Origin of the sequence: Bradyrhizobium genosp. SA-4 str. CB756 (genome assembly GCF_000473125.1) — a bacterium.
Classification (GTDB): domain Bacteria; phylum Pseudomonadota; class Alphaproteobacteria; order Rhizobiales; family Xanthobacteraceae; genus Bradyrhizobium; species Bradyrhizobium arachidis.
This window is the reverse complement of the sequence record NZ_KI421499.1, coordinates 7,403,192-7,459,672: the sequence shown is the minus strand read 5'-3', so window position 1 is coordinate 7,459,672 and position 56,481 is coordinate 7,403,192. Positions and strand designations below refer to the sequence as shown.

The window sequence follows — 56,481 nt, the reverse complement described above, 5'->3', positions numbered from 1 at the left end:
CCCGCCGATGAAATCGAGCTGGTCGTCCTTCAGCGCCTCATAGGTGAGCTCGGCGAGCAGGGTCGCGCCCTCGGGGTCGAGCATGGTCGGCTTGAGGTTGAAGTAGAAATCGCTCTTGCGGCCCGACGCGAGCGTCACCTCGCCGCGACCGAAGGAGCGCCGGCGGATGATTTCGAACAGGCGGGCGCGGGAGGCGGATTTCGACACGGCGGTCCCTCGAACAGGGTTTTTGGAGGAGGCGGAATTTATCCGCGACGGCCACGACATTCCAGAGGGGGTATCCCCCGTCAACAGGGATCGGCCATCCCGGTCCGCCGGTTGTGGGGGTGCAGGCGCTGAGGTAGTTGGATGCCGGATATCCCGGGGAAGGAACGAGCAAGGAAATAGGGCATGACGATCGAGCTGCACACCTGGAACACGCCGAACGGCCGCAAGATCTCGGTCGCGCTGGAGGAAATGGGGCTGCCCTACAAGGTGGTCCCGGTGAACATCACCAAGGGCGAGCAAATGGCGCCCGGGTTCCTGAAGCTCTCGCCCAACAACAAGATCCCCGCAATCCTCGACCCCGAGGGTCCCGACGGCAAGCCGGTCAGCATCTTCGAGTCCGGCGCGATCCTGCTTTATCTCGGCGAAAAGACCGGCAAATTCCTGCCGAAATCACTTTCGGCGCGTATCCCCGTCTATGAATGGCTGATGTGGCAGATGGGAGGTTTCGGCCCTATGCCCGGCCAGGTGCATCATTTCATCGCGCTCGAGAACGAGCAGGACCGCGCCTACGGCCTGAAGAGGTACATGGCCGAGACCCGCCGGCTCTACGGCGTGCTCGACCGCCAGCTCGATGGCCGCGACTTCGTCGCCGGCGACCTCTCGGTTGCCGATTTCGCCATCCTGGGCTGGGCCTGGCGCCACCCTCGCCACAAGGTTGAGCTGGCCGACTTCCCCAACGTCAAGCGCTGGTACGAGGCGCTGATGGCGCGCCCGGGCGTGAAGCGGGGGATGGAAGCCAAGCTGGATTGAGGGTTGATCCTGTCCCTCTCCCCGTTCTTCCGGGGAGAGGGTTGGGGTGAGGGGCCTCTCTCCGCGCGTGAGGTCGAGGAGGGACCTGTACCCCCTCACCCGAATTCGACCTGCAATCGAATTCGACCTCTCCCCGCAAGCGGGGAGAGGTGAAAAGACCCTCACACTTTCTTCGCTTCCACCGCCATCCGCACCGCGAGCCCGGCCAGCACCGTGCCCATCAGCCAGCGCTGCACCACCATCCAGCTCGGCCGGCTCGCCAGGAACTGCGCGATCGAACCTGCGGCGAGCGCGATCATCGCATTGACGCTGACGCCGATCGCGATCTGGATCGCGCCCAGCACCACCGACTGCGTCAGCACGCTGCCGGCGCTGGGATCGATGAACTGCGGCAGCAGCGCCAGATACAGCATCGCGATCTTCGGATTGAGCAAATTGGTGACGAAGCCCATCGCGAACAATTTGCGCGGGCTGTCGATCGCAAGCTGCTTCACCTGGAACGGCGAGCGCCCGCCCGGCTTCACCGCCTGCCAGGCCAGCCACAACAGATAGCCGGCACCGGCAAAGCGCAGCGCGTCATAGGCGAAGGGAATCGCGAGCAAGAGCGCCGTGATGCCGAACGCCGCGCACAGCATGTAGAACACGAAGCCGAGCGCCACGCCGCCGAGCGAGACGATGCCGGCGGCCGGTCCCTGCGTGATCGAGCGCGAGATCAGGTAGATCATGTTCGGTCCGGGCGTGAGCACGAGTCCAAGGCAGACGAGAGCGAAGCCGAGCAGGGCGGAGGTGTGGGGCATGGGTGAACCGGTGCGGGAGATGCAGTGGTTCTAATATGCGCGGGCGCGCGGGGCCATTGCGCAATTGCACGGAGGACAATTGAGTTTTCGTGTCCCGGACGCGGCACGACGTTCTTGCGCCGGTGCGCCCCCTCGCCCCGTTCTTACGGGGAGAGGGTTGGGGTGAGGGGCCTCTCTCCGCACGGGCGGTCGTCGATAGACCTGTACCCCCTCACCCGGATCACATCTGCGATGTGATCCGACCTCTCCCCGCAGGCGGGGAGAGGTAAAGAGATTCAATGCGCCTCGTCCCAATTGTTCGCGGCGCGCGCGTCGACATGCAGCGGGACCGACAGCAGCACCGCTGGGAACGGCGCGTCCTGCATGACGTGCTGCACGACCGGCAGCGTCTTCTCGACCTCGGCGTCCGGCACCTCGAAGATCAGCTCGTCATGCACCTGCAAGAGCATCTGCGCCGAGAGCTTCTTCTGCGCCAGAGCGTCCTCCACCCGCGTCATGGCGCGGCGGATGATGTCGGCCGCGGTGCCTTGCAGGCGGGCATTGATCGAGGCGCGTTCGTTGAAGGCGCGCACCGAGGCGTTGGAGGCCTTGATGTCGGGATAGTACATCTTGCGGCCGAACAGCGTCGTCACATAGCCGTTCTTGCGGCAGAATTCCTTGGTCTCGTCCATATAGGCGCGGATACCTGGGAAGCGCTCAAAGTACTTCTTGATGTAGGCGGAGGCTTCTTCGCGTGCGATGCCGAGCTGGTTGGCTAGCCCGAACGCCGAGATGCCGTAGATGATGCCGAAATTGATCGCCTTGGCGCGGCGGCGGATCTCGCTCGGCATGCCCTCGATCGGCACGCCGAACATTTCGGACGCCGTCATGGCGTGAATGTCGAGCCCATCGCGAAACGCCTGCTTCAGCACGGGAATGTCGGCGATCTCGGCGAGCAGCCGCAGCTCGATCTGCGAATAGTCGGCGGAAACGAGCTTGTTGCCCGGCGTCGCGATGAAGGCGCGGCGGATCTTTCGCCCGTCCTCGGTGCGCACCGGGATGTTCTGCAAGTTCGGCTCGTTCGACGACAGCCGGCCCGTGGTGGTCGCGGCCAGCGCGTAGGTCGTGTGCACGCGATGGGTCTGCGGATGGACGTAGGTCGGCAGCGCGTCGGTGTAGGTCGATTTCAGCTTCGAGACCTGACGCCACTCCAAGATCTTCTTCGGGAAGTCGTAGCCCTGCTCGGCGAGCTCGTCGAGCACCTGTGCGGTGGTCGACCACGCGCCGGTCTTGGTCTTGCTGCCGCCCGGCAATCCCATCTTGCCGAACAGGATGTCGCCGATCTGCTTGGGACTGCCGACATTGACCGGCTCGCCCGCGATCTCCTGGATCTCGGCCTCGACGCGCGCGGCGGTCTGGGCGAACTCGCCCGACAGCCGCGACAGCACCTGGCGGTCGATCGAGATGCCGCGCCGCTCCATGCGCGCGAGCACCGAGACCAGCGGCCGTTCCAGCGTCTCGTAGACGGCGGTCATGCGCTCCGCGACGAGGCGCGGCTTCAGCACGCGCCACACGCGCAGCGCCATGTCGGCGCCTTCCGCCGACAGAGGCGCCGCCTTGTCGATTGGCACCTGGTCGAAGGTGATCTTGCCCTTGCCGCTGCCGAGCAGCTCGCTCTCCTTCAGCATGGCGTGGCCGAACCAGCGCTCGGACAGCGATTCCAGCCCATGCGAGCCGCGGCCGGCGTCGAGCACATAGGAGATCAGCTGCGCATCGTCGATGCTGCGCAAGGTGATGCCGTGCTGCGCCAGCATCACGGCGCTGAACTTCGCGTCGAAGCCGATCTTGAGGATTCCCGGTGATTCCAGCACGGGGCGGAGCGCGTCGATCGCCTCGTCATGCTTGACCTGGTCGGGCGCGAGTCCCGCATCGAACAGGCCGGCACCGCCGCCGGCCTGCTTGTGCGCCAGCGGCACGTAACAGGCCTCGTTCGGCGCCAACGCCAGCGCGACGCCGCAGAGATCGGCCTGCATCGGGTCGATGGAGTTGGCCTTGATCTCGATCGAGACCTGGCCGGCATCGTGGATGCGCGCGATGAAGGCGTTGAGCTCTTTGAGGCTCTTGACCGCCTGGTATTTGCTGCGGTCGACCGGAAGCTTGCGCAAGGCCTCCTCGCGCGCGGCCGCGAGCGAGATCGGCGCGCCCTTGAGGCTCGCCGTCTTGTCGCCCTTGTCGCCGCCCGTTGCCGTCTTTGCAGGGCCGCCGAACAGGTCGCCGGAGCTCTCGGGCGATTTCGCCTTCGCGCTCTCGCCGGCCCGCGCGCCGCTGCTGTTGCTGGCATCGGCGTCGACATTGGCGGGATCGATCTGGGAATAGTCGGCGACGCGGCGCGTCAACGTGGAAAATTCCATCGCCTTCAGGAAGGCGATCAGCTTGCGCGCGTCGGGCTCGTGCACCGCGAGATCGTCCAGCGGCACGTCCAGATCGACCTTGTCGTCGAGCAGCACCAGCTTGCGCGAGATCCGCGCCTTCTCGGCATTCTCGAGCAGCGCCTCGCGCCGCTTCGGCTGCTTGATCTCGCCGGCACGGAACAGCAGCTGGTCGAGGTCGCCATATTCGACGATCAGCTGCGCGGCGGTCTTGATGCCGATGCCGGGGACTCCCGGCACGTTGTCGGTGGAATCGCCGGCCAGCGCCTGCACCTCGACCACCTTCTCGGGCGGCACGCCGAACTTCTCGATCACCTCGGGGATGCCGATGCGGCGGTCCTTCATGGTGTCGTACATGGTGACGCAGTCGGTGACGAGCTGCATCAGGTCCTTGTCGGAGGAGACGATGGTCGCGCTCGCGCCGCGCTCGCAGGCCTGCCGCACATAGGTCGCGATCAGATCGTCGGCCTCGAAGCCGGCCTGCTCCAGGCAGGGCAGGTCGAAGGCGCGCACGGCTTCGCGGATCAGCGCAAATTGCGGGATCAGGTCGTCAGGCGCCGGCGGCCGGTGCGCCTTGTAATCAGCGTAGATCTTGTTGCGGAATGTGACTTCCGACTTGTCGAACACGATCGCCAGATGCGTCGGCCGGTTGTCCTCGGGCATGTCGCGCAAGAGCTTCCACAGCATGTTGCAGAAGCCGAGCACGGCATTGACCTGCAAGCCGTCCGACTTGCGGTTCAGCGGCGGCAGCGCGTGATAGGCGCGGAAGATGTAGCCGGAACCGTCGACCAGGAACACGTGGTCGCCCTTGCCAACCCCCTTCGCCGCAACCGGTTTGGCAGCAGCTGGCGCAGCGGCTTTGGTGTCGGCTGCGGCCGGGGCTTCATTAGCCTTGGGCGCAGCCTTGGTGTCAGCTTTGGCGGTGGTCTTCGGGGATGTTTTGGGCATGGCCGCAATGTATGAATTTTTGCGGGTTTTGACAGCCTTGGAAGGGGGATTTTTGGGCGGATTCCCACACCTCTCGTCGTCCCCGCGAACGCGGGGACCCCCGCGCGAGCGCTTGCGCTCGTCGCGATAACCACAGGGAAGAGTTTGGCGAAGGTTGACTGTGACTAGGCCGTGGTACGGAGACCGCGATCCATCGACAAATCACGCGGTATGGGTCCCTGCGTGCGCAGGGACGACAGCGCAATTACTCCGCCGCCTGCAACACCGGCCCCGCCTTCCTCGGCGCGATCCAGAACGCATCCGGACGCTCGAACAGGAAGTGCGCATTGAGCCGCAGCGCGACCTGCCAGATGGCGAGCGAACCGATCACGCCGACTATGGTCACAATCAGCGACACCGTGCCGATGTCGGGAATGACGCCGGTACGCAAGAGCAGCGTACGGGTCGCCGCCATCGGCAGGAAGAAGGCGAGATAGATCACGATCGAATGCTCGCCGCAGAAGCGGAAGAAGTTCAGCCAATGCGCGCGCGCCAGCAATGTGCCCATCGTGATGATGGCACAGGCGCCGGCGAAACCGAGCACGAGCGAGACGATCTTCCACTCGCTGGCGCCAGAGGCGACGAGGCCGGCATTGACCAGTACCCAGGTCGCAAGTCCAGCGAGCGCCAGCGCGGGATGTTTCCGCGCGCGATCCGACAGCGCGAACACGTAAGGCGCGAACAGGTAACCCGAATAGAAGTAGACGAAGCGCGCGCAGAATTCGTCGATCGCGGTCCAGCCGGTTGCGATGCGCGCCGTCTCCAGCGCGGCGGCCATGATCCAGACCGCGAGCGGCGGGATTCGCCGTGTCAGTTTTGTGACGACGAAGAACACCGGCAGCAGATAGATGAACCACAGCGTTCCGAACGGCTCGATGAAGGATTCCAGATACAGCAGGCCGGCGTCACGCCAGCTCGATTCCGCGGCGAAGGCGGGCGCCTTGAAGCCGAACTGGATTGTCACCCAGACGACATAGAAATAGGCGAAATGCACCACCTTGCGATCGAGATAGGTTCGCCAGTCCCGATCGATCACCAGTGGCAGGAACAGGCCCGAGATCAGGAAGAAATCGGGCATCCGGAACGGCTTTGCGAAGGCCACCAGGACATGCATGAAACCGGTCTCGCTGGCGGCGAGCTCCACTCCCAGCACCGAGTGCATCATCACGACCATGATGATGCAGATGCCCTTGGCGTAGTCGACCCAGTCGACACGCCCGGCCGTCGGGGCCTTCGGGCTCCCGGTTGCGGCGATTGTGCCTGATGATGCCATGATGTCCCGTTTCGAGGCGTGTTCCGCCCGGCTCTGTGTGGGCGTGGGGCAGTTTGGATCCCAGTGGTTTCCGACTTCTTTACCGGTTCAAGTCGCGTGCCGGTTTTTGCATGCGGACTGTTCCCTCCCCATCGGAAAGTGCTAAACCGCCCCGAGTTGGGGTTTCGTTAACCAGCCAGAACAGGGTTTTTCATGCGAATCGCGATGATCGGCACGGGTTATGTGGGACTGGTATCCGGGGCCTGCTTTGCGGATTTCGGTCACGACGTCACTTGCGTCGACAAGGATGAGAAGAAGATCGCTAGCCTTCATCGCGGCGAGATCCCGATCTACGAGCCCGGGCTGGACGAGCTCGTTGCGAACAACGTCAAGGCCAAGCGGCTGGACTTCACCACCGATCTGTCGAAGCCGGTCGCCGAGGCCGACGCCGTGTTCATCGCGGTCGGCACGCCCTCGCGCCGCGGCGACGGCCACGCCGACCTGTCCTATGTCTATGCCGCCGCGAAGGAGATCGCGCAGGCGCTGTCCGGCTTCACCGTGGTGGTGACCAAGTCGACCGTGCCGGTCGGCACCGGCGATGAGGTCGAGCGCATCATCCGCGCGGCCAATCCGAACGCTGACGTCGTCGTCGCCTCCAACCCCGAATTCCTGCGCGAGGGCGCCGCGATCCGCGACTTCAAGTTCCCCGACCGCATCGTGGTCGGCACCAACGACGAGCGCGGCCGCAAGGTGATGGGCGACATCTATCGCCCGCTGTCGCTGAACCAGGCGCCGCTGATGTTCACCGCGCGCCGCACCGCCGAGATGATCAAATACGCCGCCAACGCGTTCCTGGCGACCAAGATCACCTTCATCAACGAGATCGCGGACCTGTCCGAAAAGGCCGGCGCCAACGTCCAGGAGGTCGCGCGCGGCATTGGCCTGGACAACCGCATCGGCACCAAGTTCCTGCATGCCGGTCCCGGCTTCGGCGGCTCGTGCTTCCCGAAGGACACCAAGGCGCTGATCAAGATCGCGCAGGACCATGACGTGCAGCTGCGCATCGTCGAGTCCGTGCTGGCGGTCAACGAGAACCGCAAGCGCGCGATGGCGCGCAAAGTCAGCCAGGCGCTCGGCGGTTCGTTGCGCGGCAAGACCATCGCGGTGCTCGGCCTCACCTTCAAGCCCGACACCGACGACATGCGCGATGCGCCGTCGATCCCGCTGGTGACCGGCCTGATCGATATGGGTGCGACGGTCAAGGCGTTCGACCCGGTCGGCATGGAGCAGGCCAAGGGTGAGCTGCCCAGCATCACCTATTGCGAGGACGCCTATTCGTGCGCGCAAGGCGCCGACGCGGTCGTCATCGTCACCGAATGGGTGCAGTTCCGCGCGCTCGACCTCGACCGGCTGAAGAGCGCCATGGCACAGCCCATCGTCGTCGACCTCCGCAATATCTATCGCCCGGAAGAGATGGAGGCCGCGGGCTTCACCTACGAGAGCGTCGGGCGTCCGCCGGTGCAGGGCTGACGCTCCCACGACAGTGCATAATTCCGTCATGGCCGGGCTTGTCCCGGCCATTCACGTCTGTTTTCTAATCCAAGACGTGGACGCCCGGGACTTTTGTGCGAAGACGCGCTTCGCGCTTTTGCCCGGGCATGACGAACGGATAAAGCTATTTGCCTCGCACCTTCGACACCCCCCTCCCGATCGATGCCGTGCTCGACGACCTCTCGCGCACGCTGGAGGCGCATAACGCCGCCGTGTTGGTGGCGCCGCCCGGCGCCGGCAAGACCACGCGCGTGCCGCTGGCGCTGCTCGACGCACCCTGGGCGCAGAATAAGAAGATCATCGTGCTAGAGCCGCGCCGCATCGCCGCGCGCGCCAGCGCCGACCGCATGGCCAAATCGCTCGGCGAGCGCACTGGGGAGACCGTCGGCTACCGCGTCCGCTTCGGCTCGAAGATATCTCGCGCCACGCGCATCGAGGTCGTGACCGAAGGCATTTTCACCCGCCAGATCCTCGACGATCCCGAGCTCTCAGGCGTTGCCGCGATCCTGTTCGACGAATTCCACGAGCGTTCGCTCGATGCCGACATGGGCCTCGCGCTGGCCCGCGATGCGCAACTCGGCTTGCGCGAAGACTTGCGCATCCTCGTGATGTCGGCAACGCTCGACGGCGCCCGCGTCGCCAAGCTGCTCGGCGAGGCGCCTGTCGTCGAGAGCGAGGGCCGGGCGTTTCCGGTCGAAACGCGCTATCTCGGCCGCAAGGCGGACGCGCCGGTCGAGCGGCAGATGGCGGATGCGATTGCCTCCGCGCTCCGCGCCGATAGCGGCTCGGTGCTGGCCTTCCTGCCGGGCGCCGCCGAGATCCGCCGCACCCAGAACTTCCTCGGCGAGCGCGTGCAGGACGCTTCCATCGAGATCGTGCCGCTGTTCGGCGCGCTCGACGCCGCCGTGCAGGATCGCGCCATCGCGCCGGCGCGGAAGGGCACGCGCAAGGTCGTGCTGGCGACCTCGATCGCGGAAACCTCGCTCACCATCGAAGGCGTCCGCATCGTGGTCGATTCCGGTCTTGCCCGCGTGCCGCGCTACGAGCCCGACATCGGCCTGACCCGGCTCGAGACCGTGCGCGCCGCGCGTGCGGCGGTGGACCAGCGCCGCGGCCGCGCCGGCCGTACCGAGCCCGGCGTCTGCTACCGGCTCTGGGACGAGCCGCAGACGGCTTCGCTTGCGCCCTACACCCAGCCGGAGATCCTCAGCGCCGACCTGTCCTCGCTGGTGCTCGACCTCGCGCAATGGGGCGTCGCGGATCCTGCCGCGCTGTCATTCCTCGACCCGCCGCCGCAGCCGGCCTGGAAGGAAGCAAAAAGCCTGCTCAGCGAGCTCAACGCGCTCGATGGCGATGGCCGCATCACCGCGGAGGGCAAGAGCCTGCGCGCGCTGGCGCTGCCGCCGCGACTGGCGCGCATGATCGTGGATTCGCATCGCGCTGGCGAAGGCGAAGCCGCCGCCGAGATCGCGGCCATCATCACCGAACGTGGCCTCGGCGGCGACAGCGTCGATCTCGAGCACCGGCGCGACCAGTTTCGCCGCGACCGCTCGCCGCGTGCCGCCAGCGCGCGTGATCTGGCGCGGCGCTGGGCCTCGCAGGTGGCGGTCACAGAGAAAGCGGGTGAGCCGGACGATCTCTCCACCGGCCTGATGCTCGCCTATGCCTTCCCGGACCGTGTCGCACGCAACCGCGGCAATGGCAGTTTCGTGCTCGCCAATGGCCGCGGCGCTGCCGTGGAGCAGACGTCTTCGCTCGCCCGCGCGCCCTACATCGCGGTCGGCGAGATGACGGGCACGGCCGCCAGCGGACGCATCCTGCTCGCCGCGCAGATCACGCAGGACGAGATCGAGCGGCATTTCGCCGAGCATATCGAGAGCGTCGACGAGATTACGTTCGACCGCGGCGCGATGGCGCTGCGCGCGCGGCGCAAGCGCGCGCTGCATGCGATCACGCTCTCCGAGGCGACACTCGCCGTGTCGCCCTCGGAGGACACCGCGCACATTTTTGCCGACGGGCTGATCGCGGTGGGCCTCGACCGGCTGCCCTGGTCGAAGGCCGCCAAACAATGGCGCGACCGCGTGATGTTCCTGCGCAAGGCCGAAGGCGAAAGCTGGCCCGATCTGTCGGGCGACGGGCTGATCGCGCGGCGCGACGATTGGCTGGTGCCGGCGCTCTACGACAAGATCGCGCTCAAGGACATCTCGCCGGGCGATCTCTCCGACGCATTGATGGCGCTATTGCCATGGGAGATGCGCGCGCGGCTCGACCGCGAAGCGCCGACGCATTTTGAGGCGCCGACCGGCAGCGTGCTCGCGATCGACTATGAGGCGGAGCAGGGGCCGACCATCGCGGTGCGGCTGCAGGAATTGTTCGGTCTCAACGTCCATCCCTCGATTGCCGCCGGCAAGGTGCCGCTGGTGCTGGAACTGCTGTCGCCGGCGCAGCGCCCGGTCCAGGTGACGCGCGATCTGCCCGGCTTCTGGCGCGGCAGCTATGCCGCGGTCCGCTCCGACTTGCGCGGCCGCTACCCGCGCCATCCCTGGCCGGACGATCCCGCCAGCGCCGTGCCGACAAGACGCGCGAAGCCGCGCGGGACGTGAGATGCGGTCTCCCTCGCCCGCAGGCGGCAGGGCGATCGCGTTTGAACATTCTCGTCATGCCCGGGCTTGTCCCGGGCATCCACGTTCTTTGTGCTGCATGGCAAGACGTGGATGGCCGGGACAAGCCCGGCCATGACGTTGTGGAGACTGTCGGCGCCCCGAGCGCACGATGCGTAGCCTGCGGGAAGAGGTTCAAGCTTCCGCATTAACCGTTCGCTCATCCTTTTCGTCAAAATGGCACCGCTCTGCCCGCGGCGTCGCTCGCGGGCGGGCGTGTGGCGTGGTGAAATCGGGCTTTCCGGCTCGGAAGTGGTGTGATGCGTAACATTATGATCATCGCGGCCGTCATGATCGGCCTTGGCACCTTCATGGCGCAGATGGCGGACAAGATGAGCTCGGCGTCCGCGACCTCCGCGCCGCGCACGACGGTCGCTCTTGCGGCCACGGCGCCGGCCGGCGGCCGCACGCTCAACATCCCGCGCGATGGCCGCGGTCATTTCCAGACCGAGGGCCGGATCGAGGGCCAGCGCATCGGCTTCATGGTCGACACCGGCGCTTCCGTCGTCGCGCTGAACGAGACCTCTGCGGCCCGCTTCGGCCTGCGCCCGTCGCGCAGCGAGTACAACGCCACCGTCTCCACCGCCAACGGGACCATCAAGGCCGCGCGCACCCGCATCGCCATGCTTGATGTCGGCGGCCTCGTCGTGCGCGACGTCGATGCCATGGTGCTTCCCGACGAGGCGCTGTCGGAGAACCTGCTCGGCCTCTCCTTCCTGTCCCGCCTCAAGCGCTTCGAATACGCCAACGGCCAGATGGTGCTGGAGCAGTAGGCACGCGCCTCCATCCACCGGCCTGACGGCGAAGCGAAGCCCTACACGCTGCGGGGTGCGACGAAGTTCCAATATCGCGGGTCGCTCGGCGATTGAATGCGAATCCAGCGGTAGGGTGCGCGCGGCCAAGGTCTGATCTGCGCCGTCAGATTATCCAGCACCAGATCGCCGCTCTGGGTTCGAACGACCAACACCAGGTGACGCTTGCCCCAGACGGTCACGACCTCGCCGAGCAGAAGCGCCCGCTGGGGCCAGCCTCGACTCAGGAGCCGGTGGCGCTTGCTGACGGCGTAGTCGTTGCAGTCGCCGCGCGCGGGATCGATCAGCCAGGTTTCTGCGGCGAGACCCAGTTCGTTCGGCTCCGGGACGATGCTGCTGTTTACGGTCTCGTTGACCTCTTTCAGATCCTTCCATCGTGCCTCGGTCAAGTGAACCGGACCGCCACGAAACAGCAGGCGAGGGCGACACTCGTCCCGGTAGTTCAGGCAGAACTTCGTATATGCCATCGGCGGAAGCGTCAGATCGCCGAACCTGAGGTGGAGGGGCGCCGGCGAGGCACTGGTCGGCGGCCCAGACAACCTCTCGTTGGCCGAATGAGCGGTCATCGTTTGGCAGATCGACAAGGTCACGCCGGCTGCCATCGCAGCCAGGATCGGTGCCATGCGCATGCTTTGTCTCCTACGCGTTACGTCGAGGAGAGAGCTCGAGAGGAGGCTTGACTTAATTCTCTAATGATCAGCTGGCCGCGTCCCCCCACCATGGCGATTGTGGATCGCTTACCGGGCGAGACGGAGTAATCCTGATTGGATAAAGGCGCCGAGGCGGATTGGTTGCAACACGAATTCTCGATCAGAGATTGTGAAGCACAATATGCGCATCCGCCTGAAACGGATCAAATCCTGGCCGAGATTTCTGCCGCGCTTCGTCCGCACGATGCGCGCATCGCGAAGCAACAGTAAGGTTTTCCCGTTACCAAACTGCCGCAATTATCAGCCATAAGCTGCCATTCCCTCCTTCCGCTGCAGCCCGGCATTCGCTAAGGCTGCGGCAATCCCAGCCATTCGCGAGATTGTCTCAATGTTTCCCAAGCCGAAATCCGTACTTTTGCCCAATACCTACGGCTTCGAATCCGAGCCGATGGTGAAGCCGACCGGCTTTCGCGAATACGACGCGCGCTGGCTGTTCCAGAAGGAAATCAACCTGATGGGAATCCAGGCGCTTGGCATGGGGCTGGGCGCGTTGATCGCCGAGCTCGGCGTCAAGCAGGAGATCGTCACCGGCCATGATTTCCGCGGCTATTCGGCCTCGATCAAATATGCGCTGATCTCCGGCCTGATGGCGGCGGGCTGCAAGGTGCACGACATCGGCCTCGCCGTGACCCCGATGGCCTATTTCGCGCAGTTCGATCTCGACGTGCCCTGCGTTGCCATGGTCACGGCCTCGCACAACGACAATGGCTGGACCGGCGTGAAGATGGGTGCCAACCGTCCGCTGACCTTCGGTCCCGACGAGATGACGCGGCTGAAGGAGATCGTCCTCAACGCCGAATTCAAGAACACGGCCGGCGGCTCCTACCAGTTCCACGAAAACTATCCGGCGCGCTACATCGCCGATCTCACTGGCCGCCCGAAGCTGACGCGCAAGCTCAAGGTCGTCGCGGCTTGCGGCAATGGCACCGCCGGCGCGTTCGCGCCGCAGGTGCTGGAAGCGATCGGTTGCGAGGTGATCCCGCTCGACACCGAGCTCGACCACACCTTCCCGAAATACAATCCGAACCCCGAAGACATGGAGATGCTGCACGCGATCCGCGACGCCGTGCTGCATCACAAGGCCGATGTCGGCCTCGGCTTCGACGGCGACGGCGACCGCTGCGGCGTCGTCGACAACACCGGCGAGGAGATTTTCGCCGACAAGGTCGGGGTGATGCTGGCGCGCGACATGTCGGCAATCCACAAGGACGCGCACTTCATCGTCGACGTGAAGTCGACCGGCCTGTTCGTCACCGATCCGGTGCTGCAGAAGCAGGGCGCGAAGACCGCCTATTGGAAGACCGGCCATTCCTACATGAAGCGCCGCACCAACGAGACCGGCGCGCTCGCCGGCTTCGAGAAGTCTGGCCATTTCTTCTTCAACAAGCCCTATGGCCGCGGCTACGACGACGGCCTGGTCTCGGCGATCGCGATCTGCGACATGCTCGACCGCGCCCCCGGTAAGTCGATGGCGGACCTGAAGGATGCGCTGCCGAAAACCTGGTCGTCGCCGACGATGTCGCCGCATTGCGCCGACGAGGTCAAATACGGTGTGATCGACAAGGTGGTGAAGCACTTCGAGGACCTGCAGGCCAAGGGCGCGAAGATCGGCGGTCAGTCGATCCGCGATCTCGTCACCGTCAACGGCGTGCGCGTCACCGTCGAGGACGGCAGCTGGGGTTTGGTGCGCGCCTCCTCCAACAAGCCCGAGCTCGTCGTCGTGGTCGAAAGCCCGGTCTCCGAGCAGCGCATGCACGACATGTTCGAGATGGTGAACAGCGTGCTGCGCACCCATCCCGAGGTCGGCGCGTACAATCAGACGATTTGAGGTGCGACGTCAGCTGGACGGCCACCTTCATCCTCCGCCGTCATGCCCCGGCTTGACCGGGGCATCCAGTACGCCGCGGCTTCTCCGTATCCACGCACTGTCTCTGGAATACTGGATCGCCCGCTTTCGCGGGCGATGACAGCTTTCGCGTGGTGAACTCTGAAGCCTACGCCGCCACCACCGCCGGGATCGGCAGCGCGGTCACCGACTTGATCTTCTCCATCGCGAAGCGCGAGGTGACGTTCTTCAGCGGCACGGCGCTGATCAGCTTCTTGTAGAACACGTCATAGGCCTGCATGTCCGCGACCACGACGCGCAGCATGTAATCGACGTCGCCGGCCATGCGGTAGAATTCCATCACCTCGGGCATCGCGCTGACGGCTTCGGCGAACTTCTTCAGCCAGGCGTCGGAATGATCGGCGCTCTCGACCGAGACGAACACGGAGATGCCGAGCCCGATCTTGTTCTGGTCGACGAGAGCGACCCGCTTCAGGATCACGCCGTCGGCCTCGAGGCGCTGGATGCGCTTCCAACAGGGGGTCGAGGACAGGCCGACACGGTCGCCGATCTCGGCTACGGAGAGGGAGGCATCCTCCTGGAGTACCATCAGGATCTTGCGGTCGATGGCGTCGAGGCGGCGGCTGGTCTCGGGGATCTGGACAGCGAGGTCAGTCATTTGAAGAACTTTGTTCCATTTCAGGGGCTGATTTCCCTGATATAGAGAAAATCCTTCCACAGCAAGCCCATAATCTCGGCGCATCCATGGAATTGCTCTAGGGCAGGCGGCGCAAAAACTCTTCAACTTCAATACGTTGCGGGGCGGCCAGGCCGCCGCCATGGCGGCTGCATTTCAGCGCTGCGGCGGCCGCGGCGAATCGCAGCGCCTCCCGCACGTCGCCCCGCTCGGCGAGGCGAAGGGTGAAGGCGCCGTGGAACACGTCGCCGGCGCCCAGCGTATCGACCGCCTCGACCGGGAAGGCCGCCGTCTCCTCCAGCGCGCCCGCCTCGTTCAGCCAGATCGTGCCGCGGGGGCCGCGGGTGGCGGCGAGGAAGGCCAGTGTCAGGGCGGCGAGGCGTTTCAAGGCGTCGCCGTCCTCAGCGATGCCGGCGGTCTCCTGCATTTGCTCGCTCGAAAACAGCAGGTGCGAGGCGGCGGTGAGCAGGCCGTCCTGCAACGACATGGCGCGATCGACGCCGACGATGACGGGAATGCCGCGTCGGCGTGCTTCAGTGCAGAGATCGATGCAAAAGGCGCCGCAGCGGCTCTCGACCAGCAGCGCCTGGCAATCGGCGAGCAGTTCGCCGGCGTCGGGCAATGTCACGTGCCACAGGCCGGGATCGCGATAGATGGTCAGCGTCCGTTCGCCGCTCGCATCGATCATGATCGCGGAGACGGGCGTCATGAGACCCGGCATGCGCACGATGTGCGTGGTCTCGATGCCCTCGGCGGCCATCCGCGCGAGGATGAAGCCGCTCGATGTTTCGTCGGCGTCGCCCATCGGTCCGGCGAAAGAGACGCGGCCGCCAAGTCGCGCAATCGCGATCGCGGCATTGAGCGCATTGCCGCCGCAGATCTCCGCGAGATGGCTGGCATTGGCCTTGCTGCCGCGCGCAGGCACGGAATCGACGCGAAACGTCAGGTCGCGCACGGGAATGCCGATGCAGAGGATGCGCGGCGCGGTCGCAGGTAGCGCCATCGGCGGTCAGCTCTTGTCGTGCACCCAGCGGCCGAGCAGGTGATGGGCGATGGCGAAGGGATGCGGACCGGCGAGCCCGTCGGGATGCGTCCGCATCAGCATCTTCGCCGCCTCCTCACGCGTGAACCAGCGCGCGTCCTCGAGCTCCGAGTGATCGACGACGATGTCCTCGTTCAGCGCCCGCGCGCTGCAGCCGATCATCAGGGACGACGGATAGGGCCACGGCTGCGTCATGTAATATTGCACGTCGGTGCAGCGGATGCCGGATTCTTCGAATATCTCGCGGCGCACCGCGTCCTCGATCGTCTCGGCGGCCTCGACGAAGCCGGCGAGGCACGAAAACATGCCCGGCGGAAATTGCTTCTGGCGGCCGAGCAGGCATTTCTCGCCTGATGCCACGTGCATGATCACGACCGGATCGGTGCGCGGAAAGTGCTCGGCCTTGCAAGCGGGACATTCGCGCTTCCAGCCGCCTTCCTTCATCGCGCTGCGCGCGCCGCAATTGGCGCAATAGCCATGGCGCTGATGCCAGCTGACCATCGACTTCGCCATCGCGATCGCCGAGAGCTCGTCGGGCGGAACCACGCCCTGCATTGCCATGCCGCGCAGCTCGGTGACGGTGTAGTCCTCGCGGCCGATCAGCTTTTCGGCGGCGGCCTGCGACAGGCCCATGCCGAACATCGCGGCACCGTCGCGCAGGCCCAGAAAGATCGTGCCGGGATTGGCGCCGCATTTCAGCGCCTCGTCGATTCCGAGCAGCGCGCGCGCCTTGTCGCCGTCGCGCTTCACCAGCAGCGAGTCGCGGTAGACCACATAGGCGCGCGATGAGGACTTCTGCTCCAGCGCGAACAGTTTTTCGTCGTCGCGGCGCAGATGCGCGGCGCGATCGAGGACATTGGTGACGAAGGCCGGCTGCCCCAGCGGAAATGCGTCGAATGCTGACATTGTTATTCTTTCAACCCAACCAGATTTTTCGGCGAAGCGCGCTGATGAAATTCTGAACCTCTGCGGCATCGTGTGCCAGCGGCGGCATCACGCCCCAGACCGGCCGCGGCCAGGCGGCGTCACTGGTGCGGCGTGCGATGATGTGAACGTGAAGCTGCGGCACGAGGTTGCCGAGCGCTGCGACATTGAGCTTGTCGCATTTGGTGATCTCCTTCAGCGCGCGCGAGACGCGAGAGATCTCGGTCATCAGTTGCGCCTGCTGCACCTCGTCGAGATCGATGATCTCGACCGCATCGACCCGTCGCGGCACCAGCAAGAGCCAGGGATAATGCGCGTCCTTGATGACCAGCACCTTCGACAGCGGCAGATCGCCGATGTCGATGGTGTCCTCTTTCAGGCGGGAATGCAGCGACCAGGCGGGATCAGACATATGCGTTTCCGGATGGCCCGTGGGGCGGGCTGGTTGGGTCGGACCATACGATACGGGGTTAGCGAGGGGAAGGTTAAGGCTCCGCTGCCATTGCATAGACGGTCGTCGTCCCGGACAAGCGCAGCGAAGCGGAGCGCCGATCCGGGACCCATAACCACAGGAAGAAATTTGGCGAAGACTCGTGGTTGCCAGCTCGCGCCGCAACTTTTCCCTGTGGTTATGGGTCCCGGGTCTGCGCTGACGCTTGCCCGGGACGACGACCGAGTTTGTGGCCGCGCCGGTGGCTTACGCCTCCGCCAGCACCCGCGCATTGGCGCGGACCGAGGCTTCGCTGACACGGATGCCGAGGCCGGGACCATCGGGCACCACGACGTGACCGGCGCGGTTCGCCACGCGCTCTTCCAGCACATCCTCGGTCAGCACGTGATGCGGCATGTAGAATTCACAGCCGAGCGAGATGCCGGGTGTGGCCGCGATCAGCTGCGTGCCGGCGGCAAGGCCAATGCCGCCCTCCCACAGCGTGCCGCCATAGCCGGGCAGGCCGGCGATGTCGGCGATCGCCATGATCGCCTGCGCCTCGAACAGGCCGCCGGCCTTCATCAGCTTGATCGAGACGGCATCGGCCGCCTCGCGGCGCACCACCTCCATCATGTCGCGGCGGTCGAAGCAGCTTTCGTCCGCAAGCACGGGCGTTTCCAGCGCCGCGGTGAGCTGCGCCATCACGTCGGGAAATTTGCGTGGCACCGGCTGCTCGATGAAGGTCGGCGCGAACTCTTCGATATCGCGCAGGATCTTGATCGCGCCGAACGGCGCCAGCGCCTGGTTGTAGTCGACGCGCAGATCGACCTTGTCGCCGAACTCTTTCCGGATCGCTGCGAGATGATCGAGATCCTCGTGATGCGGTTTTACGCCGGTCTTGACCTTGTAGATGACGTTGCCTTCAGGAACCATCTTTCGCATGCGCTCGAGGTCAGCGGCGAAATCGGGATCAGCGATGGAGAATGACAGGGGAATGGTGTCGCGTACGCGGCCCCCGAGCAGGTCGGCAACCGACAGGCCCGACGACTTGCCGACGATGTCGAGCAGCGCCATCTCGATGGCGACCTTCGCCTCGGCATGTCCGACCAGCGCGCGGTCGAGCTCCGTCATCAGCGCGCGGATGCGGCGCACGGGTTTGCCGAGCAGGATCGGCCTTAAGTAAATGTCGAGCGCGGAGAACGCGGCCTCCGGCGTTCCCGTGAACACTTCCCACGGTGCGGCTTCGCCCCAGCCGACGACGCCGTCGCTGGAAGTGAGCTCGAGCAGCACACGTTTCACCGAGCCCTTGACGTTGCCGACGCCCTGCAGGCGCGCCATCTTGATCGGGCTTTCGATCAGGAACAGCCTGATGCGTTCGATGGTTGCTTCGCTCATGTCAGGCCTCCATTGACGTGCCAGACCTGGCCGGTGACGTAGGACGCCTTCGGTGACGCCAGGAAGGCGATGATCTCGGCGACTTCCTCAGGCCGCCCGCGGCGGCGCATCGGGATCAGCGCTTCGGTCGCGGCGATCTGCTCGGGCGACAGCCGGCTTTCGCTCGGCTTGTCCTTGACGATGAGGCCCGGTGAAACAGCATTGACGGCGATGCCGTCTTTCGCAAGCTCGACCGCGGTGAGCCGCACCAGCGCCTCCAGCGCGGAGCGGCTTGCCGCGGTGGCCGCAAACGGCGCGAATTCGGGCCGCATCGCGTGCGCCACGAAGGACGATACCGCGACGATCCGCGCGTCCCGTCCTGCCCGCAGCAGCGGCAGCGCGGCCTCGACCATGCGGGTGAAGGCCAGTGCGGATTCATCCATCGCCTGGCGGAATTGATCCGCCGGCGTGCCGATCGCGCTGCCGCGGCGGGCGTGGCCGCCGACGAGGATCAATCCGTCGAGCCGGCCGAAGGCGGTTTGCGCGGCGGCGATGGCGTTGGCGGCAGCAGCCTCTTCGGCGAGATCGCCGAGGCACTTTGCGACGATAGCGCCCTTCGCTTCAGCCTCTGCCGCAGTGGCGTCGAGACCTTCCGCGTTCGAGCGCGTGTGCAGCAGCAGCGCGGTGCGGGGCGCCGCCAGCAATTTTGCGGTGGCGCGGCCGATGCCGCTGGCGGCACCGGTGACGAGATAGGCGCGATCGATATCAGGCATCACGATGTCGCGTTGGCCGGCGGCAACGCGCCGGTGCGGTGGAAATGGCTGAGGAAGGCGCGCGTCGCGGCCTGCTGCGGATTGTCGATCACCTGCCGCGCCGGGCCTTCCTCCACGACGACGCCGTCGCGCATGAAGATCAGGCGGTCGGCGACCTCGCGGGCGAAGGCAATCTCGTGGGTCACGATCACCATGGTCATGCCTTCGGACGCCAGGCGCTGCATCACATTGAGCACCTCGCCGACGAGCTCAGGGTCGAGCGCCGAGGTGGCCTCGTCGAACAGCATGACATCAGGCTCCATCGCCAGCGCCCGCGCGATCGCGACGCGCTGCTTCTGTCCGCCGGAGAGCGTTGCCGGATATTGGTCGGCCTTCTCGGCAAGGCCGACTTTTGCAAGCTGGGCCCGCGCGAGCTTCTCGGCGTCCGCCTTGGCCATGCGGCGCACGGTGACCGGCCCTTCCATCACATTCTGCAGCGTCGTCATGTGCGGAAACAGGTTGAAGTGCTGGAACACCATGCCGGTGGTGGCGCGGAACTTTGCGAGAGTCTTCACATCGGGCAGCTTGGTGCCTTCACCGAACGCAAAGCGCGTGTCGCCGACGCGGACGCTGCCGCCGTCGGGCACGACCAAGAGATTGATGCAGCGGAGCAGCGTCGATTTGCCGGAGCCGGACGGGCCGATCAGCGCGACGACGCCGCCCTTGGCGACGTCGAGGTTGATGTTCTTCAAAACCTCGTTGCTGCCAAAGCTCTTGCGCAGGCTGCGGATCTCGATTTTCGAAATGTTCTTGGATGGCTCGCTCATTCGCTCACCGCCAGTCGCTTCTCGCCGCGGCGGACGATGATGGTGAGCGGGATCAGGATCGCCGCATAGGCGACCGCGACCGCCGTGTAGGTCTCCAGCGGCCGGTAGCTGTCATGGGCCGCGACCTGGCTTTGATAGACCAGATCAGGCACCGCCAGCACCGAGACCAGCGAGGTGTTCTTGAACTGGATGATCGACTGGTTCATCAGGGCCGGGATCATGCGCTTGATCGCCTGCGGCAGCACGATGCGCCGCATGCTCTGGCCCGGCGTCATGCCGAGCGCGGCGCCGGCTTCCGACTGGCCCTTGTCGATCGAGATGATGCCGCCGCGGATGATCTCCGAATAGAACGAGCCGCCATAGAGCGAGAGCGCCAGCGCCGATGCGGTGATCGGTGTCATCTCGACGCCGGCGAGGATCGGCAGCGCGTAATAGAACCAGATCAGCTGCACCAGGATCGGCGTGCAGCGGAACGCCTCGATGAAGGCGAGGGCTGTGAGACGCACGGCCCTGAACCGCGACAGGCTGCCGAACGCGCCGAGCAGGCCGAACAGCAGCCCGCACACGACGATGACGATGGTGAAGCCGACGGTGACGCCGAGCCCGTTGAGAAAGAGCCAGCGATAGCTCCAGAGGATGCCGAAGTCCCACTGATACATGCGTGCGATTACTCGTCGTCGGTGCCGTCATTCCGGGGCGCCCGAAAGGGCGAACCCGGAATCTCGAGATTCCGGGTTCGATGCAGCGCATCGCCCCGGAATGACAGTGTGAAAATTTACAACGACACGCCCGGCGGAATGTCCGCTTCCGTCACGCCCACCAGCTCCATATTCGTGATGATCGCGTTGCGGATGAAGCCGAGGCCCTTGTTGAAGTCGATCCAGGTGTTGACGTAGTCGCGGAAGGTCTTGTCGTTCTCGCGGCGGAAGCCGGCGTTGGACGTGGTCGCGAAGATCGGCGTCGGCAGCACGAACTGGCCGAGCGAGGGGTTCTTCTTCAAGACGGTCAGCGAGAGCATGGTGATCAGGCACTGCGCGTCGACGCGTCCGGTCTGCAGCGCGGCGGTGGCATCGTCGGCGGTCTTCAGGCGCGAGATCTGCGCCTTTGGCGTCAGGCGGCTGACGACCTGGTCGTGCGAGGAGCCCTGGTCGACGGCGATCTTGACGTCCGGCGAGTTCAGCTCGGCCCAGGTCTTCGGCTTGAAGTCCTTCTTGCAGAGGATGCCGAAGGCGTTGTTGAAGACCGGCACCGAGAAGTCGACCACCAGCGCGCGCTTCGGCGTCGGGTTGAGGCCGAAGAAGATGTCGATCTTGTTGGACTGTAGATCGAGCACCGAATTGCCCCAGGTGGTTTCGGTGATCTCGAGCTCGGCCTCCATGTCGTCGGCGAGGCCCTTGGCGATGTCGATGTAGAAACCCTTCCACTGGCCGGTGGCGAGGTCCTTCATGTAATAGGGCGCGCCGCCGCCGACCGCACCGATCCGCATCTTCTTGGTGCGACGGATGCGGGCGAAGGTCGATTCGTTCGGGTCGGCCGCGGTCTGGGCCACGGCCGGGGCGGCCAGCGCGGCCGCGGTCACCGCGCCAAGTCCGACAATCGATGCAACATCACGACGTGTAACCATTGGGATCAATCGCTTTTCTGGTTGGGTGGAGTTCCGGCAGCGTTCTTAGCAAGGTGGTCCCATCAGTGAAAGCACAGCCTATCGGCTGGGCAGATCCGGATTTGCCCGGATGCTGGGCAAACCCCGCTGGTTCGAGCCGATACCCGCTTGCTTTCCGCTTCCTTTGGCCCCAAATAGGGACCGGGAGATTGGCGGTGGACGAGCCACTCGCCAACCGGGTCAGGTCCGGAAGGAAGCAGCCCTAACGAGGTCCGGATCGGGTCGCTCGTCAGTCTCCTACCTGTTTTTCCGAGCGAATTGCGCCGGCGGGCCTCCCGCCAGCGCGCTCCTTTCCGCAAAAGCCGGCCGAGAGACATTTCATTGCGGATCGACCGATGACCGACGCTGGCGCCCCTCCGAACCCCGATAGCGCCGGCCAGGCCAATGCCCCCTACCGGGTGCTGGCGCGCAAATACCGCCCCTCTTCATTCGACGACCTGATCGGCCAGGAGGCCGTGGTCCGCACCGTCTCCAACGCGTTCGAGACCGGGCGGATTCCGCAGGCCTGGATCCTCACCGGCGTCCGCGGCGTCGGCAAGACCACCACCGCGCGCATCCTGGCCCGTGCGCTCAACTACGAGATGCCGGATGGCTCGGTGAAGGGCCCGACCATCCACATGCCGACCTTGGGTGTGCATTGCCAGGCGATCATGGAAAGCCGGCACATGGACGTGCTGGAGATGGACGCGGCCTCGCACACCGGTGTCGACGACGTCCGCCAGATCAATGACAGCGTGCGCTATGCGCCGGCCAGCGCCCGCTACAAGGTCTACATCATCGACGAAGTCCACATGCTGTCGACGGCGGCGTTCAACGCCTTCCTGAAGACGCTGGAGGAGCCGCCGGAGCACGCCAAGTTCGTGTTCGCGACGACCGAGATCCGCAAGGTTCCGGTCACCGTGCTGTCGCGCTGCCAGCGTTTTGACCTGCGCCGCGTCGAGGCCGACGTGCTGATGAAGCACCTCGCCAACATTGCCGCCAAGGAGAGCGTCGAGATCGAGCCGGAAGCGCTCGGCATCATCGCGCGCGCGGCGGAAGGCTCGGTGCGCGACTCTCTGTCGCTGCTCGACCAGGCGATTGCGCATGCGGCGGGCCAGGTGAAGGCCGACGCGGTCAGGCAGATGCTGGGCCTCGCCGACCGCACCCGCGTCATCGACCTCTTTGATTCGCTGGTCCGCGGCGACATCGCCGCCGCCTTCAAGGAGTTCCGCGACCAGTACGATGTCGGTGCCGATCCGATCGTCGTGCTGTCCGATCTCGCCGAGTTCGTGAACTTCGTCACCCGCGTGAAGATCGTGCCGGCGACCGCCGACAACGTCGCCTATGGCGAGACCGAGCGCGTCCGTGCGAGGGATTTCGCCTCCAAGATCTCGATGCGGGTGCTGTCGCGGATGTGGCAGATGCTGCTCAAGGGCATCACCGAGGTGCAGGCTGCGACGCGTCCCGCCGCGGCCGCCGAGATGGTGCTGGTGCGCATCGCCTATGTCGCCGACCTGCCGACGCCGGACGAGGCGATCCGGATGCTGGAGCAGAATGGCGGCGGCTCGCCGGTCGTGAACGGCGGAAGTAGCGCGCGCAGCAGCGCGCCGGCCGCACCGATGGCCTCCGCGGCGCCCGTTGCCTCCGCGGCGCCGGTCCGCATGCCGACCTCATCGCCGACCGCCTTCGGCGGAGGCGCTGCCCGGCCGCAGATGGCAACGCCCGCGCCTGATACCCAGGGTGCGGCGCCCCAGCTGCGCATCACCAGCTTCACCCAGCTCGTCGCGCTCGCCGGGCAGAAGCGCGACATCATGACCAAGAGCGCGCTCGAGGGCGACATGCGCCTCGTCCGTTTCGAGGAGGGCCGGCTCGAAGTCGCGCTCGAGCCGAACGCGTCAAAGACCATGATCTCCGAGCTCGCACGCAAGTTCGAGATGTGGACCGGCCGCCGCTGGACCGTGATCGTCTCCAACGAGCAGGGCCAGCCGACGCTGCGCTCGGTGAACCAGGCCGCCAAGCAGGAGCATGCCCGCACCGCGGAAGCCGATCCGCGCGTGCAGGAGGTGCTATCGCGTTTCCCCGGCGCGAAGGTCGTCGAGGTCCGCAGGCTTGCCCCCGAGGCGCCGGAATCCAATATTAACGCCGACTACGGCAGTGACGATCCGCCCGACGGTTCCGACGCCGACGACGATCTTTGAGCATGATCCGGAAAAGTGTGCAGCGGTTTTCCGAGAGATCATGCTCGAACAATAAAGCAAAAGCGCGCTTCATCGCGCTTTGGCCAGTTTGAAGGACGAGCACCCATGGCTGATTTTCTCGGCATGATGAAGCAGGCGGCCCAGCTGCAATCCAAGATGCAGGAGATGCAGGAACAACTCGGCAATGTGGAGGTCGAGGGCATTTCTGGCGGCGGTCTCGTCGCCGTGCGCATGACCGCCAAGATGGACGTCAAGGGCGTCAAGATCGATCCCTCGCTGATGAAGGCGGAAGAGCGCGAGGTGCTGGAAGACCTGCTCGTCACCGCCTTTGGCGATGCCCGTCGCAAGGCGGAGACGGCGATGCAGGAGAAGATGCAGGCGCTCACCGGCGGGCTCGGCCTGCCGCCGGGGCTGTTCGGCCAGTAAGATGGGCGCGGTTGCAGGTCCCGAGATCGAGCGGCTGGTCCAGCTTCTCGCGCGGCTGCCGGGCCTTGGCCCGCGCTCGGCGCGGCGCGCGGCGCTGCATCTGATCAAGAAGCGCGAAGCGCTGATGATGCCGCTGTCCTCGGCCTTGCAGGTCGCGCTCGACAAGGTCCAGGTCTGCAAGACCTGCGGCAACATCGACACCCAAAATCCCTGCACGGTCTGCACCGATCCGAAGCGCGATCCCGCCATCATCGTGGTGGTCGCCGACGTCGCCGATCTCTGGGCGCTGGAGCGGGCCAATGCGACGCAAGGGCGCTATCACGTGCTCGGCGCGACCCTGTCGCCGCTCGACGGCGTCGGTCCGCAAGACCTCACCATCGACGCGCTGGTCGCGCGGGCCCATGCGGCAGAAGTGCACGAGATCATCCTGGCGCTGAATGCCACCGTCGACGGCCAGACCACGGCGCATTACATCACCGACCTGCTCCAGGACGCCAACGTTAAAGTAACCCGGCTCGCGCACGGTGTGCCCGTCGGCGGCGAGCTTGATTATCTCGATGAGGGTACGCTATCGGCCGCGATGCGGCAGCGGACCCTGTTCTAGCTATCCTACAGACCTCACGGAACGGACGACATGACGAAACTTTTCGCCACACGGCTGGCTTTGGCCCTGACGATGACGATGCTGGTAACCCCGGCCGTCTCGGCGCAGCAGGGCGACGAGGCGCCGCCGGCGCCCAAGCCCGGCAAGCCGATCAACAACGGCGACGTGCTCTCGGGCGAGCTGAACGCGATGAAGGTGCGCGACGTCAAGAACGCCGGCAAGCGGGTTGCGATGTACCAGATCACCTCAGAGCCGCGCCGCCTGCCGGCGCCGAACGGGCTGTGCAATCTCGAGACCGGCCCTGAGACCTTCCAGCTCGTCACCTCCAGCGACGCGCAGGCCGCGCAGCTGAAATCGTTCGTCGGCAAGGAGATCTCGGTCAAGGTCGACGAGGTCGCCTGCGCCAGCGATCCCGGCCAGATGAGCGAGGCCGTGATCACGAAGTGGAGCCTGATCAGGAAGCAGTAAGCGGCACGCGAGATGCCGTAGGGTGGGCAAAGCGAAGCGTGCCCACCACCTGTTTCTAATTCATGGCGTGATGGTGGGCACGGCGCGTTGCGCCTTTGCCCACCCTACGAGACTACGGCGGCAGCGTCACACCCGCACCGGCCCGAGCGCCTCGAAATGCCCGCGCTTCTGCAGCCAGGCCAGCAGCATCAGGCTTGGGATCGCCACCAGCACGCAGATCACGAAGAACAGTGCCCAGCCGGTCGTCTCCGCCACGAAGCCGGCACCGGACGAGAGATACGTCCGCCCCACCGCCGCGAGCGCGGTGAGCAGCGCGTATTGCGTCGCCGTGTGGAGCGGGTTCTGGCACAGCGCCGAGAGATAGGCGACGAAGATCACCGTGCCGATGGCGCTGGTGAAGTTCTCTGCGCAGATGGCGAGCGCCAGCGCCCATTGATTGGTGCCGACCACGGCGAGCCAGGAGAAGGACAGGTTGGCGAGCGCCTGCACCACGCCGCCGATCCAGAGCGATGTCGCCAGCGAATAGCGCCGCGCGACAAAGCCACCGGCGAAGCCGCCAATCAGCGTCGCTGCGAGGCCGACGCCCTTGACGATCGCCGCATAGTCGTTGCGGGTGAAGCCGAGGTCGATCACGAACGGCGCCGTCATCGTGCCGGAGAACGCATCGGTGAACTTGAACAGCACGACGAAGGCGAGCGCCGCGAGCGCATCCTTGCGCGATAGGAACTCCGAGAAGGCGCCGATCGCCGCATGCAGCACGCGCGTGAACGCGGTCTCGGCCTGTGTCACGGCTTCCGCCCGCACCGATTGCTCCGGCTCGGTCGCGGCCAGCGCCGTGATCGTTCCGATCAGCACCATCGCTGCCATCACTACATAGCCCCACATCCACGCAGAGGGGCGCGGGATGCCGGTGTCCTCGAAGCCGGAGACGATGAACAGCGCGCCCGCGGTCGAGACCAGCATGCCGATGCGATAGGCCGCAACGTAAGCGGCCATGCCGGCGGCCTGCTCGCTCTCGGGCAGGCTCTCGACGCGGAAGGCGTCGACGACGATGTCCTGCGTCGACGATGTCGTCGCCACCAGCAGCGCGCCGAGCGCGACGTAGAACGGCGAGCGCGCGGGATCGGTCATCGCCAGCAGCAGGATCGCGATGATCAGCAGCAATTGCGAGAACACCAGCCAGCCGCGCCGCCGTCCGAACGCGCGCGTGAACAGCGGCACATGCAGCGCGTCGACCAGTGGCGCCCACAAAAATTTCAGCGTGTAGGGCGTGCCGACCAGCGCGAACAGCCCGATGGTCTTGAGATCGACCCCAGCCTCGCGCATCCAGACCAGCAGCGTCGATCCCGACAGCGCCAGCGGCAGCCCGGAGGAGAAGCCGAGGAACAGCACGATCAGCACCCGCCGTTGCAGGTACACGGCCAGGCTCTCGCGCCAGGAGGTCGCAGGGGCGGGGCTAGCGGCGGGGGAGGTCACCTCGGGTGCAGTCATGGGGTGGTGTTAGCAGATTCTGGGGAAAAAGACTCTGGTGTGCGGTGAGAGGGGAAAGCCCGCGGCACCCTCAGTGTCATCGTCCGCGAAGGCGGACGATCCAGTAAACACCAGCGTCTCGGTTCAACCACAATCGCCGCGGCGTACTGGATACCCCGCCTTCGCGGGGTATGACAGCGCGGCGAGGTATGTCATGGTGGGCCGGCGATCCCGGGATAAGGATCATCCCAGTTTGGGTTGTGCTGCTCGATCAGTCGAATCTTCCAAGCCCTGTTCCACTTTTTGAGCCGCTTCTCCCGCTTGATCGCGTTCTCGGGATCATCGAATTGCTCGAAGTAGACAAGCCGGGCGACGTCGTACTTTTCAGTGAAGCTCTCGATGAGTTTGGACTTGTGCTGCGTCACGCGGCGGATGATGTCGTTCGTGACGCCGATATATAGCGTTCCGCCGATCCTGCTGGCGAGAATGTAGACGTAGTAATGGCGTGCGCTCATGCCAGCCTTCACCCCTGTCATCGTCCGCGAAGGCGGACGATCCAGTAATCACCAGCGTCTCGATTCAATCACGACTGTCACGGAATACTGGATGCCCCGCCTTCGCGGGGCATGACAGTGTGCCTCTATCTCACTCCCCCGCCTGGAGCTTCCGCGGAAACAGCTCCGGTGCGCCCGTCGCCACCAGCCGCGGGCCTTCCGGCGCATCGGTCTTGCTGAAATCGAGCTCCTCGATTCTCCCCGCGCGCTTCTCGATCTTGTCGGCGGAGATCAGCACCTGGCGGACGTCCTCGTTCACGTCGGCAAAATGCTTTTGCAGCTTCAGCACACGGTCGCGCAGGCGGCCGAGATCGTCGCCGAGCTTGATCACCTCGGTGCGGATCTGGTCGGCGGCATCGCGCATGCGCGCGTCCTTCATGATCTGCTGCATCACCTGGATCGCCAGCATCAGGAGCGAGGGCGAGACCAGCACGACGCGAGCGCGATAGGCCTTCTGGATCACGTCGTCGAAGCCGTCGTGTATCTCGGCATAGACCGATTCCGACGGCACGAACATCAGCGCCATCTCCTGGGTCTCGCCGGCGACGAGATATTTTTCCGCGATGTCGCTGACATGCTTCATCACGTCGCCGCGCAGCCGCTGCGTGGCCACGCGCCGCTCCTCGTCGGTGCGGGCGTCGTGCAGCGCGGTCATCGCCTCCAGCGGAAATTTTGCGTCGATGCAGAGCGGGCGCTGGTCGGGCAGGAACACGACGCAGTCCGGCCGCTTGCCGGTCGAGAGCGTGAACTGGAACTCGTAGGAGCCTTTCGGAAGTCCGTCCTGGACGATCGCCTCCATCCGCGCCTGGCCGAAGGCGCCGCGCGACTGCTTGTTGGCGAGCACGTCGCGCAAGGTGGTCACCTGCGTGGTGAGGTCGGTGAGGTTCTTGTGCGCGTTGTCGATGATGCCGAGCCGCTCGTGCAGCGCGCGCAGGCTCTCCATGGTGTTGCGGGTCGAATGTTCCATGGACTGGCCGACGCGGTGGGTCACCGAATCGAGCCGCTCGTTGACCGCCCGCGCCATCTCGGCCTGACGGCCGGCCAGCGCCTGGGTCATGGCATCGACCCGGCCGGAGGCCTCAGCTTGGGCGTGCAGCACCTGGGCGAGGCGCTCCTCGAGCTCGTCGGCACGGATCGCATGCGCCATGGCAAGTTCCGCGCCGCGCCGTCCCGAGCGAGTGATCACGACCGCAATCACAACCAGCAGGATGAGGACCAGCGCGCCGAAGCCGATCAGCGCATCGATGGTGCGCACCGGCCAGTCGCCAGCCATGAAAATGATCTCGCTCATGCCAGCCCTTCTAACCGATTCGCGCTCGGTCGCGAACGAAGGGGGAACGATTTCGGTAAAGAACTCCTTAGGTTTTATGGTTAACGAAACCTGAAGTTTTATCGTGAGCGGAGCGTGAGCCGGGTTCCTGGCCGCATTGACCGCATCCGGCGCGCGGCTTAAATCGCCGCCATGGCCCTACGAGAAATCATCATCCTGCCCGACAAGCAGCTGCGCCTGGTCTCCAAGCCGATCGAGAAGGTCACGCCGGAGATCCGCAAGCTTGCCGACGACATGTTCGAGACCATGTACGACGCGCCCGGAATCGGGCTTGCGGCGATCCAGGTCGCGCAGCCGCTGCGCCTGATCACCATGGACCTCGCCAAGCCCAACCAGGACGGCGAGACCAAGCCGGAACCGCGCGTGTTCATCAACCCCGAGATCATCGCCTCCTCCGAGGAGCTGTCCACTTACGAGGAAGGCTGCCTGTCGATCCCCGAATATTACGAGGAGGTCGAGCGCCCTGCGAAGGTGCGCGTGCGCTTCACCGATCTCGACGGCAAGCTGCATGAGGAGGACGCCGAAGGCCTCTACGCCACCTGCATCCAGCACGAGATCGACCATCTCAACGGCGTGCTGTTCGTCGACTACCTGTCGAAGCTCAAGCGCGACCGCGTGATGAAGAAGTTCGAGAAAGCCGCCAAGCGCGCGGGCGAGTGAGTCTCTAATGCTGCTCCGCATTCCCTGCGCTCCCTCCCCCCTTGCGGGGGAGGGCGGGGGAGAGGGGTAGCCCCGGCGGAAGTCCATCCGTCATCTGAATTACGTGCGTGCCGCGAACGCTTGTGCCGAGAGAGCGCGTCGTGTGGCACCCCTCTCCCTAGCCCTCCCCCGCAAGGGGGGGAGGGAACGCAGCGAGTTCTGTTGATGCCCCTCCGCCTGATCTTCATGGGCACGCCCGATTTCTCCGTGCCGACGCTGCTCGAGCTGGTCGCGCACGGCCACGAGATCGCGGCCGTCTACACCCGTGCGCCGAAACCGGGCGGACGGCGCGGGCTGCAATTGCAGCCGACCCCGGTCGAGGAAGCCGCGCGAAAGCTCGGCGTGCCCGTGCTGACGCCGAAGACGCTGAAGACAGAGGAAGCGCTGGAAGAGTTTCGTGCGTTCGACGCCGATGCCGCCGTCGTCGTCGCCTACGGCATGATCCTGCCGCAGGCGATCCTCGATGCGCCAAAGCTCGGATGCTACAATCTGCACGCTTCGCTGCTGCCGCGCTGGCGCGGGGCGGCGCCGATCAACCGCGCGATCATGGCAGGCGATGCCGAGAGCGGCGTGATGGTGATGAAGATGGATGTCGGCCTCGACACCGGCGACGTCGCCATGGCCGAGCGGCTTCCGATCACTGACACCATGACCGCGCTCGATCTGCACGATCGCCTCTCCCGCCTTGGCGCCGACCTGATGGTGCGTGCCATGGCCGGGCTCGACCGCGGCGGGCTCCAGCTCAAGCAGCAGAGCGAGGACGGCGTCACCTATGCGGCCAAGATCGACAAGGCCGAGGCACGGATCGACTGGACCAAGCCCGCACGCGCCGTGCTCCGCCACATCCACGGCCTGTCGCCGTTTCCCGGCGCATGGGCCGAGCTTGACGGTGTCAGCGAGAACGCGCGCGTCAAAATCCTGCGATGCGAATTGGCGAAGGGCGTGGGTTCACCGGGCGCGGTGCTCGACGATCACCTCACCATCGCCTGCGGCGAGGGCGCGATCCGCATCATCGAGCTCCAGCGCGAAGGCAAGGCCCGCATGCAGGCCGCGGACTTCCTGCGCGGCGTGCCCTTGAGGGCGGGAGCTAAATTCACCTAGTCAACTCGTCATACGCGGGCTTGACCCGCGTATCCATCTTCTAACAAAACTCCTTCTTGGGCGATGGATTGCCGGGTCAAGCCCGGCAATGACGCCGGATAAAGCTGGATCGATGCCCCGATACAAGCTCACCATCGAATATGACGGCGCGCCGTTCTTCGGCTGGCAGATCCAGGACACGCTGCCGTCGGTGCAGGGCGCGCTGGAAGCGGCGGTGAAGGCGATGACGGGCGCGGATCTGCGCGTGCACGGCGCCGGCCGCACCGATGCCGGCGTGCATGCGCGCGGCCAAGTCGCGCATGTCGATGTCGAGAAGCAGTTTCCGCCAGGCCGTTTTCGCGACGGTCTCAATGCGCATCTGCGCCCGCATCCGATCGCGGTGCTCGAGGCCGAGATCGTTCCTGATACATTCGAGGCGCGCTTCTCCGCCGTGAAACGGCATTACCGCTACCGCGTCATCAACACCCGCGCCAATCTCGCGCTCGATGTCGGCCACGCCTGGCGCGTGCCGCGCAAGCTCGACGCCGATGCGATGCATGCGGCAGCAAAACGCCTGCTCGGCAAGCACGATTTCACCACCTTTCGCGACACCGAGTGCCAGGCCAAGTCGCCGGAGAAGACGCTCGACCAGCTCGACGTGCTGCGCGATGGCCGCGAGATCACCATTGTCACCTCGGCGCGCTCGTTCCTGCACAGCCAGGTCCGTTCGATGGTGGGCTCGCTGGTCTGGGTCGGCGATGGCCGCTGGACCGCGGACGACCTCTCCGCAGCTCTCGCCGCCCGCAACCGCGCCGCCTGCGGCATCGTGGCCCCGGCGGAGGGGCTGTATCTGATGAAGGTGGATTATTAGCGCGCAGGCGCGCGCTCTCGCGTCACCCGCGGTGTCATGCCCCGCGAAGGCGGGGCATCCAGTACGCCGCGGCCCCTCGGTTCTATCGCTGCTGTCTCGGAGTACTGGATCGCCCGCCTTCGCGGGCGATCCAGTGGTGTGCTGGGCGAGAGCAGCGCCTACCCAAAATACCGCGTCAAAATCCCGCGATAGACCTGCGTCAGCTTCTCCAGATCCGTCACCGGCACGCGCTCGTCGACCTGGTGCATGGTCTGGCCGACCAAGCCGAACTCGATCACCGGGCAATAGCTCGAGATGAACCGTGCATCCGACGTCCCACCGCTCGTCGACAGCTCCGGCTTGCGTCCCGTCACCTCCTCGATCGCGGACACCGCAAGATCGGTGAACGGGCCGGGCTTGGTCACGAACACGTTGGAGTTCGAGGGCTCCCAGACGATGCGGGCCTTGATGCGGTTGCCGCAGGCCTTGGCGAGGCGCGTCTCGACCAGCTCGCGCAGGCTCGCCTGGGTGTGGTTGTCGTTATAGCGGATGTTGAATTTGGCACGGGCCTCGCCGGGGATGACGTTGCTCGCCTTGTTGCCGACGTCCACTGAAGTGAATTCGAGATTGGAGGCCTGGAACTGCGCGCTGCCATGGTCGAGCGGCTCGTCGGAGATCGCGACGATCAAGCGCGAGATATCCGGCACCGGATTGGAGGCGCGGTGCGGATAGGCGACATGGCCCTGCACGCCGTCGACATAAAGCGTGCCGGATTGCGAGCCGCGGCGGCCGACCTTGATGGTGTCGCCGAGCGTCTCGACGTTGGAGGGCTCGCCGAGCACGCAATGATCGAATTTCTCGCCGCGCTCGGCCGCCCACTTGAGCAGCTTGATGGTGCCGTTGATCGAGACGTCTTCCTCGTCGCCCGTGATCAGGAACGAGATCGAGCCCGTCCCGTCCGTGCGCAGCTTGCCGGCATTGGCAGCGAGATGCTCCAGCACAGCTGCGACCGAGCAGGCGATGCCGCCCTTCATGTCGACCGCGCCGCGGCCGTGCAGATAGCCGTTCTTCACCTCGCCGGAAAACGCGCCGACGCTCCATGCACTTTCGTCGCCCGGCGGCACCACGTCGGTATGGCCGGCGAAGGTGATGTGCGGCCCTTCTGTGCCGATCCGCGCATAGAGATTGTCGACGTCGGCGGTGCCTTCTTCGCTGAACGTCACGCGGTGGCAGGTAAAGCCGGCGGCGGTGAGGGCTCTTTCAAGCACCCCCAGCGCACCGGCGTCGGCCGGGGTTACCGAGGGACAGCGGATGAGATCGCGGGCAATCGAGAGAGCATCGGTCATGCGTTCCGCTTAACATGCATGCCGCCGGGTGGGCTAGCGCTGGGCGGCACGAATTCGAGCTCGCTCTGCTGGTCCCAGCTTTTTGCAGGGGTGGCGGGTGCGAGGCTCTCCTCCTCGTGCTGGGCAAGTGGATCGGGGCCGAACCGGTTGTCGCCCGAAGTGCCGGGCATAATGAACATCTCTACGAGGCCCCACAGCCACAGCGCGTGGACGGCCCAGTCGAACGGCACGAACCAGCTGGCGGCAGGCAGCCGATCCGAGAAATAGAACAGCAGGTTGGGGATGAAGGCGAATGGGATGATCCACCAGCCGCTTCGGTCGCGATCGTGCAGTCGCTTGATCGCGGTCGCAAGGGAGATCCACAGGAACAGCGATGCGCCGAGAATCCGTAAGGTCAGGCTCGCGCGCTCGGTGGATGACAGCAGTCGATGGCGTCGTGGGTCGATGATTTCGAACAGGCCGTCGAAGCCAAAGTCGAAATCGAAGTCGACATTGAACTTGAATTTAACGGATTTGGCCCCGTCCGGGATACTGATGGCCTGATCGACGATCCCCAGCAACGCAGCCAGCAGCGCGACGATCAGCAGCGCCTGCCATAGCAGCGCACGGTTGATGCGGCCGTCGAAGCGGAAGAAGTACCAGGTCCAGTCCATGCGAGAGGCTCCGGGCGGAAGTAGCCGCCCGGATGTTGGTCGCGATGGGGGGAGAGAGGGTTCGACTACCAGTCCCGCCATCCTGAGGTGCGAGGCCTGCGGTGCAGCGCACCGCAGGGGGAGCCTCGAAGGATGAGCGGCCGGAATGTAGCCGGCAGCCAGGCCGTCGCCCTTCGAGGGCCGCCGAAGAGGCGGCCACCTCAGGGTGACGGTGAGAGAATGGTGCGCGTGGCCCGATTAATCCCGCAGCAGCTCGTTGATGCTGGTCTTGGAGCGCGTGCGCTCGTCGACGCGCTTGACGATCACGGCGCAGGCGGTGCTCGGGCCGATCTGACCGTTCTTCATCGGCTTGCCGGGCAGGGCGCCCGGCACCACCACCGAATACTCCGGCACCTCGCCCATGAAGACCTCGCCGGTCTCGCGGTCGACGATCTTGGTCGAGGCGCCCAGGAACACGCCCATCGCCAGCACCGCGCCCTTGCGCACGATCACGCCCTCGGCGACCTCGCTGCGCGCGCCGATGAAGCAGTCGTCCTCGATGATGACGGGCTCGGCCTGCAGCGGCTCGAGCACGCCGCCGATGCCGGCACCGCCGGAGATGTGCACGCGCTTGCCGATCTGCGCGCAGGAGCCGACGGTGGCCCAGGTGTCGACCATGGTGCTCTCATCGACGTAAGCGCCGAGATTGACGAAGGACGGCATCAGCACGACGTTCTTGGCGATGAAGGCCGAGCGACGGACGACGGCGCCGGGCACCGCGCGAAAGCCCGCATCGCGAAACCGGTTCGGGCCCCAGCCTTCGAACTTCGAGGGCACCTTGTCCCACCAGCTGGCCTTGCCCGGACCGCCGGGAATCACGTCCATGTCGTTGAGGCGGAAGGAGAGCAGCACCGCCTTCTTCAGCCACTGATTGACCTTCCACTTGCCGTCGGCGCCGCGCTCGGCGACGCGGGCCTCGCCCTTGTCCAGCGTCTCCAGCGCCTGGTCCACGGCCTCGCGCACCTCGCCCTTGGTCGAGGTCGAGATGCCGTCACGCGCGTCGAAGGCGCTGTTGATGGTGGATTCGAGGGCGGACAGGGACATCGGGCTTTCCTCTTCGGATCAGGGAATTTTTGAGGGATTGGGGCGCTTTTTCGGGATTTGGCGGGGGAGAGTCAAGGCATACTCCGCTGTCGTCCCGGGGCGCGCGAAGCGCGAGCCCGGGACCCATAGCCACAGGCCGTCGTTTGGCGAAGATTCGGAGTTGCCAGTTTCGCGCCACAACCACTCCCTGTGGTTATGGGTCCCGGGCTCGCTTCGCGCCCCGGGACGACAGCGTTAGCGTGGTGACAACCGCCCCAAAAACCCTGTCAAATCATCCGTGACGTGATCGACATGGGCGGCGTCCCGGCCCTCCAGCTCCCAATCCTCGCGCACCACCTCCTTGGTGCCGTCAGGCACCACCAGCACCGTGGTCATGCCGAGCGCGTGGGGAACGGTGAGGTTGCGGGCGAGGTCCTCGAACATCGCCGCCCGGGTCGGATCGACCGCATGGTCGTCGAGGAATTTCCGATAGGTCTGCGGCGCCGGTTTCGGCTCGAAGCCGGCCGCGATGATGTCGAACACGCCGTCGAAATGGCCGGCAAGGCCGAGGCGCGCCAGCACGGCATCGACATGGTCGACCGAGCCGTTGGTCAGGATCAGCTTTCGTCCCGGCAGCTTTGCGATGGCTTCGCCAAGCTGCGGATTTGGCTCCAGCGGCGAGTGGTCGATCTTGTGCACATAGGCGAGATAGTCGTCGGCGCGCACGCCGTGCAGGGTCATCATGCCGCGCATCGTGGTGCCGAAGCGCCGGTAATAGTCCTTCTGGATGCTGCGCGCTTCCTCCGGGCCGACATTCAGCCAGTTGCACACGAACTCGCCGATGCGTGCATCGACCTGCTGCCACAGATTGACGTGATGCGGATAGAGCGTGTTGTCGAGGTCGAACACCCAGGTGTCGACGTGGGTGAAGGCGCGGGGGGAAGTCATATCAAATCTCTATCTGCTGAGCACAAGCGCTGCTCCACTCTCTGTCGTCGTCCCGGACAAGCGCAGCGAAGCGGAGCGCAGATCCGGGACCCATAACCACAGGGAGTGGTTTGGCGAAGACTGGCAACCACCATCGTGCGCCACACTGCTCCCTGGGGTTATGGGTCCCCGCGTTCGCGGGGACGACGGCGGAGTTTGCGGCCCCAGTGCCCTGATCCTCAATCACAGCAATACCATCACGGCATCGCAAAGCGCAGCGTCTTGCCGCCGCTGCTCATATCCACCGCGCCGAACCCCGTCGTCGCAAACCCGCGCGCGGGGCAATCGGTCTGCTCAACGGTCTCGAACTTGGTCTCGCGCGTGCAGAGCTGCTTGTCGCCGCCCCAGTTCAGCGGCTTGTCCTTCAGCTTGATGACACGGTTGTCGGCATCGATCGCTTCCGCGAAGCTGAAGATCTGCTTCGGCGTGCCTGTTACATCCGGGTGCAGGCAGGTCTTGGGATCGATGCGATACCAGCCGCGGCTCGTCACCGACTTGCCGTCGTCGGTGGCGACTGCCGCCATCACCTTGTGCGGCGTGTCGTTGCACCAGGTCAGGCCGCTCGACGACGGCGTCTGCGTCGCATCGACCATGGTCTTGAACAAATTCGGCGACGATACGGTGTCGGACGGCAGCCCGCGGCTCTTCAGGAATGCGGCGAGCGCTGCCTGCGTCTTCGGCCCGTCGACGCCGTCGATGGCGCCGACGTCATAGCCGATGATCACTAGGAGGCGCTGGATGCCGGCAAGGCGCGCCTGTTCGTCGTCATATTCGGAATCCTCGGCAAGGTAGGCGACGGCATTGCCGTCGTCGCCGCGCGTCGGCGTCACTTGCGTGAAGGGGACCTGCGTCTGGCCGCTGCGGCACTGCCGCGCAGCGGCGATGACGAAATTGTCCTGCGCCACGCACAGCATGTCGCTGCCGCTCTGCGGGATCGGGGAGGCGCCGTAGATGCCGAGCGCGCGCGCGTTGAGCAGAATACGGTCGGCGGTCAGCGTGCCCTGCACCACCACGCGGCAGGTGGCGGGATCGATCCTGAACCAGCCGCGCGTCGCCGTCGCCGCCTTGTCGTCAATGCCGATCGCGGCCTCGACGACATAGGACATGCGGTTGCAGATCTTGAGGTCGGCGAAGGCCGGCGCGGAGGAGAAGAAGAACGAGACGGCGGCCGCCGGGAGCGTCATCAGGACGCGGGTGAGGGGGGAGCGGCGGGGGCGCTGAACTCTCCGCTCGTCATGCCCGGGCTTGTCCCGGGCATCCACGTTTTCGCCGCGAGAAAGAGCGTGGATGGCCGGGACAAGCCCGGCCATGACGTTCTTTCGTCGCGGCGTCCAGCTCATCACTTGTGGATCAGCGTGCCCGTGCCCTGGTTGGTGAAGAGCTCGAGCAGCACCGCGTGCTGCATCTTGCCGTCGATGATGACGACGCCCTCGACGCCCTGCTCGAGCGCGTAGATGCAGGTCTCGACCTTCGGGATCATGCCGCCGGAAATGGTGCCGTCGGCGATCAGTTTTCGCGCGTCTTTCACCGACAGCTGCGGAATCAGCTTCTTCGACTTGTCGAGCACGCCGGGCACGTCGGTGAGCAGCAATAGGCGCTTGGCCTTCAGCGCGCCTGCGACGGCGCCGGCAAAGGTGTCGCCATTGACGTTGAGCGTCTGGCCGTCCTTGGAGGTCGCGAGCGGCGCCAGCACCGGGATCAGCTCATAGCCGATCAGCTGGTTGAGCAGCGTGAGGTCGACCTTCTCGGGATCGCCGACGAAGCCGAGATCGACCGCCTTCTCGATATGCGAGTCCGGATCGACGATGGTGCGCGTCGTCTTCGTCGCCTTCACCATGTTGCCGTCCTTGCCGGACAGGCCCACGGCTCTGCCGCCGGCATCGTTGATGTAGCCGACGATCTGCTTGTTGACGGAGCCGGCCAGCACCATCTCGACGATCTCGATGGTCGCAGCATCGGTGATGCGCAGGCCAGCGGCGAATTCCGAGACGATGCCGAGGCGCTTCAGCATGGTCGCGATCTGCGGCCCGCCGCCGTGCACCACCACCGGATTGATCGCGGTCTGCTCCAGCAGCACGATGTCGCGGGCAAAGTTCTTCGCGGTCTCCTCGTCGCCCATGGCATGGCCGCCATATTTGATGACGATGGTTTCCTCGTCATACTGCTGCATGTGCGGCAGCGCTTCGGACAGGATGCGGGCCTGGTCGAGCGGGGAGATGTCGGTCATGGGGCGGATCTCGCTGGCGGGACTGTCGGTGCGCGTTCTATCCGATTGGCGGGCGCGGCGCAAAGCGCTCTTCTTCCCCTCTCCCCCTGTGGGAGAGGGTGCCTCGCGAAGCGAGGCGGGTGAGGGGTCTCTCTCCGCGAGCACCCCTGTAGAGACAGACCCCTCATCCGGCGCTTCGCGCCACCTTCTCGAGCAAGGGGAGAAGAGAACGCTACTTCCTCGCCACCACCGCCGCGAGCGTCACGGCGAGCCAGCCCAAAATCATCACCGTTCCACCCGTCGGCGCCGCCATGGGAAACAGCGAGTGCCCGGCATATTGCCGCAAGGTGAGGTCGCCCGCGAACAGCGCCGCGCCGAGCACGAAGCCGAATGCGGCAATGAGCCCAATTCCGCCATGCAGAAGGCCGCGCGCGAGCAACCCAGTCACCGCAAGTATGGCAGTCGCATGAAACAGCAGCATGGCGCTGGCGGAGGCGAGGCGGCTGGCATCGGCGCCGTGGGCGGAGGCGGCGGCCAGCGCAACGGCGGCGGCGCCCATCAAACCGGCAAGCCCGATCAAGAGGCGATGCGCCACCATCACGACGCCCGCTCTTCCAGCAGCTTTGCCATCGCGGCGCGCAGCTCGGCCATGCCAGTCGAGCTGCGCGAGGAGGTCGCGAGCACGTTCGGGAAAGCGGCCGGATGTTTGGCGAGTGCAGTCTCGGTCTCGGCGATGCGTGATTGCAGCTCGGAGGCCTTCACTTGGTCGGCCTTGGTCAGCACGATCTGGTAGCTGACCGCCGAGCGGTCGAGCGTCTTCAGGACTTCGAGATCGACGTCCTTGAGGCCATGCCGCGCGTCGATGAGCACGTAGACGCGCGCGAGCGAGGCGCGGCCCAGCAGGAATGTGTGGATCAGCTCGGTCCAGGACGCGACCTGGCTCTTCGGCGCCTTGGCATAGCCGTAGCCGGGCATGTCGACGAGGCGTAGGTCGCTTTTCCCGGGGACCTCGAAAAAGATCAGCTCCTGGGTGCGGCCCGGCGTATGCGAGGTGCGCGCCAGCGCATTGCGACCGGTCAGCGCGTTGATCAGGCTGGACTTGCCGACATTGGACCGCCCGGCAAAGGCGATCTCCAGCCCCGCCATCGGCGGCAGCGTTTGAATCGACGGCGAGGCCCAGATGAACTGCCAGTCGCGCGCGAAAAGCTTGCGTCCCGCTTCGATCAGCTTCGCATCATTGGCGTCGGTCATGCGAAGCTCTTTGCTCGCTGTCATTCCGGGATGGTCCGAAGGACCAGACCCGGAATCTCGAGATTCCGGGTTCGATGCTTCGCATCGCCCCGGAATGACGGGTGCTACGTCGCCTTCCGCGCGAACGTCGCCTTGAGATTGTCGAACAGCTCCACCTTCACGCCGTTGCGGCGCATGATGAAGCTCTGCTGGAGCACCGAGAGCAAATTGTTCCAGGCCCAGTAGATGACGAGGCCCGCCGGGAAGCCGGCCAGCATGAAGGTGAAGATCAGCGGCATCCAGTTGAAGATGATCTGCTGCGTCGGATCCGGCGGCGTCGGGTTCAGCTTCATCTGGAACCACATCGTGATGCCCATGATGATCGGCCAGATGCCGAGCGCGAGGTAATGGCCGAACACCGGAATCGTGGTCGGATCGAACGGGATCAATCCGAACAGCGTGAACAGGTTGGTCGGATCCGGCGCGGAGAGGTCCTTGATCCAGCCGAAGAACGGCGCGTGCCGCATCTCGATGGTGACGAACAGCACCTTGTAGAGCGAGAAGAACACCGGGATCTGGATCACCACGGGAAGACAGCCGGCGACCGGATTGATCTTCTCCTTGCGGTAGATCTCCATCATCTCCTGCTGCTGCTTCACCTTGTCATCGGGAAAGCGCTCCTTCAGCGCCTGCAGCTGCGGCTGGATCGACTTCATCTTCGCCATCGAGGCGTAGGACTTGTTCGCCAGCGGGAAGAACAACAGCTTCACGATCACGGTGACGAGCAGGATCGAGATGCCGAAATTGCCGAAGAAGCGGTAGAAGAAGTCGAGGCCGAGGAACATCGGCTTGGTGATGAAGTAGAACCAGCCCCAATCGATCAACAGATCGAAATGGTTGAGGCCGAGCTCCTTGTTGTAGCCGCCGAGGCCGGCGAACGGGAACACGCCGACCACGCCGGCTTCCTTGGCGCCAGCGAACAGCCGCGCGTTCGCGGTGGCTGTGCCGCCGATCGCGACGGTGACGGGATCGAGCAGATAGTCGGTCTGGTAGGTGTGGACGTTGCCGGTCGGGTTCGACGAGAAGCGCGCCTGCAGCTGCGCATTGGTGTCCGGCAGCAGCGCCGAAGCCCAGTACTTGTCGGTGATGCCGAGCCAGCCATTGGTGGCCTTGAAGTTCACCGTCTTGGCTTCGTCGATTTTTTTGTAGGCATATTCCTGCAGGCCATCGAGATAGCCGATCAGGCCTTCATGCAGGATGTAATAGCCCGAGACCTGCGGCGTGCCGTGGCGCGAGATCAGCGCGAACGGATAGAGCGTAACCGGCGCGTTGCCGACATTGCTCACCTCGTCCTTGATGGTGAAGAGGTAGTGGTCGTCGACCGAGATGGTGCGGCGGAAGGTGAGGCCCTCGCCATTGTCCCATTTCAGCACCACCGGCGTCGTCGGCGTCAGGCTGCCGCTGCCGTCCTGCTGCCAGATGGTCTGGGCATCCGGCATCTTCGCGGTCACGCCCGTGGCGGCCACCCAGCCGAACTCGGCGTAATAGGGTTCGGCCGTGCCCGAGGGCGAATAGAGGATGATCGGCGGCGATTTCGGGTCGACCGTCTCGCGATATTGCACCAGCGCGAGGTCGTCGATGCGGCCGCCCTTCAGCGAGACGCTGCCGGAAAGCCGCGGCGTGTCGATCTTCACGCGCGGGCTGGCTTCGATCGCGGCGCTGCGGGCAACGACCGGCTGGGCCTGCTGGTTGCCCGGCGCCGCGGCAGGCGCGGGCGCATTGCCGGCCTGCGGTGTCGCGCCCGGCGTTGCCGAGGCGGTCGGCTGCGGCGTGTTCTTCTGGAGCTCGGCCTGCACCTGCTGCTGGGCGCGCTGCTTCTCCATCTGCGGGACGTTGTAGAAATATTGCCAGGCAATCAGGACGAGGCCCGACAGAATGACGGCGAGGATGGTATTGCGATTGTCGGTCATCTCTAATGTCTCGTCATCAATCCGGTTTGCGGCTGGCAGGGGCAGCGCCCGGCTTTTCGCCGCGCCGCTTCGCAGATCCCTTGTCGGATCCCTTGTCGGATCCCCTGGCCGTATGCCGCGCGGGCTTCGTGAACGCTATGCGCAGATCGTCGAGCATGGTGGCGAAGTCGCGCGAGAGCGCGTCCCTTCGGCCGACCAGTACATAATCATGATGGGGCTGCATCGACACCGGATCGAGCCGCTTCACCAATTCGCGAAGTCGGCGCCGGATGCGATTGCGCTCGGGGGCGTTGCCGTTCTTTTTGGTGACGGTGAAGCCGACCCGGATCGGGCCAGAATCGTCGCGGCGGCGGCTTTGCAGGACGAACGCGGGACTATTCGCCCGCGCGCCATTGGCAACGGCGAGGAAATCCGCCCGCTGCCTCAGCCGATCCATGATGAAATCCCAAAAATGGGGGTCCGGCTCAGGCGCTCAGACGCTTGCGGCCGCGGGCGCGGCGGGCGGCGAGGACCTTGCGGCCGCCGGCAGTGGCGAGACGGGCACGGAAACCGTGACGGCGCTTGCGCACCAGTTTGCTGGGTTGATAAGTCCGCTTCACGGGTTTTTCTCCGCTGACCGGGCAATTTGCCTGTAGAATTGATGGTAAAGTCCGGAAGATGCGGCCCAAAACGGGCCTTTTTCGGCCCCAAGAGAGCCGCTCCCGGCGTCACACCGGGTCATCGCGGACAATTTGCGCGGCTTATAAGGGAGCGTCTTGTTTTCGTCAACGCCGCAAGAGCGCGCTGTTCCGGTGAATATCGCTGTTTGTGCGGGGTTTTTAACCCTTGAGGTAGCGACTCGCCGCGTCCGTGATTACATCCCACCTTGGCAGATTAGCGATCTGTAATTTGACCGGGCGGGGGGCGGACCGCATCCTTCCTCAGCCAGATCGTTCACCAAGCAAGTTGTTCACTCGGCAAGGCAGCGAGGACGAATTTCGTGGCAGCGACAGACCTCCAGCCGATCCAGGATGCGGATCAGCGGGACCCGGCGGCGACGCGGCCGCGGGGGCCTGCCGGGCTTGGGCTGTCGGGCAAGCTGCTGCTGCTCACTGTGCCCCTGGTGATGATCGCGGCCATCCTGCTCTACGTGCCAGCCATCGCCAACTTCTGGGTCAACCGCCTCAACGACCGCGTCGCGGCGGCCAACACGGCAGCACTGGTGCTGGATGCGGCTCCGCTCGGCATGGTCCCCGATTCGCTCTCGCGCGAGATCCTGAAGAGCATCAATGCCCGCGCCGTTGCCATCAAGATGGGCCAGCAGCGCCGTCTGCTCGCCAGCGACAATTTGCCTACCACGATCGAGCATGACGTCGACCTGCGCGACATGAGCGTGTGGGAAGCGATCACCGGCTCGTTCCAGATGATGCTGGAGACCGGCAACCAGCCGATCCGCATCGTCGGGCCCGGCGTCGGCAATGCCCAATTCGTCGAGATCGTGACCGACGAATTGCCGCTGCGGCAGTCGATGTACCGCTTCTCCCGCAACGTCGTGGTGGTGGCGCTGATCATCGGCGTCCTGACCGCGGGTCTCGTCTATCTCGCGCTCCATTATCTGTTCGTGCGGCCGATGCGGCGGCTGACCGCGAGCCTGGTCGGCTTCCACGAGAACCCGGAGAGCTCGGCGCGCATCATCGTGCCGAGCCAGCGCAGCGACGAGATCGGCGTCGCAGAACGCGAATTGTCGGACATGCAGCGCGATCTGATGTCGATGCTGAATCAGAAGAGCCGGCTCGCCGCGCTCGGTCTCGCCGTGTCCAAGATCAATCACGATCTGCGCAATCTGCTCGCCTCCGCGCAGCTGCTGTCCGACCAGCTCGCCAGCGTGCCCGATCCGCGGGTGCAGCGCTTTGCGCCGAAGCTGGTGCGCTCGCTCGAGCGCGCCATCGCCTTCTGCCAGTCGACACTTTCTTATGGCCGCGCCCAGGAGGCCGCGCCCGACCGCCGCATGATCCTGATCGAGCCCGTGGTGCTCGAGGTGCGCGAGACGGCGGGGCTTGCCAGCGACGCCTCGATCGCCTGGGTCGCCGCGATCGAGCGCGGGCTCGCCATCGATGCCGATCCCGATCAGCTGTTCCGCGTGCTGCTCAACCTCGTCCGCAACGCCGCCCAGGCGCTGGAAAGCCATTCCTCGGGCGATGGCGGCGCGCAGCAGATCCGGATCACGGGAAAGCGCGAAGGCGCCGTCGCGATTTTGGAGGTCTCCGATACCGGCCCCGGCGTGCCTCAGAAGACCCGCGAGCATCTGTTCGAGGCGTTCCAGACCTCCGGCCGCCCCGGCGGCAGCGGTCTCGGCCTGGCGATCGCCGCCGAGCTGGTCCGCGCCCATGGCGGCGACATTCACCTCGTCGAAGGCACCATCGGCGCCACCTTCCGGATCGTCATCCCCGACCGCCCCGTGGAACTCCTCTCCGTTCGCAACGAGCGGCAGAGGGCGTAGGTCGGCCAGAGGCCGAGTGAACCTGTCATTCCGGGGCGGCGCAAAGCGCCGAACCCGGAATCCAGAGGTTTTGGGCGCGAGATTCCGGGTTCTCGCTTCGCGAGCCCCGGAATGACCGGGTGGAGATCGTCATCTCCCTGCAAAATCTCCCCAACCCGGACCTTGCCAATCGGGACAAGAGCGGTTAGTCAGAGCGCTCTTTCGCACCCCTCCGGCGCTGTCCGGAGGCTGCGTGTGGGCTAAAGCCCGCACCATCAGCGAAAAACGCGCCCGTAGCTCAGCTGGATAGAGCATCAGACTACGAATCTGAGGGTCGGACGTTCGAATCGTTCCGGGCGCGCCATTTTCCGTCCTTTGGCGGTGATATCTCCCCATCCCTTGGTGCGAATGGGTGTGCCGGACAGGCTCGGCATCGCCGCGACCCGCATTCATCGGGAAGCTCACAAAGCGCTGCCGGGCAAGGACGAAACCTTTTGCCGGACGGGCGAAGCCAGCCGGAAACAAACCAAGCCTAGCCTCGCCCAAGCTGCCCCGTCCAACCCGATTTAAGGGAGGGTCTCATGAAAGCAGCACTGTTGGCACTATTGCTTCTTGGCCAGCCCGCGATCCCGATTTCAGACCGAGTGCCCATATTCAACGTGGAAGCCCTCTGCAGGGATGTTTCCGCTGACGACAAAGCGTCAGGGCTCGCCCTGGCGCAGGATGCCGGCGAATGCATGCGTGACGAGACACTGGCGCAGCAACAGCTCGGTTCGGCCTGGCTGACTGTTCCGGGGCCCGCGCGTGAGAGTTGCGAAGGCGAGGCTTCGGCAGATGGAATCCAAAGCTATGTCGATCTGCTGACCTGTCTGCAGATGTCAGGCTGGGCGAATCCGGCTTCCCCGCCGGCGACCCCGCTCAGGGGCGCGAGCAAGATGCGGAACGCCAAGCGATGAGATGAGGCTTGATTGCCGCAACGACGGAGGTGCGCTGCCTGTCGCGCACCGGCCCCCGACTCGTCAGTGAAGCTCGCACCATGTTTTCCATGTGCCGATCCATCGGCGACACACCACGGACATAGGCTTTCACATAGTTCTTCTGCTGCGTACACCGGGCCAATGTAGACATACCCTCGTGCTTGCCCGCAACATATGCACTGGACGTCAGATTTCTGAACGCTGCCGGTCGCGACAGGGTCCGGGTGATACTTGAAGCTTGGAAGGTTGCTCACCGATTGCCCTGTGAGAATAGCGGACTTGGCGATCGTAAAGTCCAAAATGGCCTGATCGCAAGCAACTCTGACCGATTAGGATGACTTGGTAAGTCAGCTCCAAAGCGTTGCCGGGATGGCTCTATCAGCCTTCGAGCATCTCTGCAAAAGCGGGAATTGCTCAGGGCCGACCGCGGCCTTGGATCGGAATTCTTGCCGCAACGTCTGGCCGGTTTCTCGAGCCAGGCTATGGCCTCCGGTCCGTCGACGACACACTCGAAGGTTTCCCAGGCTGGATCCTCGATGGTGTCGGGTTGCAGGCGTTTCGCCGCATACTCGACCAGTTCATGCAGGCCCTCGTATCCTCGTCGGCGTTCGAGGGAGTCCGCAATCGCCGGGCTGGCCCAGCCGCGTTGGGCCAGATCGACAATGCTCGGACCGTCAGCCTCGCTGAACCAGGGCGTGGCATCGAACTCGAGACAGAGGATGTTATCGGCGGTATGGCAAGTCGCGTGGATCATCATCGGATTCCTCCGTCTTGCGCTAGCATTGCACGTCGCTCATCGCTGTCTCGCACGCCCTCAGGCTTTGACCAGGTCCCCCAGCAGGTTCGCCGCCACCATCAGCTTGGCGAGCGTCAGGCCGCCGGCGGCAATCTCCTCGACGGCACGACGGATACGCGTCGCCTCGGGATGAGCTGCAAGCCAGGTCTCCGCCGCCTGCTGACCGGATTGGCCGATCGTCAGCATATCTGCGGCCAGGCGTCTTTCGGCAGCCGCGATCAGGTCGACGGCGCGGTCGATGGCGAGGCGTTCGAAATGATCGCTGGCCGGCACGTTGCGCGCAGCGGCGGTGATGCGGTCGAGACGGAAATTGGCCTCGGCGGCAAAGAACGTCGCGGCGGCATCACCGATGCTGCGGCTGGTGCGCTCGGCCACCGTTACGATGTCAGGCGCCGGGACCAGGGCATCGAGATCGGCCAGTTCGCCGGCGAGGCCGGACGGGACGCCGGCATCGGTCAGGTCCTGCCGGCGCTTGCTGCGTGCGGCCTGCATGTCCGCTGGAAGGGCCGTGTCGAGCGAGGCCGCGATCTCGCGGACCGCAGGGCCAAACCGGGCAATGACCGCGCCCAAGCCATCCCCAAAATCGACATTGCGCACATACCAGACCATGCGGGAGAGCAGGAGATCCTGGATCGCCGCGTAGAGGCTGAGCTGCAACTGCCCGTCGATTCGATTGTCGAGCGCGTCGATCGCGTCATTGAGTCGCCTGAGCTCGTAGATCGCATCCACCGCCACCTGGGCCATGACGATGGTCGAGATATCGGCGTCGGTCTCGTCGGTCAGGCGTACGATGCAGGCCGGGCCCCCGCGGTTGATCACGGCATTGACGAGACTGGTCGCGATGATCTCGCGTCGGAGTCGATGGAGCTCGACCGCGGCCGGGAATTTGTCGAGAACCTCGCGCGGAAAATACAGGGACAGTCTGCGGGCGAGATAAGGATCGTCAGGCACGCCGGTTTCGAGCAGGTCACTGTAGAGCGTCAGCTTGGCGTAGGCGAGCAACACCGCGAGCTCGGGCCGTGTCAGGGACTGCCCGCGCCTGGTCCGTTCGGCGATCGCGGCGTCGTCAGGCAGGAATTCGACGGCGCGGCTGAGCAGGCTGCGCTGCTCGAGCGACTGCATCAGGCGCGTGAGGAAGCCGGTCTCGGCCATGCCCTTGCGTTCGGCGAGCGAGAGCGCCAGCGTCTGCAGATAGTTGTTGCGCAGGACCAGCGCACCGACTTCGTCGGTCATCGCGGCAAGCAGGGTGTTGCGGTCAACCGGGCTGAGGCGTCCCTCGCGCTCGGGGCGCGCCAATGCGATCTTGATGTTGACCTCGACGTCGGACGTATTCACGCCGGCCGAATTGTCGATCGCATCGGTGTTGAGCTTGACGCCCTTCTGCGCCGCTTCGATGCGCCCGCGCTGGGTGAGGCCGAGATTGGCGCCTTCGCCGATCACCCTGGCGCGAACGTCGGTCCCGCTGATGCGGATCGGATCATTGGCGCGGTCGCCGGCCTGATCGTCGCTCTCCGCCGAGGCCCGGACATAGGTGCCGATGCCGCCGAACCACAAGAGGTCCGCGCGCGCCTTCAGGATTGCCGTCATCACCTCGAAGGGCGTTGCCTGCTCCTTGTCGAGATCGAGCAGGGTGCGCACTTCCGGGGCGAGCGGAATCGCCTTGAGCGAGCGCGAGAACACGCCGCCTCCTTCCGAGATCAGAGATTTGTCGTAGTCCTGCCAGCTCGATCGCGGCAGGTCGAACAGGCGCTTGCGCTCAGTGAAGCTGATCGCCGGGTCGGGGGAGGGATCGATGAAGATGTCGCGGTGATCGAACGCCGCAACGAGCCTCGTCGCCGGCGAGAGCAGCATGCCGTTGCCGAAGACGTCGCCCGACATGTCGCCGACGCCGACCACGGTGAAAGGCATGGTCTGAATGTCGGTGCCGAGCTCGCGGAAGTGGCGCTTGACCGCCTCCCAGGCGCCGCGCGCCGTGATCCCCATCTTCTTGTGGTCGTAGCCCTGGCTGCCGCCGGAGGCGAAGGCATCGCCGAGCCAATGGTCCTTCTCGGCCGAGATCGCGTTGGCGACGTCGGAGAAGGTGGCGGTGCCCTTGTCGGCGGCGACGACCAGATAGGGATCGTCGCCGTCATGCCGCACGGTCAAGTCGGGCGGCACCACGATGTCGCCGTCGAGATTGTCGGTGAGTTCGAGCAGCGAGCGCACGAAGATGCGATAGGCCTCGGTGCCCTCCGCGAGCCACGCCTCGCGATCGGAGGGCGGCGGCAGGCGCTTGGGCACGAAGCCGCCCTTGGCGCCGACCGGCACGATCACGGCGTTCTTGACTTGCTGCGCTTTCACGAGGCCGAGGATCTCGGTGCGGAAATCCTGCGGCCGGTCGGACCAGCGCAGGCCGCCGCGCGCGACCTTGCCGAAGCGCAGGTGAATGCCTTCGACACGCGGTGAGTAGACGAAGATCTCGTAGAGCGGTCGGGGAGGGGGCAGATCCTCGATCTTGCGCGCGTCGAACTTGAAGGAGATCACCGGGCGCGGATGTCCGTCCGGGCCAACCTGCCACAAATTGCTGCGGATGGTCGACTGCACCAGATTGGTGAAACGGCGCAGGATGCGGTCTTCATCGAGCGAGGCGACGGATTTGAGCTGCTCCTCGATCTCGGCAAGGAGAATTATCTCGCGTGCCGAACGCTCGCGATCGGTCAGGACGAGGCGCGGATCGCTGCGGGCCTGGAACAGCGCGACGAGGTTGGCCGTGATCGCGGCGTTCTTGCGCAAGGTCTCCCACATATAGTCCTGGGTGAAGGGTGCGCGGATCTGGTGCAAATAACGCGACAGCGCCCGGATGGTCGAGACTTCCCGCCAGCCCAGGGCCGTGCGCAGGATCAAGGCATTGTACCCGTCGGATTCGGCGCGATCGGTGACCACCGCCATGATCGAGGCCTCCAGGCGATGGCTGAAGTCCCGGCTGATCTCGATCGGCTGGCCGTCGCTGGTCTCGATCGTCATGTCGTGCAGCCAGACCGGCTCGGGCCTGTTGCCGGGCACGATCTGATAGGTGCGTTCGTTGACCACGCGCAGGCCGTGATTTTCGATCACCGGCACGCGGTAGGACAGCGACAGCGGCGCGGCATCCGAAAACACCTTCAGGCCGAAGCGCCTGGGATCGTCCTCCTCGAAGCGGTGAACCGAAATCGTCACCGGGCGGGCTGGCGTGAGCCTCTCGACGGTGGCGATATCGGCGATCGCCTGTTCTGCCGTGGAAGCCTCGGTATAGCCGCCGCTGAAGGCTTGAGCGTAGCGATTTGCGAGCATGCGCGCCCGCATGCCGTCGGTCGACGCAGCCAGCGCGGCCTTCAGCTTGTCGGCCCAGGTCGCGGCAATGGCGCTGATCCCGGCTTCCAGCGTAGCGCGCTCGACGGCGGGAGTCTTACCTTCATAGCGTCCGATGATGTAGTGGACGCGCGCCAATGCTCCTTCGGGGAAGGACACGTAGGAGGCCGACAGTGTCCCCTTGTAGCTCTGCGACAGGAAGGCGCCGACGCGCATGCGCACGTCGGTGTCGTATTTGTCGCGCGGAATGAACACGAGGATGGAAACGAAGCGGTCGAACTTGTCGACCCGCGCCAGCGCCCGGACGCGGGGGCGCTCATAGAGGATCAGGATCTCCATGACGAAATCGAAGAGGGTATCGACGTCGATCTGGAACAGCTCGTCGCGCGGATATTCCTCGAGAATATGCTGGAGAGCTTTGCCGGAATGGCTGTTCGGGTCGAAGCCGGCGCGCTGGAGCACCCGCGATACCTTGTGGCGAACATAGGGGATCTGTCGTGCCGAGCGCGTATAGGCACCCGAGGTGAACAGGCCGACGACGCGCAATTCACCCTCGAGCCGGCCGTCGGGCGTATAGAGCTTGATGCCGACATAATCCATCCGGATGCGGCGATGGACGCGGCTGCTCACATTGGCCTTGATGACGATGAGCAGGGTCGGCTCGCGCATGAACTCGCGAATCTCCGACGTCATCACCACCATTTCGCTGCCGCGGCGCAGGACCTTTACGTCGGGATCGCGGAGGATGCCGAGGCCCTCCGCGGTCGCGATGTCGTCCGACGCATCGCGGCCGGGCGAGAAGCGATATTCGCGCACGCCGAGAAAGGTGAAATTGTCCGCGCACAGCCATTGCAGGAACTGGTTGGCCTCGGCGACCTCGTCGATCGGCAGCGGCGGCGGATTGGACGAGAACGTCTTGACCGCGTCCTCGACGCGGTCGCGCATGGCGCGCCAGTCCGCGACGCAGGCGCGCACGTCGCCCAACGCCCTGGTGAGGCCGTCAATCAGCCTCTCGCGGTCCGCGTCGGCGTCCAGGCGGGTGATGTGGAGGTGAATCAGGCTCTCGCGCGCGCCCTTTGCCCCTTCCGGCAGTGCCTCGCCGTAGAAGCGCAGGAGCTTGCCCTGGTCATCGCGCTCCACCGCGATGATGGGGTGAGCAACGAGAGTGACTTCGATGCCCTGCTCGGTGAGCTCCGCCATGGTGGAATCGAACAGGAAGGGCATGTTGTCGTTGAGGATTTCGAGCACGGAGATCTCGCGCCCGTCCGGCATCAGCGGATTGACGACGCGGATATCGGCACGCCCCGCCGTACGCCGCTGCACATGCTCCCAGGCTTGCTCGGCCAGGAAGGCAAGCGAGGAGGCATCGTGACTGGCGAGATCCTCGACATTGGTGAAGGCGAACAGAAGCTCCGCAAAGCTTGGGGGGGCCTTTCCCGGCTGCACGCTTCCGGCTGCCTCGCGGATCAGGGTTGCCCGGGCCTTGTCGTCGCGCCATGCCATAGCGTCCTCCATGTCCCAGCCGACGAACCGCAATTACGGTCGGGCGTTGTTCTTGGAGTGCGCCTCTTCGAGCGCATCTTGTTGACCGCGTTTCAATCGCCTTGGCGAAATCGTCGGTCTTGCGGCTCGACGATATTAGCACTCCGCGGCCGTCATGGCGCGCGGAGTTGTGAGGCGCGCTTTGCGGGCGGAAAACCGGTGCCAACGACCATCGCGCCGTTGGGTGCCCTGCAAAATGACGAGGAATTTCAATTGTGTAAATGCTTTCTCGGGTCGAGCCGCACGAGGCTACTTCATGCGGTGCCGCTGCAGTAATGTGCCGACAAACATTTACGCCCCCGATGGCCCGGTGCGACACCGTCGCCCTTATCTAGCCGTCCTAATGGTCGTCTACCGCAGAGGTTCAAGTGTCGGACTTTCACTGATCAACTGATCCGTGGTTGCAACACGAATTGACCGGTTGGTGAGAAGACCGCTCCACACCCAGTTATGATGCTCGATGACTGCTGAGGCGCCGAGGTGAGGTCGGTCGCTAAGAGTATGACCATCGGCGACCACAACGACATCATGACCAAGCGAGATAGCGGACCGGACTGTCGCATCGACGCAGAAGTCGGTAGCCCAACCTGCGACAAGTATGCGGTCGGGTGCGAGCTGAGCCAAGGTCTCTTTGAGAGGAGTTCCTACGAACGGATCGTTCAGCGTCTTCTCAATAACAATGTCGTCTTGCTTGCGAACCAACTCCGGAAGGAATTCCCAGCCTTTGGCGCCTCGCTCGAAGCCATCCCCTCGTTTGCCGCAGTGCCGAATCCATACGACCCTGCCAGATCGCCCGCGGACCATTTCCGTGACCATATTGATGCGCTCGATCACCCCGTACAAATCGCGCTTGGGCGCTCCGTCTAACAACCCAACTTGCATATCGACGACAACAACCATGTCCATTATCGCCTCTCAAAGTTTCAAGCTGACGCCCCGCGCCCGCCGTCGGTAGAGGTCCCGTGGGGGGTGACATCATAGTGCCACGGCGAAAGAGTAGTGCCCATCTTTATCAGCCGTGGCGCGTCACTTAGACTAGGTACTCGCCAGAGACGCCTGGACATGTCGGTGAATACGGGGATGGCCCATGAAACTCGCGCATGACGGCATCCAGCTGTCCTTCGACATCGCCGGGGCGGGACCGCTTCAATTCCTGTTCGTCCATGGCCTCGGCGGGGATCGCACGCATTTCGCGCCGCAGATGGAATATTTCGCCCGTCAAGGTCGGGCGTTGAATGCCGAGCTGCGGGGACATGGTGAGAGCGACAAGCCGCAACAGGCGTATTCGATCGAAGGCTTCGCCGAAGATCTGGTCTTTCTGTGCAACCGACAGCAGATCACCAAGCCGGTCATCGTGGGTCAAAGCATGGGTGGCAACATGGCGCTCGAAATCGCCGCCCGCTATCCGGACTTTCCTGCAGGCCTGGTGCTGCTCGATTCAGGGGTGCTCTTCCCTGCCTCGGCAGGGACGGTGTTCGCCGGGTATCTGGAGGGCTTGAAGGGCGCGAATTTTGCGGACGAGGCGCGGAAGATCGTGGCGGACTCCTGTCTGCCGACCGACAGATGCCGCGCCCATGTCGAACAGACCTTTCTGGCGACGCCGCAGCATGTGCTGGTGTCCACGTTTACAAGCCTGTTCCCCTGGGATGTGCATCGGGCGCGTGAGTGCGCCCAGGCGTGCCGGGTCCCGGTGCTCTACATCGAGGCGGCCCATAGGCTCGCGGATCTGGATCGTTTTGCGGCGCTGTGCCCGCAACTGGTCACGGCCAAGGCCGTCGGCTCCGGGCATTTCCTGTCGCTGGAAGTGCCGGAGCAGATCAACCCGATGATCGACCGGTTCATCTCGCTCTACGTGCGAAGCCCCGGGTAAGCTTCGTCGCGGCGGGATAGCCGTACGCGAACCCGCAAGATTCATCATGGTGCCACGGCGAAAGAGTAGTGCCCATCGTCATCGACCATGGCGCGCCATTTGCGGTAGTTAGTACTCCCATGCCTCTTATCGATCGTCTGTTCTCCTGCCTCGTCCTGTTCCTTGCATTCGCAGCCGTTCCGGTGCTTCCCGCGCGCGCGGCAGAGACCTGCACGTTCATCAGCGCCCGGGAGCTCGCCGGCGCGATGCCGGCGCTCAAATGGTCGCTGATTTCAAATCAGGACGGCCGCGGCTGCATCTACCAGGCCGGGCGCGGCGACACGATGATGCTGACCGTGTTCCGCAATCCTGACAAGGACCGCGCTAGGGAATTGTACGCGACCTTCGTCAAGACGCTCGGCGAGCGCATGCAGCTTAACGCAGTCGCGGGGATCGGCGACGAAGGCCAGGGCGGGACAAGCGCCGCCGGGGCAGAGCGCCAGGAGGCTTCGGTCGTCGCCTTGTCCGGCGATACCATCCTGCAGATCAGCGTCTATCCGACCGGTCGCCGTGCCGACGACGCGCTGCTCGGACCGCTCACCGAAACAGCGCGCGTTGCCATCGCCAATGTGAGCAAGAGCAGCGAGCGGTTCGGCGATTGCGAGTGGCTCACGGCCGCGGATGCCGATGGCTTTCTCGACAAGAGCACGCTGACGGTGCAGCGGACCGGCGCGGGCAGCTGCATGATGTTCGATCGCGAGGCCAACACCATGACCGCCGCGGTGATCGCGACCTCGCGCGACACGGCGATCGGCATGATGAAACGCGCGGGCCCCTGCAAGCACGTGGCGATACCCGAGCTCGGCGGTGAAGCGTTCGGCGAGCATTCCTGCACCAAGGGCAACGGCAGTGCCGTCAACATCTATGTCTGGAAGAACGGCAGGCAGGCTTCGATCCTGTTCGCACCGGTCAAGCCGCATCCCGAATCCGGCTCGGTCGAGCGCCTGAAGGCGGTCGCCGCGCGAGTCTATGGAAAACTGTAACGGCGCCGCGTGACATTGCGGCCGCATGCGGCCCGCAGCTCAGCTGGATGGAGCGTCGGACTGCGTCCGTTCAATACGGGTCGGCCGTAGCGCCAAGTTAGTCGTCAGATTTCTGGGGCGGTCACGAGACGGGCAACACCGACAGGTCCGGTTGGTCACTTGCGTACGCGGATCTCCGACGGTGGCACGCCGTAGACGCGGCGAAAGGTGCGATTGAAGTACGAGATGTCGTTGAAGCCGGATTGATGTGCGATCTCACTGATTGATCGGCCTGCAAGGTTGGGGTCTGTCAGCATCTTGTAGGTCAAGGCGAGTCGATGATTCAGAACGAATTCCGTAAAACTCGTGCCTTCGACCTCGAAGAGCCTGCGGACGTAGGACTTCGAGATGCCCTGCTTCGCGGCGACGGCAGCCAGGCTGAAATCAGGGGTACCTGCCTGGGCGCGGATATGCGCCTTTATGCTCCGCATGCGGGCCGCTGCAACGCCGCGCAAGTCGGCCATTTCAGCCGCATCGGGAGTCGCGCCGAGCAAGAGGGCGCCTAGATCGAGCATATGGGTCACCACGGCCCGCCGCATTTCCGGCTTAGCGAGCGTCTGCCTCTCATTGACTATGCCGAGGTAATCCAGGAAGAAAGCAAGTGCTGGATTGTGCCTATCGAGAGGTTTTCCCACGGCTTGATCAAAATTCTTTACCAGCGGCGCGATCAGCGTGCGGCTGATGCGCCAGTTGATCACACGGTTCGCGCCGTGACTAATCGATGTCCCCGGTAGGCCATTGGTGGTGAGCATCGCATCGCCGGGACCGAGACGTGTCTCATGGCCGTTCTGCCTGTAGGTCGCAGTCCCCTCGAGATTAAGCACTATCACCGGATCATCGTTGTCGATCATCGACGTGGTATGGCGACAGACGATCGGAGAAACGCTCGCCATGGCTACGGACATTCCGGGCAAAGCGCGCAGGTTCATATCGACCTGGAGCGTCGTCTCGGGCAGAGGTTCGATATCCAGCTTCAGAATTTCGCGGCCATAGACCTCGTGAAAAGCTTCGGTCCTGTCTCGTTCGGCGAACGCCGAGCTGGAAAGCTCCAACGCAATCAATTCGTCGCCAATAACCAACGATCGCTCCATTGAGAGTGAGATATCCCGGCGCCCATTTGTCGCAGGAAATTGCGCGGCGTTCAAAGGCCTTTGATGGTGGCTTGCAATCGGAAGCGCCTGGATTTCAAACACGGCCGGATGCGACCATGCCATCGGATCAACGCGCCGGCTCATGTGGCAAGGCGACCACAGTGATTTGCAATCGCGAAGATTGTAGCGATCAGTCCTAGTCGGTGTAGCGCATATTCCAAGCCAGCGTGCCCCGCCCCCAGTAAAGCTCCTTTTTCAGACGCGCGCATCGGCAGAGGGGCGATGACTATCACCGGAAGACTTATTTGGGCAGTTACGCTTGGTCTTGTGTTGACGCAAGCGGCTTCCGCCGCGGATTTCCCAGTCAAGGCGACTGCGTATGAGGCAGTCTACGACTGGACGGGCTTCTATGCCGGTGTAAATGCTGGCGGAGGCTGGGGTCGTTCAAGCGTTGACGCCAGCTTCGATCCGCGCAGCCGTTTCGACACGGCCGTCGTGAACTCCACGTCGGGACGCATTAGCGGCGGGCTTGGCGGGTTGCAGGCCGGATACAATCTGCAGGTCAATCGGCTGGTCTTCGGTGTCGAGACCGACGTCCAGGCTACCGGCCAGCAGGGTAAGGGACAGTCCATCGTTTCGCTTACCTCGCTGAATCAATGTCTTGCGCCCTGCGTGCCGCCGCCACCGACAGTGACCAAAGCGCCGATCAACCATTCACAATCGCTTCCCTGGTTCGGCACCTTGCGCGGACGAATCGGGTTTATGCCATCGGACCGGTCGTTGTTCTATGTGACGGGCGGACTTGCTTTTGGGGAGATAGACGCTAGCACTACCTTGACTGTCGCACCGCAAGTCTGTCTGGCGCCGTGTACGCCTAACCCGGGTGGCTCGGTCACCAGCAATTTCGGTCAAGCCAAGTTGGGATGGGTGGCTGGTGCCGGATTCGAATCCGCCCTTGTCGGCGGATGGACCGGCAAGATCGAGTACCTTCACCTCGATTTTGGCTCGATTAGCAGCGGCCTCACCCAGGTCGCCATCCTGCCATTCGTCGGCACATTGCAAGCAAGCAGTCGCCTCACCGACGACATCGTGCGCGTCGGCATAAACTATCGTTTTGGCAATGCCGCGGTCGCAAAATATTGAGGGTGCGCCCAGAGAGGCTTTTCCTTCTCGAGAGATGCTCCTCGGCGCACCAGCCGGGCAGCCGCCGTCGGCCGACGATCGGCACGTCTGATCGTCATGGAGGATATGGGTGTCTCTTGGCCGTGGATTGTCAGCCAGACGACCAGGAGTAAGCCTTGCAAAGGATCATTTTCGACTCCTCTGCCTTGGCGGGTGAGGAAAGGTCACGGAAGGACCTTTGGATTTCGACCCTGTCGTCGGGGTACGTGCGGCTGAACGCCGACCCGGCGGCCAACCGGCCCTTCCAGGGCCAGCTCAAGATCGCAGTGATCGACAAAACGTCTGTTGGTACGATCTATGGAACGGTCAAGACGATAGCGCGGTCGGCGCGCGAGGTCGCGGCCGAGAATACCGACAATGTCGTGCTGCTCTGCAATTCCGGCACGCGTCGGATTTGCATCGAGCAGAAGGGCGTTGCCATTGACCTCGATGCCGGCGACCCGGTCCTGATCGAACAATGTGCGCCGTCCTGGATCAGGGTCGACCACGCAAACTGCAATCTGCTTGCGATCCAGGCGCCGCGTGCGCACGTGGCCGCGCTTCTACCGGAGTTAAACGATCGCTTCATGCTGCGTGCGCCCGCCCGATCAACGGCAATGGCGCTGATGAACGCATATGTCTCGGTGCTGCTGTCTCCGCAGGAGCCGGCGGGACCATTGGCGCTTCGATTTGCGTCAAGGCACATTGCCGACTTCATTGCCGCCGCCGTCGAACCAGCGGCCGCGCACACCAGCCAGGAGCATGACGGTTTGCGCGCCGGACGCATGGCCGCGATCTATCGTGCATTGGAGCAACATGCCGCGGAGGCCGATTTCTCGCTGCCCGTGCTCGGGCGCCGGCTCGGGATCACCCCCCGCTATGTGCAACGCCTGCTGGCCGAGATGGGAACATCTTTTACCGAGGAAGTGACGCGCCGCCGGCTCAACCGCGCGCGGGATATGCTCATCTCGCCGCGCTATCGGCGTCTCAATGTCACCGACATAGCCCTGGAATGCGGCTTCTCCACCGTCTCTCACTTCCATCGCCTGTTCCAGAGAGAGTTCGGAACGACGCCAGGCGCCTTGCGCTCTGTCGCGTTGAACCGGGACGAGTAGGCCGGCGGCCGGTGTCGAGGTCACGCCTCTGTTGCAACCGAAGCACATTCGGCAGCTTTTCGATGTCGCTGCGCCAGGTGGTCGCGAAAGCGCATCGCAAAGTTCGCAATCCGCGACGACGGTGCAATCGCGTCCCCCTAGGGTTTCGTTCTCTGCGCAAAATCTCTCGAGGGGTTGATGTTTCGGAAATTGATTTGGGTGCTAGCGCCCGCGGCTTTCACGTGGGTGACCGCCCCGGCTCAC

The 56,481-nt window shown here is 64.7% G+C and carries 51 protein-coding genes, 1 tRNA gene and 1 other RNA gene (1 of these 53 running past the window's edge); 21 read left to right on the top strand and 32 right to left on the bottom strand.

Translation table 11 applies throughout. From position 1 onward, the window contains the following. Positions 1-207, bottom strand: the 5' portion of a protein-coding gene (gene pyrE, locus BRAGE_RS0136100; RefSeq protein ID WP_018647906.1) for an orotate phosphoribosyltransferase. 357 nt of this gene lie to the left of the window's left edge; the window shows 207 of its 564 coding nt (coding positions 1-207); the start codon lies at positions 205-207; the stop codon falls past the left edge of the window. Positions 208-390: 183 nt separating this feature from the next. Between pyrE and BRAGE_RS0136095 the strand changes: the two genes are divergently transcribed. Continuing rightward, positions 391-1,017, top strand: a complete 627-nt coding sequence (locus tag BRAGE_RS0136095; RefSeq protein ID WP_027564766.1) for a glutathione S-transferase family protein — start codon at positions 391-393, stop codon at positions 1,015-1,017. Between the two features lie 161 nt (positions 1,018-1,178). Here the strand turns inward: BRAGE_RS0136095 and BRAGE_RS0136090 are convergent, their stop codons facing one another. The 3 genes from BRAGE_RS0136090 to BRAGE_RS0136080 form a co-directional block, all read right to left on the bottom strand. Continuing rightward, positions 1,179-1,814, bottom strand: coding sequence for a LysE family translocator (locus BRAGE_RS0136090; protein ID WP_027564765.1), 636 nt, complete (start codon positions 1,812-1,814; stop codon positions 1,179-1,181). A 275-nt stretch (positions 1,815-2,089) separates the two neighbouring features. After that, positions 2,090-5,170 carry a DNA polymerase I gene (gene polA / locus BRAGE_RS0136085; protein ID WP_027564764.1) on the bottom strand — a complete coding sequence of 1,027 codons (3,081 nt, stop codon included), beginning with the start codon at positions 5,168-5,170 and terminating at the stop codon, positions 2,090-2,092. Positions 5,171-5,414: 244 nt separating this feature from the next. Continuing rightward, complete coding sequence (locus tag BRAGE_RS0136080; protein WP_027564763.1) at positions 5,415-6,482, bottom strand: acyltransferase family protein; 1,068 nt, start codon at positions 6,480-6,482, stop codon at positions 5,415-5,417. Positions 6,483-6,674: 192 nt separating this feature from the next. Between BRAGE_RS0136080 and BRAGE_RS0136075 the strand changes: the two genes are divergently transcribed. The 3 genes from BRAGE_RS0136075 (at position 6,675) to BRAGE_RS0136065 (ending at position 11,445) form a co-directional block, all read left to right on the top strand. Beyond that, positions 6,675-7,991 carry a UDP-glucose dehydrogenase family protein gene (locus tag BRAGE_RS0136075; RefSeq protein WP_028146477.1) on the top strand — a complete coding sequence of 439 codons (1,317 nt, stop codon included), beginning with the start codon at positions 6,675-6,677 and terminating at the stop codon, positions 7,989-7,991. A gap of 149 nt (positions 7,992-8,140) precedes the next feature. Further along, entirely contained in the window at positions 8,141-10,615 is a 2,475-nt protein-coding gene (hrpB, locus tag BRAGE_RS0136070) for an ATP-dependent helicase HrpB (protein WP_027561576.1), read from the top strand. A 317-nt stretch (positions 10,616-10,932) separates the two neighbouring features. Beyond that, positions 10,933-11,445, top strand: coding sequence for a TIGR02281 family clan AA aspartic protease (locus BRAGE_RS0136065; protein ID WP_027561575.1), 513 nt, complete (start codon positions 10,933-10,935; stop codon positions 11,443-11,445). A gap of 41 nt (positions 11,446-11,486) precedes the next feature. On the opposite strand, the gene BRAGE_RS0136060 is transcribed toward BRAGE_RS0136065, so the two are convergent. Beyond that, complete coding sequence (locus BRAGE_RS0136060) at positions 11,487-12,113, bottom strand: transglutaminase-like cysteine peptidase (RefSeq protein ID WP_027561574.1); 627 nt, start codon at positions 12,111-12,113, stop codon at positions 11,487-11,489. A gap of 135 nt (positions 12,114-12,248) precedes the next feature. Between BRAGE_RS0136060 and BRAGE_RS55325 the strand changes: the two genes are divergently transcribed. Continuing rightward, entirely contained in the window at positions 12,249-12,404 is a 156-nt protein-coding gene (locus BRAGE_RS55325) for a hypothetical protein (protein WP_156950901.1), read from the top strand. A gap of 118 nt (positions 12,405-12,522) precedes the next feature. After that, the gene (locus tag BRAGE_RS0136055) at positions 12,523-14,022 is read left to right on the top strand and encodes a phosphomannomutase/phosphoglucomutase (RefSeq protein WP_027561573.1); all 1,500 of its coding nucleotides are present in this window, start codon (positions 12,523-12,525) and stop codon (positions 14,020-14,022) included. Positions 14,023-14,188: 166 nt separating this feature from the next. Here the strand turns inward: BRAGE_RS0136055 and BRAGE_RS0136050 are convergent, their stop codons facing one another. The 9 genes from BRAGE_RS0136050 to BRAGE_RS0136010 form a co-directional block, all read right to left on the bottom strand. Next, on the bottom strand, positions 14,189-14,698 hold the full coding sequence (locus BRAGE_RS0136050; RefSeq protein ID WP_027547489.1) for an Lrp/AsnC family transcriptional regulator: 510 nt from the start codon (positions 14,696-14,698) through the stop codon (positions 14,189-14,191). A gap of 97 nt (positions 14,699-14,795) precedes the next feature. Next, positions 14,796-15,719: a PfkB family carbohydrate kinase gene (locus BRAGE_RS0136045; RefSeq protein WP_027561572.1), complete on the bottom strand. Its 924-nt coding sequence runs from the start codon at positions 15,717-15,719 to the stop codon at positions 14,796-14,798. A gap of 6 nt (positions 15,720-15,725) precedes the next feature. Then, a complete protein-coding gene (nudC, locus tag BRAGE_RS0136040; protein WP_027561571.1) occupies positions 15,726-16,664 on the bottom strand; it encodes an NAD(+) diphosphatase in 939 nt (312 codons plus the stop codon). Positions 16,665-16,674: 10 nt separating this feature from the next. Further along, complete coding sequence (locus BRAGE_RS0136035) at positions 16,675-17,094, bottom strand: HIT domain-containing protein (RefSeq protein WP_027561570.1); 420 nt, start codon at positions 17,092-17,094, stop codon at positions 16,675-16,677. A gap of 285 nt (positions 17,095-17,379) precedes the next feature. After that, positions 17,380-18,507 (bottom strand): muconate cycloisomerase family protein, encoded by a 1,128-nt coding sequence (locus BRAGE_RS0136030; RefSeq protein WP_027561569.1) that lies wholly within the window; start codon positions 18,505-18,507, stop codon positions 17,380-17,382. Next, positions 18,504-19,259: an SDR family NAD(P)-dependent oxidoreductase gene (locus tag BRAGE_RS0136025; RefSeq protein WP_027561568.1), complete on the bottom strand. Its 756-nt coding sequence runs from the start codon at positions 19,257-19,259 to the stop codon at positions 18,504-18,506. The genes BRAGE_RS0136030 and BRAGE_RS0136025 overlap by 4 nt, the downstream gene beginning before the upstream one ends. Continuing rightward, positions 19,259-20,065: an amino acid ABC transporter ATP-binding protein gene (locus tag BRAGE_RS0136020; protein WP_027561567.1), complete on the bottom strand. Its 807-nt coding sequence runs from the start codon at positions 20,063-20,065 to the stop codon at positions 19,259-19,261. The genes BRAGE_RS0136025 and BRAGE_RS0136020 overlap by 1 nt, the downstream gene beginning before the upstream one ends. Further along, complete coding sequence (locus BRAGE_RS0136015; protein WP_027561566.1) at positions 20,062-20,724, bottom strand: amino acid ABC transporter permease; 663 nt, start codon at positions 20,722-20,724, stop codon at positions 20,062-20,064. Before BRAGE_RS0136015 ends, BRAGE_RS0136020 begins: the two co-directional genes overlap by 4 nt. Positions 20,725-20,840: 116 nt before the next feature. After that, positions 20,841-21,689, bottom strand: coding sequence for a transporter substrate-binding domain-containing protein (locus BRAGE_RS0136010; RefSeq protein ID WP_027561565.1), 849 nt, complete (start codon positions 21,687-21,689; stop codon positions 20,841-20,843). A 183-nt stretch (positions 21,690-21,872) separates the two neighbouring features. Between BRAGE_RS0136010 and ffs the strand changes: the two genes are divergently transcribed. The 5 genes from ffs to BRAGE_RS0135990 all read left to right on the top strand — a co-directional run bounded on the left by ffs (position 21,873) and on the right by BRAGE_RS0135990 (position 25,403). Beyond that, positions 21,873-21,969: signal recognition particle sRNA small type (gene ffs / locus BRAGE_RS52265), an RNA gene on the top strand. A 94-nt stretch (positions 21,970-22,063) separates the two neighbouring features. Continuing rightward, complete coding sequence (locus tag BRAGE_RS0136005; protein ID WP_027561564.1) at positions 22,064-23,905, top strand: DNA polymerase III subunit gamma/tau; 1,842 nt, start codon at positions 22,064-22,066, stop codon at positions 23,903-23,905. 105 nt (positions 23,906-24,010) lie between these two features. Then, positions 24,011-24,331 carry a YbaB/EbfC family nucleoid-associated protein gene (locus BRAGE_RS0136000; protein WP_027561563.1) on the top strand — a complete coding sequence of 107 codons (321 nt, stop codon included), beginning with the start codon at positions 24,011-24,013 and terminating at the stop codon, positions 24,329-24,331. 1 nt (position 24,332) lies between these two features. Beyond that, a complete protein-coding gene (recR, locus tag BRAGE_RS0135995) occupies positions 24,333-24,935 on the top strand; it encodes a recombination mediator RecR (protein WP_027561562.1) in 603 nt (200 codons plus the stop codon). A gap of 30 nt (positions 24,936-24,965) precedes the next feature. Continuing rightward, positions 24,966-25,403: a hypothetical protein gene (locus BRAGE_RS0135990; RefSeq protein ID WP_027561561.1), complete on the top strand. Its 438-nt coding sequence runs from the start codon at positions 24,966-24,968 to the stop codon at positions 25,401-25,403. Between the two features lie 126 nt (positions 25,404-25,529). Here BRAGE_RS0135990 and BRAGE_RS0135985 read toward each other — a convergent pair whose 3' ends face one another. The 3 genes from BRAGE_RS0135985 to BRAGE_RS0135975 all read right to left on the bottom strand — a co-directional run bounded on the left by BRAGE_RS0135985 (position 25,530) and on the right by BRAGE_RS0135975 (position 28,718). After that, on the bottom strand, positions 25,530-26,894 hold the full coding sequence (locus BRAGE_RS0135985; RefSeq protein ID WP_027561560.1) for an AmpG family muropeptide MFS transporter: 1,365 nt from the start codon (positions 26,892-26,894) through the stop codon (positions 25,530-25,532). A gap of 191 nt (positions 26,895-27,085) precedes the next feature. Further along, positions 27,086-27,388: a GIY-YIG nuclease family protein gene (locus BRAGE_RS0135980; RefSeq protein WP_027561559.1), complete on the bottom strand. Its 303-nt coding sequence runs from the start codon at positions 27,386-27,388 to the stop codon at positions 27,086-27,088. A 130-nt stretch (positions 27,389-27,518) separates the two neighbouring features. After that, on the bottom strand, positions 27,519-28,718 hold the full coding sequence (locus BRAGE_RS0135975) for a DNA recombination protein RmuC (RefSeq protein ID WP_027561558.1): 1,200 nt from the start codon (positions 28,716-28,718) through the stop codon (positions 27,519-27,521). 171 nt (positions 28,719-28,889) lie between these two features. Between BRAGE_RS0135975 and def the strand changes: the two genes are divergently transcribed. From def to truA, 3 genes are all read left to right on the top strand, one after another. Further along, positions 28,890-29,417: a peptide deformylase gene (def, locus tag BRAGE_RS0135970; protein WP_027561557.1), complete on the top strand. Its 528-nt coding sequence runs from the start codon at positions 28,890-28,892 to the stop codon at positions 29,415-29,417. Between the two features lie 204 nt (positions 29,418-29,621). Then, complete coding sequence (gene fmt / locus BRAGE_RS0135965) at positions 29,622-30,557, top strand: methionyl-tRNA formyltransferase (protein ID WP_027561556.1); 936 nt, start codon at positions 29,622-29,624, stop codon at positions 30,555-30,557. Positions 30,558-30,669: 112 nt separating this feature from the next. Beyond that, positions 30,670-31,407: a tRNA pseudouridine(38-40) synthase TruA gene (gene truA, locus BRAGE_RS0135960; RefSeq protein WP_027561555.1), complete on the top strand. Its 738-nt coding sequence runs from the start codon at positions 30,670-30,672 to the stop codon at positions 31,405-31,407. Between the two features lie 158 nt (positions 31,408-31,565). On the opposite strand, the gene dapE is transcribed toward truA, so the two are convergent. From dapE to rpmH, 11 genes are all read right to left on the bottom strand, one after another. After that, the gene (gene dapE, locus BRAGE_RS0135955; protein WP_027561554.1) at positions 31,566-32,732 is read right to left on the bottom strand and encodes a succinyl-diaminopimelate desuccinylase; all 1,167 of its coding nucleotides are present in this window, start codon (positions 32,730-32,732) and stop codon (positions 31,566-31,568) included. Then, entirely contained in the window at positions 32,729-33,385 is a 657-nt protein-coding gene (locus BRAGE_RS0135950) for a DUF805 domain-containing protein (protein ID WP_027561553.1), read from the bottom strand. Before BRAGE_RS0135950 ends, dapE begins: the two co-directional genes overlap by 4 nt. 237 nt (positions 33,386-33,622) lie before the next feature. Next, positions 33,623-34,468 carry a 2,3,4,5-tetrahydropyridine-2,6-dicarboxylate N-succinyltransferase gene (dapD, locus tag BRAGE_RS0135945; RefSeq protein ID WP_027561552.1) on the bottom strand — a complete coding sequence of 282 codons (846 nt, stop codon included), beginning with the start codon at positions 34,466-34,468 and terminating at the stop codon, positions 33,623-33,625. A gap of 234 nt (positions 34,469-34,702) precedes the next feature. Further along, a complete protein-coding gene (locus tag BRAGE_RS0135940) occupies positions 34,703-35,395 on the bottom strand; it encodes a pyrimidine 5'-nucleotidase (RefSeq protein WP_027561551.1) in 693 nt (230 codons plus the stop codon). Between the two features lie 236 nt (positions 35,396-35,631). Then, positions 35,632-36,618 carry a DUF1036 domain-containing protein gene (locus tag BRAGE_RS0135935; RefSeq protein WP_027561550.1) on the bottom strand — a complete coding sequence of 329 codons (987 nt, stop codon included), beginning with the start codon at positions 36,616-36,618 and terminating at the stop codon, positions 35,632-35,634. 155 nt (positions 36,619-36,773) lie between these two features. Then, on the bottom strand, positions 36,774-37,661 hold the full coding sequence (gene argB / locus BRAGE_RS0135930) for an acetylglutamate kinase (protein WP_027561549.1): 888 nt from the start codon (positions 37,659-37,661) through the stop codon (positions 36,774-36,776). A 211-nt stretch (positions 37,662-37,872) separates the two neighbouring features. After that, complete coding sequence (locus tag BRAGE_RS0135925; protein WP_027561548.1) at positions 37,873-38,238, bottom strand: DUF423 domain-containing protein; 366 nt, start codon at positions 38,236-38,238, stop codon at positions 37,873-37,875. After that, positions 38,238-38,891, bottom strand: coding sequence for a ribosome biogenesis GTP-binding protein YihA/YsxC (gene yihA, locus BRAGE_RS0135920; RefSeq protein ID WP_027561547.1), 654 nt, complete (start codon positions 38,889-38,891; stop codon positions 38,238-38,240). The genes BRAGE_RS0135925 and yihA overlap by 1 nt, the downstream gene beginning before the upstream one ends. 104 nt (positions 38,892-38,995) lie before the next feature. Continuing rightward, on the bottom strand, positions 38,996-40,840 hold the full coding sequence (gene yidC / locus BRAGE_RS0135915; protein WP_027561546.1) for a membrane protein insertase YidC: 1,845 nt from the start codon (positions 40,838-40,840) through the stop codon (positions 38,996-38,998). Positions 40,841-40,856: 16 nt separating this feature from the next. After that, on the bottom strand, positions 40,857-41,276 hold the full coding sequence (gene rnpA, locus BRAGE_RS0135910) for a ribonuclease P protein component (protein WP_027561545.1): 420 nt from the start codon (positions 41,274-41,276) through the stop codon (positions 40,857-40,859). 28 nt (positions 41,277-41,304) lie between these two features. After that, complete coding sequence (gene rpmH, locus BRAGE_RS50845) at positions 41,305-41,439, bottom strand: 50S ribosomal protein L34 (RefSeq protein ID WP_008542748.1); 135 nt, start codon at positions 41,437-41,439, stop codon at positions 41,305-41,307. Positions 41,440-41,819: 380 nt separating this feature from the next. Between rpmH and BRAGE_RS0135900 the strand changes: the two genes are divergently transcribed. The 3 genes from BRAGE_RS0135900 (at position 41,820) to BRAGE_RS0135890 (ending at position 44,254) form a co-directional block, all read left to right on the top strand. Further along, a complete protein-coding gene (locus BRAGE_RS0135900) occupies positions 41,820-43,319 on the top strand; it encodes a sensor histidine kinase (RefSeq protein ID WP_027561543.1) in 1,500 nt (499 codons plus the stop codon). A 266-nt stretch (positions 43,320-43,585) separates the two neighbouring features. Continuing rightward, positions 43,586-43,662, top strand: a tRNA-Arg gene (locus BRAGE_RS0135895). 217 nt (positions 43,663-43,879) lie between these two features. Continuing rightward, positions 43,880-44,254: a hypothetical protein gene (locus BRAGE_RS0135890; protein WP_027561542.1), complete on the top strand. Its 375-nt coding sequence runs from the start codon at positions 43,880-43,882 to the stop codon at positions 44,252-44,254. Here BRAGE_RS0135890 and BRAGE_RS58100 read toward each other — a convergent pair. The 3 genes from BRAGE_RS58100 to BRAGE_RS0135880 all read right to left on the bottom strand — a co-directional run bounded on the left by BRAGE_RS58100 (position 44,146) and on the right by BRAGE_RS0135880 (position 50,846). Further along, positions 44,146-44,529: a CbrC family protein gene (locus BRAGE_RS58100; protein WP_231164356.1), complete on the bottom strand. Its 384-nt coding sequence runs from the start codon at positions 44,527-44,529 to the stop codon at positions 44,146-44,148. The genes BRAGE_RS0135890 and BRAGE_RS58100 overlap by 109 nt on opposite strands. A gap of 560 nt (positions 44,530-45,089) precedes the next feature. Beyond that, entirely contained in the window at positions 45,090-49,913 is a 4,824-nt protein-coding gene (locus BRAGE_RS0135885; RefSeq protein WP_027561541.1) for an NAD-glutamate dehydrogenase, read from the bottom strand. Positions 49,914-50,291: 378 nt separating this feature from the next. After that, complete coding sequence (locus BRAGE_RS0135880; protein WP_027561540.1) at positions 50,292-50,846, bottom strand: isochorismatase family protein; 555 nt, start codon at positions 50,844-50,846, stop codon at positions 50,292-50,294. A gap of 181 nt (positions 50,847-51,027) precedes the next feature. Here BRAGE_RS0135880 and BRAGE_RS0135875 point away from each other — a divergent pair, with 181 nt between their 5' ends. Then, complete coding sequence (locus BRAGE_RS0135875; protein WP_027561539.1) at positions 51,028-51,810, top strand: alpha/beta fold hydrolase; 783 nt, start codon at positions 51,028-51,030, stop codon at positions 51,808-51,810. A gap of 119 nt (positions 51,811-51,929) precedes the next feature. Continuing rightward, complete coding sequence (locus tag BRAGE_RS0135870; RefSeq protein WP_027561538.1) at positions 51,930-52,832, top strand: hypothetical protein; 903 nt, start codon at positions 51,930-51,932, stop codon at positions 52,830-52,832. Positions 52,833-52,987: 155 nt separating this feature from the next. Here the strand turns inward: BRAGE_RS0135870 and BRAGE_RS0135865 are convergent, their stop codons facing one another. Then, a complete protein-coding gene (locus tag BRAGE_RS0135865) occupies positions 52,988-54,106 on the bottom strand; it encodes an AraC family transcriptional regulator (RefSeq protein ID WP_051378261.1) in 1,119 nt (372 codons plus the stop codon). 138 nt (positions 54,107-54,244) lie between these two features. On the opposite strand from BRAGE_RS0135865, the gene BRAGE_RS53775 reads away from it, so the two are divergent. Next, a complete protein-coding gene (locus BRAGE_RS53775; protein ID WP_084334592.1) occupies positions 54,245-55,105 on the top strand; it encodes an outer membrane protein in 861 nt (286 codons plus the stop codon). Between the two features lie 155 nt (positions 55,106-55,260). Next, entirely contained in the window at positions 55,261-56,238 is a 978-nt protein-coding gene (locus BRAGE_RS51950) for an AraC family transcriptional regulator (protein WP_141263103.1), read from the top strand. Positions 56,239-56,481 lie beyond the last annotated feature (243 nt).

Coding starts and splice junctions, on each gene's coding strand:
- argB (WP_027561549.1), bottom strand. CDS start 37,661: ATGACCGACATCTCCCCGCTCGACCAGGCCCGCATCCTGTCCGAAGCG.
- fmt (WP_027561556.1), top strand. CDS start 29,622: ATGCCCCTCCGCCTGATCTTCATGGGCACGCCCGATTTCTCCGTGCCG.
- BRAGE_RS0136075 (WP_028146477.1), top strand. CDS start 6,675: ATGCGAATCGCGATGATCGGCACGGGTTATGTGGGACTGGTATCCGGG.
- BRAGE_RS0136035 (WP_027561570.1), bottom strand. CDS start 17,094: ATGTCTGATCCCGCCTGGTCGCTGCATTCCCGCCTGAAAGAGGACACC.
- BRAGE_RS0136010 (WP_027561565.1), bottom strand. CDS start 21,689: ATGGTTACACGTCGTGATGTTGCATCGATTGTCGGACTTGGCGCGGTG.
- BRAGE_RS0135940 (WP_027561551.1), bottom strand. CDS start 35,395: ATGACTTCCCCCCGCGCCTTCACCCACGTCGACACCTGGGTGTTCGAC.
- yidC (WP_027561546.1), bottom strand. CDS start 40,840: ATGACCGACAATCGCAATACCATCCTCGCCGTCATTCTGTCGGGCCTC.
- BRAGE_RS0135865 (WP_051378261.1), bottom strand. CDS start 54,106: ATGAGCCGGCGCGTTGATCCGATGGCATGGTCGCATCCGGCCGTGTTT.
- BRAGE_RS0136080 (WP_027564763.1), bottom strand. CDS start 6,482: ATGGCATCATCAGGCACAATCGCCGCAACCGGGAGCCCGAAGGCCCCG.
- BRAGE_RS0136050 (WP_027547489.1), bottom strand. CDS start 14,698: ATGACTGACCTCGCTGTCCAGATCCCCGAGACCAGCCGCCGCCTCGAC.
- BRAGE_RS0136020 (WP_027561567.1), bottom strand. CDS start 20,065: ATGAGCGAGCCATCCAAGAACATTTCGAAAATCGAGATCCGCAGCCTG.
- BRAGE_RS0135890 (WP_027561542.1), top strand. CDS start 43,880: ATGAAAGCAGCACTGTTGGCACTATTGCTTCTTGGCCAGCCCGCGATC.
- BRAGE_RS0135885 (WP_027561541.1), bottom strand. CDS start 49,913: ATGGAGGACGCTATGGCATGGCGCGACGACAAGGCCCGGGCAACCCTG.
- BRAGE_RS0135990 (WP_027561561.1), top strand. CDS start 24,966: ATGACGAAACTTTTCGCCACACGGCTGGCTTTGGCCCTGACGATGACG.
- dapD (WP_027561552.1), bottom strand. CDS start 34,468: ATGTCCCTGTCCGCCCTCGAATCCACCATCAACAGCGCCTTCGACGCG.
- BRAGE_RS0136065 (WP_027561575.1), top strand. CDS start 10,933: ATGCGTAACATTATGATCATCGCGGCCGTCATGATCGGCCTTGGCACC.
- BRAGE_RS0135880 (WP_027561540.1), bottom strand. CDS start 50,846: ATGGACATGGTTGTTGTCGTCGATATGCAAGTTGGGTTGTTAGACGGA.
- BRAGE_RS53775 (WP_084334592.1), top strand. CDS start 54,245: ATGACTATCACCGGAAGACTTATTTGGGCAGTTACGCTTGGTCTTGTG.
- BRAGE_RS0135870 (WP_027561538.1), top strand. CDS start 51,930: ATGCCTCTTATCGATCGTCTGTTCTCCTGCCTCGTCCTGTTCCTTGCA.
- BRAGE_RS0135975 (WP_027561558.1), bottom strand. CDS start 28,718: ATGAGCGAGATCATTTTCATGGCTGGCGACTGGCCGGTGCGCACCATC.
- BRAGE_RS0136030 (WP_027561569.1), bottom strand. CDS start 18,507: ATGAGCGAAGCAACCATCGAACGCATCAGGCTGTTCCTGATCGAAAGC.
- BRAGE_RS0136025 (WP_027561568.1), bottom strand. CDS start 19,259: ATGCCTGATATCGATCGCGCCTATCTCGTCACCGGTGCCGCCAGCGGC.
- BRAGE_RS0135925 (WP_027561548.1), bottom strand. CDS start 38,238: ATGGTGGCGCATCGCCTCTTGATCGGGCTTGCCGGTTTGATGGGCGCC.
- truA (WP_027561555.1), top strand. CDS start 30,670: ATGCCCCGATACAAGCTCACCATCGAATATGACGGCGCGCCGTTCTTC.
- def (WP_027561557.1), top strand. CDS start 28,890: ATGGCCCTACGAGAAATCATCATCCTGCCCGACAAGCAGCTGCGCCTG.
- nudC (WP_027561571.1), bottom strand. CDS start 16,664: ATGTCAGCATTCGACGCATTTCCGCTGGGGCAGCCGGCCTTCGTCACC.
- BRAGE_RS0136090 (WP_027564765.1), bottom strand. CDS start 1,814: ATGCCCCACACCTCCGCCCTGCTCGGCTTCGCTCTCGTCTGCCTTGGA.
- BRAGE_RS0136000 (WP_027561563.1), top strand. CDS start 24,011: ATGGCTGATTTTCTCGGCATGATGAAGCAGGCGGCCCAGCTGCAATCC.
- dapE (WP_027561554.1), bottom strand. CDS start 32,732: ATGACCGATGCTCTCTCGATTGCCCGCGATCTCATCCGCTGTCCCTCG.
- BRAGE_RS0135875 (WP_027561539.1), top strand. CDS start 51,028: ATGAAACTCGCGCATGACGGCATCCAGCTGTCCTTCGACATCGCCGGG.
- yihA (WP_027561547.1), bottom strand. CDS start 38,891: ATGACCGACGCCAATGATGCGAAGCTGATCGAAGCGGGACGCAAGCTT.
- BRAGE_RS0136055 (WP_027561573.1), top strand. CDS start 12,523: ATGTTTCCCAAGCCGAAATCCGTACTTTTGCCCAATACCTACGGCTTC.
- BRAGE_RS0136005 (WP_027561564.1), top strand. CDS start 22,064: ATGACCGACGCTGGCGCCCCTCCGAACCCCGATAGCGCCGGCCAGGCC.
- polA (WP_027564764.1), bottom strand. CDS start 5,170: ATGCCCAAAACATCCCCGAAGACCACCGCCAAAGCTGACACCAAGGCT.
- BRAGE_RS0136095 (WP_027564766.1), top strand. CDS start 391: ATGACGATCGAGCTGCACACCTGGAACACGCCGAACGGCCGCAAGATC.
- BRAGE_RS0135935 (WP_027561550.1), bottom strand. CDS start 36,618: ATGACGCTCCCGGCGGCCGCCGTCTCGTTCTTCTTCTCCTCCGCGCCG.
- rnpA (WP_027561545.1), bottom strand. CDS start 41,276: ATGGATCGGCTGAGGCAGCGGGCGGATTTCCTCGCCGTTGCCAATGGC.
- BRAGE_RS0136060 (WP_027561574.1), bottom strand. CDS start 12,113: ATGCGCATGGCACCGATCCTGGCTGCGATGGCAGCCGGCGTGACCTTG.
- BRAGE_RS0135985 (WP_027561560.1), bottom strand. CDS start 26,894: ATGACTGCACCCGAGGTGACCTCCCCCGCCGCTAGCCCCGCCCCTGCG.
- BRAGE_RS0135980 (WP_027561559.1), bottom strand. CDS start 27,388: ATGAGCGCACGCCATTACTACGTCTACATTCTCGCCAGCAGGATCGGC.
- BRAGE_RS0136015 (WP_027561566.1), bottom strand. CDS start 20,724: ATGTATCAGTGGGACTTCGGCATCCTCTGGAGCTATCGCTGGCTCTTT.
- BRAGE_RS0136045 (WP_027561572.1), bottom strand. CDS start 15,719: ATGGCGCTACCTGCGACCGCGCCGCGCATCCTCTGCATCGGCATTCCC.
- BRAGE_RS0135950 (WP_027561553.1), bottom strand. CDS start 33,385: ATGGACTGGACCTGGTACTTCTTCCGCTTCGACGGCCGCATCAACCGT.
- recR (WP_027561562.1), top strand. CDS start 24,333: ATGGGCGCGGTTGCAGGTCCCGAGATCGAGCGGCTGGTCCAGCTTCTC.